We start from the raw sequence: 57,671 nt of genomic DNA on the forward strand, positions 1-57,671 counted from the left end.
CCCACGACATCACCGCCGAAAGGCGCGCCAACCACCACGCGCGCACCACCACACCCGCACCCCTGGCCACCGTCGACGACGACCCCAGCCCACCACCTTTCTAAGCGGTTCAGACCGCCATGGCATGGCGGCGAGTCACGCGGGCTCTGATCGGTGCCGCGGCGACCGTGGTGAAGGGCGTCGCCATCGGGAAGTCCGGGTCTAGGGATTGAATCGTGCTGTGCTGCACGATCGTTGCGAGGGCCAGTGCCAGCTCCAGCATGGCGAAGTGGTCTCCGACGCAGGTCCGCGGACCGGCACCGAAGGGCAGGTACTGCCACCTGTCGATCTGCTTGGCCGACTCGGGTGCGAACCGGTCGGGATCGAACTCCGTCGCCCGCTCCCACAACGCCGGATCACGTTGCAGCGCATAGACCCCCACCGCGACGAACGATCCTGCCGCTACGCGGTAGCCGTCCACCTCGATGTCCTGCATGGCCACCCTGCCGTTCATGGCCCCAGGCGGACACAGCCTCAACGCCTCGTGCAGAACCTGAACGGTGTACGGCAAGCGGGAGAGGTCATCGGGTGTCAGGCGCCGGTCACCGGTGGCGTCGACCTCGGCCCGCAGTCGGTCTTGCTGAGCGGGGTTCCTGCCAAGCTGCCACAGCGCGTAGGCCATGGTCGTCGCGGTGGTGTCATGGCCAGCGCCCATGAAGACGATGAGCTCGTCGCGAATGTCGTCGTCGCTCAGCGCCTTACCGGTCGACGGGTCCCTCGCGTCGATCAACGCGCGCACCAGCGGGGCGTCGACGTCGGCGTGCTGACTGCACGCGACCAGCACGTCGGAGGCCAGGTCCCGCAGCTGCGCGCTCGCCGCCTTGGCCCGCCTCCGGGCGGGAGTGGGTATCCAGGACGGCATCCGGACCGGGCGAGTGCCGCGATCCGCGACGTAGGCCAACATCACCTGCAGAGGCTTGGCGATGCGATCGGCCTGTTCGTCCAGGTCCAGCCCCAGTACCGAGCGCCCCAACGCCCGGAGGGTGAGCTTGCGACACTGGACGTCGAGGTCGATCTCGGCATCCGATCCCCAGCTGGCGGCGATGGTTTCGGCCGCCTCCGCCATCGGACCACCGAAGTCGCGCACGTGCTTCTTGGTGAACAGCGGCTGAAGTAGTCGTCGCCGTGGCAACCACTCCTCGTGCGTCACGTCGAACAGGTTGGCGCCGATCATGCTGCGCATCTCGTGGTGCATGGCGTTGCGCTCGACGATGGCGTCCGACGTGCCGAGGACGTCGTGCGCTCCCCGCGGCGACGTCGTCAGCACGATCTCGGGCATCATCCACGACGGGGCCAGCTTGATCCTGGTCACCGGTCCGCCTGCATCCCGGAACGTCTCGGGACCGGTGTGAAAGTTTCGCAACTCGCGCAACTGCACGCGCAGGGGCAGCGGAGTGCGCGGCGCGAGCGGCAGCTCTCCGATCACGCTGTGCGACATGGTGTTCGTCATGCGATCAGCATCAACCGCCGCGGTCACCGGACCTAGAGTAGGCGGCTACCTCAAATTCGACTCCGCGTCGCGCCGGATCAAGCGCGCGAGCTGCTCACGGTTCTCGACACCCAGCTTCGGAAAGATCCGATAGAGGTGGCCGTCGATGGTCCTGACCGACACTCCGAGGAGGTCGGCGATTTCTCGGCTCGTCAGCCCCCTGCCGACCAGGATGGCGACCTCGCGCTCACGGCCGGTGATCGGCAGCGGCTGTTCCAGCGCCACGACGGCAGGTGACCGCAGCCCGCACGCTGCGGCCAACCGGCGGGCCAGCGCCGCCGAATCCACCTGCCGATCGACGTTCCCGACGCGGGCGTACTCCTGCGCGGCGTGCGCCGCGGCGTCGGCCGCCAACGCCGTTGCACCCAACGCGGCGAACGACTCGGTCACCGCGTCCAAGCCAGGACCGTCGTGGTCGACGATGGCGCGCCCGTGCCGCGCCATCGCCGATGCCATCGGGCCGTCGAGGTGGTGTGCGAGCCGACACATTCGTGCCACGTGGGCATGCTCACCGAACTGTAGCGCGGCGTGCAATGCGGCCATCTCCGTGCCGAACATGCCTGCGTCGTGGGCGAGGTCCGCGGCACGACAGGCGTGCCACCTGGCGACCGTCGTCTCACCGAGTGCGGCGTGCACCCATGCGCGCGCGATCCCGAGTTCGGGCCGGAACACCTCGAACTGTGGACCGGCGGCCCGTTCGGCCCTCGCGAGTGCCACCTGGGCCGCGTCGACGGCACCGCGGGCCGCCTCGGCCTGGGTCAGCCACGCCGCAACGAGCATCGTCAGGCCGGTTTGCAGGGAGTCCCACGCCCGTCCCAACGACGTTCGGAGTACCTCGGCCGCAACGGACAATCGTCCTCGAGCGAGGTCGACACGGCCCTCGAGTACGCAGACCATCACCTCGGCCTGGGGCACTCCGGACGTCATGGCCGAATAGCGCCGGCCCACTCGTTCTGCGGCGTCCAGGTCACCGGCCCCCACGTGGGCCAACACCTCCGCGACCCCGATCACGTAGCGCTGCGGACCCGACTCGCAGCGATCGGCCGCGGCCAGCGCACGCGCAGCGACCGACCCGACCTCGTCGAAGCGCCCCGACATCGCCAAGGCCCCCGCGGTGACCATTCCCACCCACACCACCGCTTGCGGCAGCATCGGCCTCTCCAATGCCGACGTGCCGAGCGCGACCGCCGACCGCATGTCCGCGCCGTAGAACGCGAACGACACCTCCATCGCGACCACCACGTTCAACAACCGCAGATCCGACACCCGGCGTCTGACCGTGGCCAGCATTTCGCGCGCGTCGTCGACCCGTCCGCAGCCGAAGTACAGGTTGGCGGCACGCAACCCACCCCACCGTGCGGTCAGCAACGGGTCGGATCCATCCGGGTCGTACTGCGCAAGAACGGCTTCGGCCTCGTCACCGCGCCCCCGCCAACTGAGGGCCTCGGCCAGGATCGTGGCCGAGTCGAGGCCACCCCCGTGGTCGAATGCGAAGCGCGCGAGCTCCTCGCCGAGTGCCAGATCGGACATCGTCACCGCGCTGGCCGCGGCCTGGTTCACGACGTCGAGGTCATGCGGCCCGCTGCCCCTGATCATGAACTGCGCGAGCTGAATTCGATGATGCGGGTCGTCGCTCTCGCGGCGGGTCCGATTGCGATCCAGGAAGTCGGAGAGGTGCCGCGCCAAGGTCGCGTTGACGTCGCGAGTCCTGGTCGACCCGAGTCGCGCCCGCGCTACCTCGCCGACGATCGGGTGACCGGGCCTGGCGATGACATTCGGTCCGTCGTCGACGACTTGGATCGCGCCCCGGCGCTCGACGCGGTCGATCAGTTCGGATGCGAACAGTTCGCGCAGAATGCTCAGGTCCAATACATCTGCGACGGAGACGGTTTCGACGACGGCGATCTCGTCGCCACCCATCGTCGCGAGCCTCGAGCCGATGAGCTCCCTGACGTCGGGACTGACGCTCAACGGTCCCGTCAGTCGCCAGCCGCCACCGGCGCGCTCCAGCGCCCCGTCGGACTGGGCCGCGGCGACGACGCCGCGCAGCATCAACGGCGAACCACCCGCGAAGTCGTGCAAGCGGTCGACCGTTCTGTCGTCGACGTCGCCGCCGAGCACCGCGCCGATCAGGTCGGCGGTCTGTTCACGGGTGAAACGGCCGAGCTCGACGCGGAGAAGCGGCCCGTCCTTCCACGAGGCCGTCACGGCGTCGGGCAGGTCGTCATCCGGCCGGACGGTCACGATCAGCCGCGCCGTACCGGCATCGGCGACCTGCTGCACCAGAAGCGCCGAGAGTGGGTCCAGTTGGTGTGCGTCGTCGACGACGAGGACCAGGTCGCGATACTCGGCCAGCGCCCGGTGGGCCGCGGCGAGCATTGCCGCGGGCTCCTTCGCCACGTCGGCAGGCAGCAGTCGACAGAACGCACCGAGTGGAGTTCCCCGGCCCGTCTGGGTGCCAAGGACGAAGCGCGTCGTGGCCTTCCCCAAGGGGTCGACCGTCCGAACCAGCTGTCGCGCAACGGTCGTCTTGCCGACGCCGGAGTCGCCGACGAGTACCACGCCGCGGTGCTCGGAGTCGGCGGCGAGCGCGGCGGCGCACCGGCGAATCACGTCGTCCCTCGCCACGATCGGCCACCCCGCCACGTCGGCCGCCTTCCCGGCGCGGGCATCGTTCACCCGCTCACCAGCCGCTGCGATTCTACGCGCGCGCCAATATTAAATGGCCGACCCTGCCATAATTTCTGGACATCGACGTTCGCGACGATTTTTGTCCGCCGGGACAGTCGACTCCAATGAAGTAGCCGACCACCCGAGAGGAACCCACCATGGCAATCGAAGTAGAACCGGCCGTATCCCCCTACCTGATCGTCGACGACGCCGCCGCGGCCATCGACTTCTACGTCGCCGCATTCGGCGCCGAGGAGCTCGGCCGGGTACCAGGGCCGGACGGCAGGCTGGTCAACGCGGCCCTGCGGATCAACGGCTCGGTGGTGATGCTCAACGACGACTTTCCCGAGATGACCGACGGCAAGTCCATGACCCCCAAGGCACTTGGCGGGACGCCGGTGTCGGTCCATCTCACGGTGACCGACGTCGACGACAAGTTCCAACGCGCAGTCGACGCCGGCGCCACCGTCGTCGCCCCGCTCGAAGATCAGTTCTGGGGAGACCGCTTCGGCGTGATCCGGGACCCGTTCGGACACATGTGGTCGCTCGGCCAGCCCATCCGCGAGCTCAGCCCCGAGGAGATCACTGCGGCGATGGCGGCCATGGAGCAGGAAGCGCCCTAGCCGAACAGGTAGGCCGCCAGGAGCGCGGTGGGCAGTGCGTTGGCCTTCGTGATCTGGCTGATGGCCGAGATGCTGGCAGGCTTCGGCGTGCGCTCCAGTTCGGGGGTGGTCGGGTCGGAGCCGTACAGCCCGAACTGGAGGTCATAGCCCTCGGCCCACTCGAGGTTGTCGACGAACGACCAGTACGTGTAGCCGAGGACGTTCGTGCCGTGGGCAACCATGTCCTGCACCACCGCGACGTGGTTGACGATGTACGGCGGGCGCTTCGAGTCGCCGGCGTCGGCAATCCCGTTCTCGGTGACCCACAACGGTTTTCCGTAGGCCGCGGCGAGTTCGAGCACCTCGCGGAAGCCGCCCGGATCGGTGGGCTGCTGGAAGTCACTGCACGTCGCGGATGGCGTGCAGCGCACGGGCAGTCCACGCAGGAACGGGAAGCCGGGAATGGGCGCGACGCCGAAGCCCTGCATGGGTTGCGAGCCGTAGTACTGCACGCCAATCCAGTCGGCCTTGCCCGTGAACTCGGGGTGCACCTCGTCGGCGGTCTTGACGCCGTCGAAGTTCGCGTCGACCCAACCGTCGACTACCGCGTTCGGGAACCAGCCGTTGTAGAAGGCGTTCCAGGCGTCGGCGGCCTGCACGTCGAGGGCACTCACCGGATTGGCGGGACGCGCCGGGATCATGTTGTTGGTGAATCCGACGAACGCCGCGGGCTTGCCGGTCGTCGCAGAGAACTTGTCCCACAGATGAATTGCGTCATACGCGGCCACGTGTCCCCTGGCCTCGTTGACCAGGAACGTCGACGCGAGATCGGGCCGGATCACTCCGGGCGGCCACGCGGGGACGAGTCCCGGGATGGCGAGGAACTGGGTGAGGATGGGCGAGAACGGTTCGTTGAGGGTCGCCCAGTCGTCAACCTGGTCGCCGTACTTCCAGGCGACGTACGCCGCGAACTTCTCGAACTCGGCCGGGGTGGACGGCGTCAGCCAACCCGCCGCCGGTGCGGGCAGACCGAGCTGGATCAACGGCCGCGCGGTGATCGGGTCGTTGACCCACGCTGGCAGCGTGAAGTGGTTGACCGTGACGAGCGGCTCGAGCCCGTGCGCGCGCAGCGACGTGAAGACCGCGCGGTAGTGCGCCACCTCGTCCTGGTCGGCCAACTGGTCGAGGGCCTGCAGGTCGGCCAGGCTGACGGTGCCGCTCTCGTCGGAGACATTCACCGCCGCAGTGGAATTGGGGAATATTCGACTCCACTCGATGCCCATCCGAAAGGTGTTCATGCCGAGTTGGTCGCGTGCAAGGGCGGCGTCGGTGTCATAGGAAACGTAGGTGCCAGGGCCGTTCTCTGGCACTCCGTGGGTCAGGCCGAGGAATAGGTTGACCGGGTCGTGCACCCACTTGTACCAGTCGGAGTTGGGATCGACCGGCGAACCGGGCCCTCCTTCGGCTTGGAACCCGGCGTGCGCGACGCCCCAGCGGAAGCCCGGGGGCAACGACAGGTCGACGTCGTCGACCGGGGTGACCGTGACGGTGACGGTCTTGGCGACCCGGTGCCCGGCGCTCGGTTTGACGAAGCTGCCGAGGATGGGGACGAACTGGAGAAGTCCCAGCGGTCCGTGGAGGTGGAACCCGGCGGCCTCGTCGCTGACGACGACGGTGAATTGATCGCTTCCGCCAACGGCCGCCATCGCATTCATCGGCCGGTAGGTGAAGTCGCCGTTCGCGTCAACGGTGACGGTCCCTCCGTTGCGTGGCCGACCGACGACGGTGTACGTGGTCGCGTCACCGTCGGCGTCCGCGGCTCCCACGTTGCCTCTGACCACGACGTCGCCGTCGGTGTTCAGGCTCTGCGTCTGCGGCCGGGCGGTGACCCTCGGCGACTCGTTGAACAGCTCGCGGCGCACCCAGGCCAGCAGCGCCCACGGCGTCGGATCCGACGGCAGCGCAGGTGCGCCGGCGGCGAACGGACTCAGGACGGCGTTGACCACGCTCGACACCAGGCCGGTCACGTAGGTGACCACCGTGACGGGATCGAACGCGGTGGGCCACGGACGCAGGGACGGCACGGTGGGCTGGGGTGACCGTTGCACCGCAGCTGCGGACGGGGCTGCGGACCGCTGGGTCGGAACGGTCGAATCCGATTGCACGTCAGCGGTTTCGGCGCTCACTCGCACCTCGTTGGCGGCGACCTTGCTGACGGGCACCGACACGGATTTGGTGGTCGCAACGGCCGCCTTCTTGGCCTTGGGCGTGGTCACGGTTTCGTCGGTGGGTTCCACCTCGGCCGCGTCCTCGGAGTCCTCGTCTGCGGTGACGGTCACCGTGGACGCGCTCACCGTGGACGTCGGACCCGGGCTGGTCGACGATCCCGCCGCCGCCGGGCCCTTGGTCTCCGTGTCGGGGGCCGCCGGCGCCTCAGCTGCGGGTGCGGACGCGGGTGCAGGGTCCGACGACTCCGAGCCGTCGTCGGCCCACGCCGTCCCCGTCCCGGTGAACAACGCAGCGCCGACCCCGAGCGCCACCGCCAACTCACCAACGCGACCGACGAATGCCGAAGCTGTCATCCATTTTGCATACGCGCGCCCCGATGCGCCCGCGACCCTTTTGGGAAAATGGTCGGGTAGGGCTACAGGCGCAATCCGGCCAGCAGCCGCTGGCCCAGCGACGGAGTCGGCGCCGTTGCCGCCGCCGCGATCATGTCGGGGATGGCGGTGAACTTGTCGCGCGGGCGGTCTGGCCCACCGCGCGCGATCTCCGCGGCGTCGATCGCCTTCCACCCCGCCGCGTCGACGACGGCCGGTTGCCGGGTGCGGACCAACCTGTCCAGCGCCGAACGCCGCTCACTGGGATCGGGCAGAAGACCCGCGTTGTAGTCGGCGACGAGGTTGTGGACGGTCTCCGCCGCACAGGACTTGTTGGTGCCGATGAACCCCGTCGGACCACGCTTGATCCAGCCGGCCACGTAGACACCGGGCGTCCCGGCGACACGTCCACCCTCGTTGGGCACGATCGCTGCGGCTTCGTCGAAGGGCAGGTCGCGAATTGGCTTGCCGCGGTAGCCGATCGAAGTCAGCACCATGCCTGTGGCGAGCTCTCGCACCTCGTCGGTTCCGGTGACGGTGAACTCGACGCCCTCGACGTGGTCGTCGCCGAGCACCCGCAGCGGGGTCATCCGATAGGCCAACCGAATACGGGGCCGGCCGATCGGAGCCGACGCGTCGCCAAGTTTGGCCAGCACCTCGAGCTTGTTGCGGGTCAAGGGGTCCGACTCGGTGCTCAGATCCTGCTGTACGAGGGCGTGGTCGTCGGCGGACAGCACCACCTCGTGGGTGTTGGTCAATCCGATCAGCTCCGGCAGCGTGAACGCCGACGCCGATGGTCCGCGACGCGCGGCTACGACGACCTCCTGTACCCGCGACGTACGCAGCGTGGCGAGAGCGTGATCGGAGACGTCGGTGCGCGCCAGCACGTCGGGATCGGTGGTGAGAATGCGTGCCACGTCGAGTGCCACGTTGCCGTTGCCGACCACCACGACGCGTTCGGCGCTGAGATCGACTGGCAGATCGCTGAATTCGGGATGGCCGTTGAACCAGGCCACGATTTCGGTGGCGGTACCGGTCCCCGTCAGGCCCATGCCGTCGACGTCGAGGCGACGGTCGGTAGGCGCGCCAACGGCGTACAGCACGGCGTGGTGATGCGCGGCGAGTTCGGCGAGCGTCACATGCCGTCCGACCTCGACGTTGAGGTAGAACGTGAAGCCTCGTAGCCCGGCGATGCGGTCGAACAACGCGGTGACCCGCTTGGTGGTCTGGTGATCGGGCGCCACGCCCGCGCGTACCAAACCGTATGGCGTCGGCAGCTTCTCGAACACGTTGACGTGCACGCCCTGCTGGGTCAGCAGTTCATCAGCGGCGTACATGGCGGCCGGGCCGGAACCGACGACGGCGACGGTGAGCGGTCCGCCCGTCCGCCGGTGCACGGCGGGGGCATCGGCCACCGGCGCCAGCTTCGACGTCGGCGGTAGCTTGCCCTCGCGCTTGGGATAGAACGCGGCGTTGAGTTCGACGAACACCTGCTGGCTCTCGTCGAGCTTGGAGTCGGGCGAGATCGCGCCGACGGGGCACGCCGAGACGCACGCGCCGCAATCCACACATGCCACCGGATCGATGTAGAGCATCTCCGCCGTCGCGAACCCCGGCTCGTCGGGCGACGGATGGATGCAGTTGACCGGGCAGGCGTACACACAGGACCCGTCGCTGCAGCACGACTGGGTGATCACATGAGGCATGTCGGTCTACGCGGCCGACACCAGGTGCTGGCGTTGCGGCTCGCTGCGGTAGCGGCTGGCACCGCCGTTGATCCGGCAGATCCGCCACATCAGCTTGGCAAACGGGTTCATCAAGCCGGTTTCCTCGCACAGCATCCGCACGTCGCCGAACATGTCGCGCAACATCTTTCGCGACTCAGGCGACTTGAAGAAGATGTCCTTGCGGACCGATCGCGGGATGTCGAACTCGTCCCAGAACGCGCGCGGCGGCACGATGATCGCCGAGCACAGGACGCGCATGGTCACCGGCACGTACAGCGAGAGGAAGAAGCGCTTGGTGCGCGACAGGTGGGGCACCCGCTTGCGCAGGTACTCGTGCGCGAACGAGATGTGCCGCGCCTCCTCGGCCACGTGAATGGCCATCACGCGCTCCATGATTGGGTGCAGGGCCTTGCCCTCGCGCAACACGTTCTTCTGCGTGTGGTCGATCGGCTCCTCGCCGGCGAGGATGCCGAACCAGAACGGGATCGGCAGCGGTCCGGCCACCAGCGGGATGAGGGGCTGCACCCACTTGAGCATCTTCGGCATGCCGGGGACGTCCGCGCCGATGCGGTTCACCATCTCCTGGAACATCAGGGTGTGGTTGCACTCCTCGACCGCCTCGTGCAGGCAGTACCGGTATTCCGGTGAGTTGTTGGGCGTCCAGAACGAGTACTCCATCAGTCCGCGGATGAGGATCGACTCGAAGTGCAGCCCCACCTTGGCCACGTTGGCCTGGCGCCACATGCCGATCTCGATCTGGCGGTCCGTGGGCTGCGCCCGGTACCAGGCATGCTTGCCGATCGGATCGGTCGCAGGCAGGATCCACCGCTCGTCACCCGGGGTGACGGCGAACTCCGGCGTATCCCAGTCGATGTCGGTGTACGGGTTGAAGTTGCGGCGCACGGACCCCTCCGAAAGGGTAGTCAGCGTGTCGACGTAAGCGGTGTCGTCGAGGACGTCCATGTTCTTGCGCCAGCGGCGGATGATGCGTGTGCGAGCAGTTTTGACAGCCATTCGAAGCCTCCCGTGAGGTTTACATTTGTCATCCTCTTGTCCAAGACGGTACCGGAGGTCCCATCAATTGAACAGGGCGTTTCGCTGTGTGTGCGCTGATCGGGTAATCCACGTCACATGTGATGTAACCCACATACGAGCGGCCGGCCCGCACCTGCGGACCGGCCGTCGTACCTGCTGCGATCAGCCGACGGGCACCGTCACGGTGACCGGCGTGACGCCACCATGGCCGTCGTCGACGGTGATGACGAACGTGTCCGACTGGTCCGCCGCGGACGCCCCGGCCGCACTGGCGGCGGCCCGCGCCGCCGCCGTCGGGGTGTAGGTGAACACTCCGGTCACCGGGTCGATGACGACCGCACCCTTGGTGGTGGTGGCGGGTGCGGCGTAGGTCAACGCGTCACCATTGGCATCGTTGCCGGTCATGCTTCCGTTGACGACGCCTCCGGGGTTGACGTTGTTGAGCACCTTGACGTTGTCGATGCTGAGCTTGGCGCCAGCCGCACGCCCCCTCGTGGCGTCCCACGTTCCGGACACGAAGACGAACTTGTAGTTGCCCGCCGTGTTGACCACGTAGTTCACCACCGTGATGGGCTGAATGGTCGAGGCGTTGGCCCCGGTGGCATTCAACATGAGCTCGGTGTGGCCGGTGTCCACGTCGACGATGTAGCCCACCACGTCGAATGCATCCGAACCGCCGCTGGCCTCCCAGTCGAATTGCACTGTGGCACCAGCACTTATCGCCAGCGGGTTGTCCGACACCACCACCGGTCCGTGCACCACGCCGCCGCTACCGGTCGGGGTGTTGGTCACGTTGCCCAGATCGGACACCATCGTTGCCCGGCCGTTGACTACCGACGTGTTGTAAGTGCCGGTGCCACCGGTGGCTTCGGTGCCGCCATCCGGTGCGCGCGTCGGGTCGGTGGGCGTGGGCCAACCCGCGACCGTGCTACCGCCGCCGAGGATCACTCGCCCGTCGATGACGGTCCAGCCCGTCAGGCTCTGGGTGAAGTCACCGTTGGCGAAGGTGTTGACGTTCGCCGTCGCGGTGGGTGCCACGTTGTCAGGGCCGATGACGACGCTCACCGGCACGACCACCGAACCGCCGTGTCCGTCGTCGACGGTGACCGAGAACGAATCGGTCGTGGCCGATGCCGGGGCACCGGTGGCGGCCGCGTCGTGCCGGGCCGTCGCCGTCGGGGTGTAGACGAAGTTTCCGGTCGCCGCATTGAACGACACCGTGCCGCCCTTGGCCGTCGTGATCGGGGCTGTGAACACGGGGGTGTCCCCGTCGGCGTCGGTCACCACGATGCTTCCCGCCACTGCACCGTTGCTGCCCGTCGGAGCGGTGACGTTCGCCACGGCGGTCGGACCCGAGTTCGCCGGGTCGACGGTGACGGTGACCGCCACCGTCGTCGTACCGCCGTGCCCGTCGGCCACCGACATGGTGAAGGTGTCGGTCTTGTCGGCAGCGGTGGCACCCGCCGCGGACGCCGCGTGCCGCGTCGCCGCCGTCGGCGTATACGTGAACGTGCCGGTCGAGGAGTCGACGACGACCGTCCCACCCTTGGTGGTCGTCACCGGTCCGGTGATCACCACCGTGTCCCCGTCCGGATCGACCGCCGAGACGCTGCCCGCGACACTGCCGTTCGCCCCACTCGGTGCGCCCACCGAAGCGGTAGCGCTCGGTCCGGCGTTGGCCGGGGCGACCGCAACGGTGACCGCCACCGTCGTCGTGCTGCCGTGGCCGTCGTCGATCCTGATGTTGAACGTATCGAGCCGGTCGGACGCCGTGGCGGTGTCAGCGGCTGCATCGTGGCGCGCCGTGGCCGTCGGCGTGTAGGTGAACGTGCCGGTGGCCGGATCGAACGACACGGTTCCGCCCTTGACGGTGGTCACCGGCCCGGTGAGCACCAGGGTGTCGCCGTCGGGGTCGACCGCGGTGACCGCACCCGACACGGAACCGTTGGCGCCCAACGGATTCCCAACGGTCGAGGTGACCGTCGGTGCGGCGTTCTGCGCAGTGACGGCGACGCTCACCGGCACCACGATGGTGCCACCATGGCCGTCGTCGACGGTAACCGCGAAGGTGTCGGTCTGATCGGCGGCCGTCGCGCCGTCCGCGGCGGCGGCATGCCGGGTGGCTGCCGTCGGAGTGTAGGTGAACGTCCCGGTGATCGGGTCGACGACGACGCTGCCGCCCTTGGTGGTCGTCACCGGCCCGGTGATCACCGCGTGGTCACCGTCGGCGTCGGTAACCACGACCGCCCCGGTAACGGTGCCCCCGAGTGCGGGCGATCCGACGTTGACGCTCGCGGTCGGCGCGGCGTTGGCCGGGTCGACGGCCACCGTGACGGGGACGTTGACGGTGCCACCGTGTCCGTCGCCGATCACGAGGGTGAAGCTGTCGGTCTTGTCGGCGGTGGTCGCGCCAGCGGCTGCGGCGTCGTGCCGGGCCTGCGCCGTCGGGGTGTAGGTGTAGGCGCCGGTGGCGGGATCGATCACCACCGTGCCGCCCTTGGGCGTCGTGACCGGTGAGGTGAAGACCGGTGCGTCGCCGTCCGGATCGACGATCGACACGGTGCCGGTGACCGTGCCGTGCGGACCGCTGGGCGCTCCGACGGTTGCCGAACCCGAGGTCGGGGCGCCGTTGGTGGGTGTGACCCCGACGACCACCAGGACCGCCGCGGTGCCGCCATGCCCGTCGCTGACCGTGACCGTGAACGAGTCGACCAGATCGGAACCGGTCGCACCGGTGGACGCGGCGTCGTGCCGGGTCTGCGCCGACGGGGTGTAGGTGAAGGCACCGGTGAGCGGGTCGACCGTGACGGTGCCACCCTTGACCGACGTGACCGGGGCACTGAATACCGTCGTGTCGCCATCGGCGTCATGGCCGCTGATGACTCCGGTGGCCACCCCGCTGCCCTGGTTCAACCCGGTGACGATTGCACCGGCGACGGGGGCCGCGTTGGCGGCGATCACCGTGACCGTGACGGGCACCGTGTTGGTGCCACCGTGACCGTCGCTGACGGTGATGTCGAAGGTGTCGGTACGGTCGGCGACCGACGCTCCGTCTGCGGAGGCGGCATGCCGAATCGCTGCGGTTGGGGTGTAGGTGTAAGCGCCCGTGGTCGGGTCGACGGTGACGGTGCCACCCTTGGTCGAGGTGGCCGGCCCGCTGTAGACCGCGGTGTCGCCGTCGGCGTCATGACCACCGACGATGGAGCCGCCGATGACACCCGTGCCCGGGTTGACGTTGGTCACCGTCGCCGAACCCCCGGTCGGGGCCGAGTTGGCCGGCGCGACGGTGACGACCACCAGCGCGGAGACGGTACCGCCGTGACCGTCGCTCACCGTGACGGTGAACGAGTCGGTGCGGTCGGCGGCCGTCGCACCCGTCGCGGCCGCGTCGTGGCGTGCCTGCGTCGAAGGCGTGTACGTGAATGCGCCCGTAATCGGGTCGACCACCACGGTGCCGCCCTTGGCTGTCGTGCCCGAGCCGCCGTAGACCGCGGTGTCACCGTCGCCATCGTGCACGGCGACCGTGCCGGTGGTGACGCCGGTGCTGGAGTTCTGTCCGGTCACGCTGGCACCGGCCGTCGGCGCGGTGTTGTGCGGAACGACGGTGACGCTTACGGGCACGACGGTAGTGCCGCCGTGACCGTCGCTGACGGTGATGTCGAACGAATCGGACTGGTCGGCGGCGGTGGCGCCGTTGGCCGCCGCGTCATGCCGCGCCTGCGCCGACGGGGTGTAGGTGTACGCACCGGTCACCGGATCGATGGTGACCGTGCCGCCCTTCACCGTGGTGGTCGGCGCGCTGTACCGAGGCGTGTCACCGTCGGCGTCACTGCCGCCGGCGAGGGTGCCGCCGACGACGCCGGTGCCGGTGTCGACGCTGGTCATGGTCGGAACACCACCCTGAGGCGCGGAGTTGGCACTGCTGATGGCGACGCTGACCGGGACGGTGATGGTGCCGCCGTGACCGTCGGAGACGGTGATGTCGAACGAATCGGTCCGATCCGACGCGGGGGCACCGTCGGCGGCCGCGTCATGCCGCGCCTGCGCCGACGGGGTGTAGACGTAGGCGCCGGTGGTCCGGTCGATGGTGACCGTGCCGCCCTTGATGGTGGTGCCGGAGGTGCCGAAGACCATCGAGTCACCATCGGAGTCGACGACGTTGACCGAACTGCTGACCGAACCGGTCCCCGTGTTCGTGACGGCGGCGCCGGGAGCCCCGACCGTCGGGGCCGCGTTGGCCGGCGTGATGGTCACGAGAACCGGGACGCTCAGCGTGCCGCCGTAGGCATCGGAGACTGTGATGGAGAAGGAGTCCGACTTGACCGCCGCGGTGGCGCCGTCGGCAGCCGCGTCGTGCCGGGCCTGCGCCGTCGGCGTGTACGTGAAGGCGCCGGTGGTCGAGTCGACGGTGACGGTACCGCGCGTCGGGGCGCCCGAGGTGCCGCCGGTCGAGTAGGTCAAGGTGCCGTTGCCCGGTGTGGTGGCCGAGATGTTGCCGCCGACCGCACCCGTCAGCGGGTCAGGTCCGCTGGTGCTGTACCCGCTGCCGTTTGCGCGGGGACCGACCGCGTTGACCCGGAACGACACCGATGCGGTGCGCGGGCCCAGAATGCCAAGCAGGCCAAGGAGTCCGGCGACGTGAGCGGGTGTGCCGGTGGTGTCGCCGATGGAGACGGTGAAGCCGTCGAGACCACCGGCGGCCGCCGTAAGAGCATTCGGCTTGTAGGTGAAGTTGCCGTTCGCGTCGACGGTCACCGTGCCGTGGCCGGGGGCGGCCTTGATCGTGTAGATCAGGCTGGCGTCGTCGTAGTCGACGGCGTTGAGCGAACCGGTGATGGTGCCGTCGGCAGCCTGCCCGATGATGGTTGGCTTGACGTTGGCCCGCTGGTTGTTGAGGACGTACTGGACGTCGCGGACGAATTGCCAGGTGGATGCGAATGGTTCGGGCACGCCTAGCGGCGCAACGGCGAACCCGTCGGCGAACTGACCCAGCCCGACCCAGTGCAGCACGTCGGCGACGATGGTGCTGAGGTTGACGTCCGGCGACTGCCGGCCCGCCGTCGGCAGGGTCGCCCCGGTCGGCGAGACGGTGACCATCACCTGGCGCGGCCCGATCACACCGAGGCCGCCGAGCAGACCGTGGTAGTGGCAGGGGTCGCCGGCGACGTGGTCTCCGACGGTGACTGTGAAGGTGTCCGCCGTGGCGACGGTGCCGACGTTCGGGGTGTAGACGAAGTTGCCATTGCCGTCGACCACGACGGTGCCGTGCGCGGGGCCGGCTGTCACCGCGTAGGACAGGGTGGCGTCGTCGTAGTCGACCGCGTTGAGACTGCCGGTAATGGTGCCGTTGGCTCCTGCCGCCGCGACAGTGGGTGCGGCAGTGGGACGCTGATTGTTGAACGTGTACTGCACCTGCCTCACGAACAGCCACAGCGACTCGATGGGCGCCGGAATCGGATCGGTCGGCAGCACGACGTTGCCTGCCAGCGAGCCGAGCCCGAACCAGTGCAACAGGTCGACGACGATGCTCTGCGCCGACACCTGGGCCGCCTGCCGCTGAGCGGTGGCGACGGCGGTGGGGGCGGACGCTGCGACCAGAGCGGTGGGTGCGGTCGCGGACTGAGCCTGGGATGTGACCCTGGCGACCTGCGTCGACGAGGTGGCGACGGCTGCCGTCACTACTGCCGCGGGTTCGTGCGTGACCGTGCTCGGCCCACCCGCAGCCTGGGGCGCCGAAGAAACTGACGGGGTGTGCACGACGGCGGGGTCACTGCCGTGGTTGACCGGTGTGGTGACGGTCGGGGTCGGCTCCGTCGTCGATGCGGGTTCGGTGGATGGCGTGGCGGGTTCGGAGGAGTCCCCGGCGGACGAACCGCCCGCCGGATCGGCTGGAGTCAGATCCGTGTCCGCGCCGGTGACCGCGGTGTCGCTGCTCGAACCGTGGGTGCTCTGGGCGCTGACGGTGGTAGTGGGGGAACTTCCGCCACCCGTCGTGTCCGTCTTGGTCGAGCCGGCGTCAGTCTTGTCGGAGCCCGTCTCGGCGGCGGTCGCTGCGCCGGATGCCTGGCTATTCGACGGTGATGTGTCGGACTTGGTGGTGTCGGACTTGGTGGTGTCGGACTTGGTGGTGTCGGCAGTCGACCCACCGGTCGAAGCGCTACCCGATTCGGCCCCGTCCGCGTGCGCAGACGTCGCGTCTGCGTACGCGATGCAGGGGCCGGTCGCCAAACTCGCTGCTCCGAGGGTGAAGGCGACTGCTCCAACGCGCAACCAGCGCGCGTAGGACTCCATGTCCAGACCGGTGCCGCTGTGGCGCCGGTGCATGGGTGAGTGCTGTTGGTAGGCGTGACGTCCGGACATCGTGAAGTTCCCCCGTTGAAGTTTTGTGGAATGGATGTGGGCACGCCGAAGGTCCGCAATGCAGCCATCACCGACTCGGCTGGGCACCGACATCCTCTGGGCCCAATGTTCACTGGCAAATTCTCAAAGAGGGACGAACTGGAACTTAGCGAACCCCAGGAATTTGCTATGCGACCTGCCGGGCGGAAACGTAGCACGACTAAACCAGAGGCGGCAAGAGTTTGAATAAGTTCACTGTGCGCGCCCCTGCGAACGCTTTGCAACCCGGGGGCACTGGCCCGCGGGGGCACTTATCGCATCTGAACTGCACTTATGCGCACGGATCCGCTTTTCCTGCACCGCTTGAGCGATTCTTACATTGGATGTCAATTGTTTGCTAGAAATGCACCTCGCCGAACGTGCCGAACGGACGTGTACAGACTGCATCACGGTCTTAACTCGCCGAAGCCAGCAAGTCACCGCACAGCTAAATCATTCAAAAAGTATTTTGACAGCCGGCGTCGCGAGGTACCTGCCACTCGCCGTGCCACGCCGCCAATCCCGGGGAACAGGCGGCGTGAAGTGCAACATTTCGGCGACGACGAAGCCCGCTGTTGACGTCGTCGTAAAAATTGGGATTTGCCAGAATCGCGCAGCGTTGCACGAGCACCCGGTTGGCGGGCCGGCCACCGCACCTCCAACTCCAGGTCGTGGCACGAGACCGCCGAACTACGAGCGGCCGCCAAACCCGCGCCGCTCAAGGTTGACGCCAACGTCAACGAATTTTGCCGACCGGTCGCCGGTGCCAATACCACCTACCGCTCCCTCAGCGGCCACCCCGCGACAACTACGCTTGCCTGCATGGCCGACCTCGTGATTCCCGCCGACCTCAAGCCCAAGGACGGACGCTTCGGCTCCGGCCCGTCGAAGGTGCGCCCCGAGCAGCTGCAGGCACTGCTCGACGCCAGCCACCTGTTCGGGACGTCGCACCGGCAGGCGCCCGTCAAGAATCTGGTCGGCCGCGTACGCGACGGCGTCCGTCAGCTGTTCTCGGTCCCGGACGGATACGAGGTCATCCTCGGCAACGGCGGGTCGACGGCGTTCTGGGACGCCGCCGCATTCGGACTGGTCGACAAGCGCTCGCTGCACCTGACGTTCGGCGAGTTCAGCGCCAAGTTCGCCTCGGCCGTCAAGGCCAACCCCTTCGTCGGCGATCCCATCATCGTCAAGGCCGACCCCGGCAGCGCGCCCGAGCCGCAGTCGGACCCGTCCGTCGACGTGGTCGCGTGGGCGCACAACGAGACCTCGACCGGCGTTGCGGTGCCGATTCGGCGACCCGCAGGTGACGCGCTGGTCGTCGTCGACGCGACGTCGGCCGCGGGCGGTCTTCCGGTCGACGTCAGCGACACCGATGCGTACTACTTCGCCCCCCAGAAGAACTTCGCCTCCGACGGCGGCCTGTGGCTGGCGATCATGAGCCCCGCCGCGCTGGCCCGCGTCGAGCAGATCGCGGCGTCGGGCCGCTGGGTGCCCGACTTCCTGTCGCTGCCAATCGCCGTGGACAACAGCCTCAAGAACCAGACGTACAACACCCCCGCGATCGGGACGCTGGTACTGATGGCCGACCAGCTCGACTGGCTGAACGGAAACGGCGGCCTCGACTGGGCCGTCGCCCGCACCGCCGACTCCTCTGGCCGGCTGTACGCCTGGGCCGAGTCGACCGCCTACACGACTCCGTTCGTCGCGGATCCGGCCCTGCGGTCGCAGGTCGTCGGCACGGTCGACTTCACCGACGAGGTCGACGCCGCCGCCGTCGCCAAGGTGCTTCGCGCCAACGGCATCGTCGACACCGAGCCCTACCGCAAACTGGGCCGCAACCAGCTCAGAGTCGCGATGTTCCCGGCCGTCGAGCCCGACGACGTGAGCGCGCTGACGGCGTGCGTCGACTGGGTCGTCGAGCGCCTCTGACCGGTCGAGCGTGTCAGCACGGTTACGGGGCGATAACGAAGTAGGGTGACCGCTGAGCTGCCCTAGGAGGTCGCACATGCGAGAACTGAAGGTCGTCGGACTCGACTTCAACAACGGTCGGTCTGGCACCCGCATCATCTGCGAGACGGCCGAGGGTACCGAGAAGTTCGTCCTCCGTCCGGACGACCGCCTCCGCGCCGCGTTGAGCGGTGACGCCATGCCAACCCAAGCCGATGCCGAGGTGCCGAACGTGTTGACCCCCAAGGAGATTCAGTCCAGGATCCGCGCGGGCGCATCGGTTGAACAGGTGGCAGGCGCCGCAGGCGAAGACGCCGCCAGGGTCGAACGATTCGCCCACCCGGTGCTGCTCGAACGTTCCCGCGCCGCCGAGCTCGCGACCGCGGCCCACCCGGTGCTGTCCGACGGCCCGGCGGTGCTGACGCTGTTGGAGACCATCACCACGGCGCTGGTGGCGCGCGGACTCGACCCCGACGCCACGTCGTGGGACGCCTGGCGCAACGAGGACGGTCGCTGGACCGTTCAGCTGACGTGGAAGGCGGGCCGTTCGGAGAACACCGCCCACTTCCGCTTCACCCCCGGCGCGCACGGCGGCACCGCAACGGCGTTCGACGACGCCGCGGCCGAGCTCATCGATCCCCACTTCGACCGCCCCGCACTGCGCTCGGTGGCACCCGTTCCCACGCTCGACCTGTCACTTCCCGAGCCAACGCCGGCAACGCCCGAGCCGGTGACCGCTCCGACGCCAGAGCCCGCCAAGACACCGGCCAAGGTACGCACGCGCAAGCGTCGCGCGGAGGTCCCCGGCTGGGAAGACGTCCTGCTTGGTGTGCGGTCGGCGAACCAGCCCTGAGTTAGGCCGCCGCGGCCTGGATCGCCATGCCGATAAGGGCCAGCCACCCGATGGCCACCCCGATTCCGCTGCCGAGCACGAACCATCGCCACACCGGTCGAGCTCGCCACCCCCACACCGTCGGGGCAAGCCCGCCGACGGCCACCAGGTTGAGCCCCACCGCGAGCAGCGGGTTCACCCGGGTCAGCCCGAGGCTCAGGACGACGATCGCGCCCGCCGTCACGGCCGCGACGAATGCCGCAACGGTGAGGCCGGTCCCCCACGGGGTCGCCGTGTCCTCACTCATGGAGCGAGCCTAGCCCGCTCGTAGAAGGCCATCGCCGCAGCGGTGGCCACGTTCAGCGAGTCGGTCCCCCGCGCCATCGGGATTCGCACCCTGACGTCGCTGGCCCGCATCGTCCGCTCGTTCAGCCCAGGCCCCTCGGCGCCAACCAGGATCGCCACCTTCTCGCCCTCCAGCGTCTCCATGGCCGCGGCCAACGTCAGAGCCGCCGGATTGGGCGTCATCGCCAGCACGCGGAAACCGTTGTCCCGCAACACTTCGAGCTCGTTGGGCCACTCGGAGGACCACGCATAGGGCACCAGCAGCGCATGTCCCATCGACACCCGCACCGCCCGGCGGTACAGCGGGTCGGCACATCCCCGACCGAACACGATCGCGTCAACGCCGAGCCCGGCCGCGTTGCGGAACACCGAGCCGAGGTTCTCGTGGTCGTTGACGCCCTCGAGCACCGCGATCGTCCTGGCCCCCTCCAAGATCTGCGGTATCGACAGCTCCACGGGCCGGGGCGCAGCCGCCAACACCCCGCGGTTGAGGTGGAACCCGACGACCGCCGCCATCACCTCGGCATTCGCCAGGTAGAACGGCGCGTCGGTGGTCCGGAGATCGTCGGCCAGCTCGCCAAGCCTGCGCTCGGTGCCCAGAAACGCCCTCGGCACGAAGCGCGACGCCAACATGCGCTGCACCACCAGCACGCCCTCGGCGATGACGAGACCCTTGCCGCTGGGCAGGTCGGGCCTGCGGTCGATGCTGTTGAGATCGCGGAAGTCGTCGAGCCGGGGATCGGCGGGGGCGTCGACGACGACGACGTTGTCTGGGTGGTTCAAGCGCCGCCGTCGTCCACGATCGCGGACATCAGGTCAGCCGCCGCCAGCAAGGTCTTCCGTTCGTCGGGGTGAAGCTGCGCCAACCGCTGCTGGAGCCATTCCTGGCTGGCGCGCCGTTCGACGTCGAGCAGTTCGCGTCCGGACCCCGACACCGACACCAACACCTGACGGCCGTCGTCGGGGTGCGCGCAGCGGTCGACGAAGCCCAACTCGGCCAGCGACGCGATGACCCGCGTCATGGACGGCGGGCGTACCCGCTCACGGATGGCCAGCGCACCGGGCGTGATCGGGCCCTCCTTGTCCAGCGTGGCCAGGGCCGACAGCTGTGACAACGACACCGGGGAATCCGGGCGGCGGAAGCGCAGCTGGCGCGCCAACCGCACCACGGCCAACGAAAGGTCGCTGGCCAGCCGCGCGTCGGGGTCGTTCACGACGCAAACAGTACCGACACCGCTCACGGGAATCGATTAGGTTGTCCGCAATGGACGCAACGCCGCCCGACCCGCAGCCGGTTGCCCCGGCACTGCCCGAGATCCTCCTGCGGCCGTGGCCCGTCATCTACGTGATCGCCGCCGGCTGGCTCGTCGCCGCACTGCTCGCCTTCACCGTGCCCGGCCTGCACGACTGGCGCCCGGTGACCGTGGCCGGTCTCGGGGTGGGGGTGCTCGGTACGTCGATCTTCCTGTGGCAACGTAGCGCCGTCCGCCGCGGCTCCCGTGGCGCGCAGCAAGGACTCGACTGAACTCGACGGAGGAACCTCATGGCACAACCCCTACTGCAGGCACGGATCGACATCGACGCATCGCCTGAGACGGTCTGGGCGCTGGTGTCGGACCTGAGCCTGATGCCCAAGTGGAGCCCTCAGTGCAAACTGATGAAGGCCTTTGGGCCGCTGCGTCCCGGCACCAGGACCGTCAACGTCAACCGCCGCAACTACCTGTTCTGGCCGACGACCAGCCGCATCACCGAGGTCGTCCCAGAACGCAAGCTGGCGTTCCGCGTCAACGAGAACAACACCGTCTGGAGCTACGAACTGGAGCCGACCGCCACCGGCACCCGGCTGACCGAGAGCAGGCACGCCGAGAACGGCGTGAAGCCGGTGTCCAACCTGTTGGTCAACGCCGTGATGGGTGGAGTGCCGAATTTCGAGCTGGAACTGGTCGACGGGATGAACGCATCCCTGAGCCGCATCAAGGCGGCCGCGGAGAGTTAGCCCTCGACCGGCTCGGGCTCGGCGGGCTGGGTGAGATCGATGACGCCGTCGTCGAAGGGCTCGAACATGGGCGAGCCGATCGTGGCCGGCTGCGGCGTGTCGGAATGCGCCCCGCACCCGTACTCGCCGGCGACGACGTGGCCGTCAGCCGACATCTCGTTGGCGCAGACACCGAACAGCGTGCCGAGCGAACCCGCCAGCGACAGGTAGTAGGCACAGTCGCGGCACACCTTGCGGGTGGCGCGAGCCATCGCCGACCCGGGCCCGTAGTCGCCGTCGTTCCAGCGTTCGGCCGCTTCGATGCGGCCCCACTGGCTGAGCACCTGGCGCTTGCCGAAGCCCACCTCGGCCGCCAGCTCGTCGAGTTCCTCGTCGCCCGAGGACATGTAGCCCGGCACCAGGCGCGGGTCGTCGGTCGGGGTGGCCAGCAGATCGCCAGGGCTCAGATCGCCCGGCTGGATGCGTTCCTGCCACGGCACCCACTGCGGCGCCAGCAGCGCCGTCGGGCCGGGGACCAGGACGACTTCGCTGATCGTGGCGTGATCGGCACCCGGATACGCGGCGACGACCACCGCCCACTGCCAGCCCTGGTATCCGGGCATCGCGGCGAGGAATCGGTGCGTCGCGGCGTATGGATCCTCGAAGGCGGCACCGAGGTACTCGCCGACCAAACCCTCTGCCGCGTCGCCGCCCTCGAATTCGACGATCGCCGAGCGCGCAGCGTCGACCGCACCCATGAGCACGGCGGCGAGTTCTGCCGACGGCTCCGGATGTTCGGTCTCGAGGTTCTGGGCGGGTTCGATCATGCTGTCCATCACCCCTAATACTGCCTGACGACCCTGGAGCAAAGCCACACCGGCTGCCCTGCGGGCGGCGGTACCTCCCATGGGGAACAATCAGGGACGTGGATGACTCGCGAGACCCCCGCTACCATCCGCCGCGTCCACCCGGCGGTCATCGCGGTGAGCATCCCGGCATGGCGAACTACCCGAGCAGCCCGTCGAGCCCCCGCCAGCCGAGCGCAAACCGGTGGCTGCCCCCCATTGAGGACCGTCAGCGGCCTCGCGACCACGACGCCTCCGAACCCGGAATCGGGGCGGCCGCAGGCAGACCGCGAGGCGCCGCAGGGCGTGGCCGCGAAATGGGCTCGAAGATGTACGGGCTGTTCCAGAAGGCGGCCACCGCCGACGGCGCGGACAAGTCGGGGTTGACGGCGCTGACCTATCCGGTGATGGCCAACTTCGCCGCCGACTCCGCCATGGCCGTCGCGCTGGCCAACACGTTGTTCTTCGCGGCCGCCTCCGGGGAGAGCAAGAGCAAGGTCGCGCTGTACCTCGTCATCACCATCGCCCCGTTCGCGGTCATCGCACCGTTGATCGGCCCCGCGATCGACCGGCTGCAGCACGGCCGCCGCGTGGCGCTCGCCACCTCGTTCGCCATCCGCACCGCGCTGGCCGTTGTGCTCATCGCCAACTACGACCCCGCCACGGGCAGCTTCCCGCCGTGGGTGCTCTACCCCTGTGCGCTGGGGATGATGGTGCTCTCCAAGTCGTTCAGCGTGTTGCGCAGCGCCGTCACACCCCGCGTCCTGCCCCCCAGCATCGACCTCGTCAGGGTGAACTCCCGCCTGACCATGTTCGGCTTGCTTGGCGGCACCATCCTCGGCGGCGCGGCTGCAGTGGGCGTCGAGTATCTGTTCGGCCTGTTCCGACTGCCCGGGGCGCTGTACGTCATCGTCGCCATCACGGTGGTGGGGGCGGTGCTGTCGATGCGCATCCCGAAGTGGGTCGAGGTCACCGAGGGCGAGGTACCGACCACGCTGAGCTACCACGGGCCCACCGAGCAGTTCGGTCGACCGACCCAGCCCGCCGTCACCGAGAAGACTCGACAACCGTTGGGCCGCAACATCATCACCTCACTGTGGGGCAACTGCACCATCAAGGTGATGGTCGGATTCCTGTTCCTCTACCCAGCCTTCGTCGCCAAGTCTCACGATGCCAGCGGCTGGGAACAGCTGCGCATCCTCGGCCTCATCGGCGCCGCCGCGGGCATCGGCAACTTCGTCGGCAACTTCACCGCGGCCCGCCTCCAACTCGGCAACCCGTCGCGGTTGGTGGTCCGGGCGGCCACCGCGGTCACCGGGATGGCGCTGGCGACCGCCGTGCTCGGAAACCTGTACGTCGCAGCGTTGGCCACCCTGATCACCTCAGGCGCCAGCGCCGTCGCGAAGGCGTCGCTGGACGCCTCGCTGCAGGACGACCTGCCCGAGCAGTCGCGCGCGTCGGCCTTCGGGCGTTCGGAATCACTGTTACAACTCGCGTGGGTCGCGGGAGGAGCCATGGGCGTGCTGATCTACACCGACCTGTGGGTCGGGTTCACCGCGATCACCGCGCTGCTCATCCTCGGACTCGCCCAGACCCTGGTGAGCAACAGCGGTGACTCGCTGATCCCCGGGCTCGGCGGCAACCGGCCGGTGTTCGCCGAGCAGGAGAGTCGCGGCACGGCGTCGGCGGTGCGCGAATGAAGCGCGTCGCCGTCGTCCTCGCGTGCGTGACGCTGGTGGCGTCGCTGCTCACCGGCGTCCTGGTGTGGCAGCTCAGTCGCGCCCCGCATCCGAAGCACCCCGAGATCAGTGCCTACACCCGCGAACAACTGGTGCGGGTGGGCCCCTACCGATACTGCGACGTCTTCGTCATCACCAACTGCGACACCCCGAAGACGGTCGGCACGCTGGTGGTGAACTGGCGAGATCCCATTCAGCTGTCGGTGCCGCCCGCCATTGCCCGGGCGCCGTGGGTGCTGATCCGCGCATACGAGGGCGACGGCGAGCCGGCCGTCTCGGAGTTCCGGCCCAACGCCACGCTTGCGGTCACCATCCCGACCGTCGACCCTCGGCGCGGTCGGTTGACCGGTATCGCGGTTCAGCTGCCAACGCTGGTGCGCGACGCGCAGAACAACGAGTTCCCGTGGCCGCACGCCGAGTGGTCGATCGCCACGGTCTGGCCCTAGCCCGCCGAGTGTTCTGCGGGCACCCGCTCGCCGTCGCGAGTCGGCTCCGGCGGCGTACCGTCACCAAACAGCTTGCCGCCCAGCGCTTCCCGGCCGTGCGGGGTCAACCAGTTCGCCAGGTCCGGCCCCTTCGGAACCACCCTGGTCGGGTTGATGTCGGCGTGCACGACGTAATAGTGCGTCTTGATCTGCGCGAAGTCGACGGTGTCACCGAACCCAGGGGTCTGGAAGAGGTCGCGGGCGTAGGCCCACAACACGGGTAGCTCGGCGAGCTTCTGCCGATTGCACTTGAAGTGCCCGTGGTAGACGGGATCGAACCTGGCGAGGGTGGTGAACAGCCGGACGTCGGCCTCGGTGATGGTGTCGCCCACCAGGAAGCGTTGTCCGGCAAGCCGTTCCGACAGCCAGTCGAGCGCGGTGAACAGACGGTCGTAGGCGCTCTCGTAGGCGTCCTGCGATCCGGCGAACCCACACCGGTACACGCCGTTGTTCACCTCGGTGTAGACGCGTCGTGACACCTCGTCGATCTCCGCCCGCAGCGGTTCCGGGTACAACTGCGGGGCGCCGGGGCGGTGGTACTCGGTCCACTCCGTCGACAGGTCGAGGGTCAGCTGCGGGAAGTCGTTGGTGACGACGGCACCCGTCGGCACGTCCACGATGGCAGGCACCGTGATGCCCTTCGAATAGTCCGGGAACCTGGCGAAGTAGGCATCCTGCAGCCGCGGGATCCGCAGCACCGGGTCCACACCGCCGGGGTCCAGATCGAAGGTCCAGCTGCGCTCGTCATGCGTTGGTCCGCAAAAGCCAATGGACAGAACGTCTTCCAGGCCGAGCAGTCGCCGGACGATGATCGCGCGGTTGGCCCACGGACACGCCCTGGCCACCACCAGTCGGTAGCGGCCGGGTTCCACCGGGTACCCGTCGCGGCCGTCGGCCGTGATGCGGGTCTCGATGTACTTGGTGTCGCGGTTGAAGTCGCCTTCGGGGTTGACGTAGCTCACGGGCACCAGTGTTCCCCACCGAGAGTGAAGACATGCGCGACATCCGGGCCAGAACTCGAGGACGAGTTCACTCTCGCCGCTGCCGATGGAACCGACGGGCACCTCCAATGCGTCGAAACGGTGATGCGACCATTTCTGGGGACCGAAGCGTTGGCGGCCGGCACGGTGAACCGATATCAATTGGCGACGCGGTACACCTCCATGCACCGCAACGTATACATGCCGGCCGGCGGGGAACCGACGGCGAGCGATCGCGCCGTCGCCGCCTGGCTGTGGTCGGGGCGCCAGGCAACGGCCGCGGGCCTCTCAGCCGCGGCCCTGCATGGCTCGAAGTGGATCGACTCTCGACTGCCCGCCGAACTCATCCACACCAGTCGTCATCACACGCAGGGGATCGTGCTGCACGGCGACCGCCTGGCTGATGACGAATCCTGCAGCGCCGGGGGCATCATGGCGACCACACCCGCGCGGACGGCCTTCGACCTTGGCAGGAAACCCGGGCTAACCGAGGCCATCGTCCGGCTCGACGCACTGGTGCAGGCGACGGGCCTCGCGATCCCCGACGTCGCCGTTCTTGCCGACCGCCATGCCGGCGCGCGCGGAATTCGGCAACTGCGACAGGCGATCACCCTCGCCGACGACGGCGCAGAGTCCCCGCAAGAAACCCGCACCCGCCTCGTCCTCACGTCGGCCGGCCTCCGCCCTACGCACACCCAGATCGAGGTCTACGACCCATCCGGCTACTTCGTCGCACGAATCGACATGGGCTGGCGCGAGCACCTGGTCGGCGTCGAATACGACGGCGTTCACCACTGGACCGACCCCCTACAGAGGAGACGCGACATCGATCGCATCGCCGAACTCGAAGCGCTGGGCTGGCGCATCGTCCGCGTGAGTTCCGACATGCTGCACCGTCGCCCGCACGTCGTCGTCGACCGAACCCTCACCGCCCTACGAGCAGCGGGTTACCAGCCGCCGAACGTGAAGTCGTTTGCGTACTTTCGATGAATCGTCGAGCGCGAGTTCACACTCGGCGAACAGGGGTCAGGCGTCGAGCTCCTGGGCAACGGCCTTGACCACCTCGGAGATGCGACGCGCGGTCTTGCGGTCGGGGTACTTGCCCTTGCGCAGCTCCGGCTGAACGGATCCCTCGAGAAGGGTGATCATGTCCTCGACCATCCCGTGCAGCTCGTCGGGGGTGTGCTTGTGTTCGGGTGTCGACGCCTCGCGACGCGCGCGAGCCACGCTGGGGGGCGGTTCGATCACCTTGAGACTCAACGCCTGCGGGCCGCGGCGTCCGGCCGCGATGCCGAACTCGACCTTCTGGCCCGCCTTGAGCTCTTGGACTCCGGCCGGAAGCGCGGAGGACCCCACGTAGACGTCCTCACCTTCCTCCTGGGACACGAAGCCGAAGCCCTTCTCGGCGCTGTACCACTTCACCTTGCCGGTCGGCACTGGTCTCACCCGCTCGTTTCGCAATGAACGCGTCCCACTCGTGCGGGACGCGAATGACATGATCCTACAAGGACGCCACCTGCAGCCGTCACTGCTCGACCACCTGTCGGTAGGCTGGAAGCCACCGCTGGAGGAAACATGCGCTTGATACTGAACGTCATCTGGTTGATCTTCGGCGGCCTCTGGCTGGCACTTGGATACTTCTTGGCCGGAATTCTCTGCTTCATCCTCATCGTCACCATCCCGTTCGGTTTCGCGGCGTTCCGCATCGGGGTCTACGCCCTGTGGCCGTTCGGCCAGACCGTCGTCGACAAGCCAGGAGCGGGCGCCGGCGCCATGATCGGCAACGTGATCTGGGTGGTGCTGTGCGGCATATGGCTGGCGATAGGGCACGTCGTCACCGCGGTCGCCATGGCGATCACGATCATCGGCATCCCCCTCGCAATAGCCAATCTGAAGCTCATCCCGGTGTCGCTGTTTCCCCTCGGCAAGGAGATCGTGCCGACGACGAAGGGCGTGTTCGCGTGACGGGGACGGCCCTGGGCATGCCGTCGGTGCGGCGTGCGGCACCGGTCGGCGCTCCGTCGGACGGCCCGCTGCTCGACACGTTCGGCAGGGCGGCGACCGATCTGCGGGTGTCGCTCACCGACCGTTGCAATCTGCGCTGCACCTATTGCATGCCTGCCGAGGGTCTCGAGTGGCTGCCCGGCGACGATCTGCTGAGCGCCGACGAGCTCTCCCGGCTCCTGACCATCGCCGTCACGCGCCTCGGCATCACCAACGTCCGGTTCACGGGCGGGGAGCCCCTGTTGTCGCGGAACCTCGAGGGGGCCATCGCGGCGGCGACGTCGCTACGGCCGCGCCCGCAGACGGCCGTCACGACCAACGGCATCGGATTGGTCCGCCGCGCGGCCGCGCTCAAGGCCGCCGGCCTGGACCGGGTGAACGTGTCGCTGGACACCGTGAACCCCGAGCACTTCGCCCGCATCACCCGGCGCGACCGCCTCCGTGACGTCCTCGCGGGCCTCGCCGCGGCGGCGGAAGCCGGGTTGTCCCCGGTGAAGGTGAACGCCGTGCTCGATCCCGTGACCGGGCTCGACGACGCCGTCGCACTCCTGCGGTTCTGCCTGGACCACGGCTATCAACTGCGCATCATCGAGCAGATGCCGCTGGACGCCGGGCATCAGTGGCAGCGCGACAAGACGATCGACGCGGACCTCATCCTGAGTACGCTGCGCCGCGAATTCGACCTGGTGCCCGATCCCGCCCCGCGCGGTTCTGCGCCTGCCCAGCTGTGGCGGGTCGACGGCGGTGTGGGCACGGTCGGCGTGATCGCGTCGGTCTCGGACGCGTTCTGCGGTGCGTGCGACCGGACGCGGCTCACCGCCGACGGCCAGGTGCGCAGCTGCCTCTTCTCCCGGGAGGAAACCGACCTGCGGTTGCTGATGCGCCGAGGCGCCGACGACGACGCCGTCGAAGCCGCTTGGCGGGCCGCGATGTGGGCCAAGCCGGCAGGCCACGGGATCAACGAACCCGGCTTCCTCCAGCCGGACCGCCCGATGAGCGCCATCGGCGGCTGACGATGGACGTGAAGGTGCGGTACTTCGCCGCAGCACGGGCAGCCGCTGGGGTGGACGCAGAGACCGTGTCCTTGGCGCCGGGGGGGACGGTCGCCGACCTCGTCGCCGATCTCCGCACACGCAGCGCCACGCTGTCGAAAGTGCTCGACCGGTGTTCGTTCCTGTGCGACGAAATTGCGGTGCGCGACGTCGACAAGCCGCTCCAAACAAACCAGACGGTCGATGTCTTACCGCCCTTCGCGGGCGGATAAGAGTGATATGCGTCACATAACGGAATGATCACAAATTGTCACACGCGCTGTTCACCGCACGGATTCCCTGCGTAAACGTCACGCCGTGCTGCCGTTTTAACGTTCTCACAAGATTTGCTGGGCAGGGAAACGCCGCCACCCGGCGAAGGTGCTGAAAGACGAACTACCCACTACCGTCCTATTCCAAGCCATTCGACCCCCATCGTGGCCCGCCATGCCCAGTTACGCCGAGCTCCATCCGTTGGACATGGTCAAGACCTACCTCAGGGATGGAGGCGGGGGACCCAACCGGTCCACCGAAGAACAAGGACTCGGAATCTCGTGCGGTGCGCGCGATTCCTTGGGGTGAAGCCGAAAGCCGCAAGGCCAAGGCCGGGCAACCTCTCAAGCCCGAACCCGACAGCTGACCTCGTAGGCGTGGACGAGAGGACTTTCTACACCCATGAGTGGACGGCATCGCAAAACCCCCAGTTCGGCAGTAAACGTCGCAAAGATCGCCTTCACCGGCGCCGTGCTCGGCACGGGCGGCCTCGCCCTCGCCGGACACGCAAGTGCCGCGACCGACGGCGAGTGGGACCGAGTCGCCGGTTGTGAATCCGGCGGAAACTGGGCCATCAACACCGGCAACGGCTACCAGGGCGGGCTGCAGTTCTCCCCCGGTACCTGGTCCGGCCACGGAGGCGGCGAGTACGCCCCGGCCGCCCACCTGGCCAGCAAGGACGAGCAGATCGCCGTCGCGGAGCGCGTCCTGGCCACTCAGGGCCGCGGAGCGTGGCCCGTGTGCGGACGCGGACTCTCCAGCGCCACCCCGCGCAACGTCGTCGCCGACGCCGCCCCTCTGGACAACCCCGATCTCGGCGGAGACGTTCCCCCGCCCCCGGCAGATGCCGCCCCGCTCGACGCGCCACTCCCCCCGCCGCCGCCAGTCGACGAACTGCCCCCGCCGCCCCCGGTCGACGCCGCAGCCCCACTCGACGCACCGCTGCCTCCCCCGCCCCCCGCCGAGGAGCTGCCGCCGCCACCTGCGCCGGACCAGGCCGTGACGGTCGCCTTCGACGCGCCGGCACCGCCCCCGCCGGCCGATGCCGCACCGCTGGACGTCCCGCCGCCACCGCCTCCGGTCGACGCCGCACCGCTGGACGTCCCACCGCCTCCGGCCGACGCCGCACCGCTGGACGCACCCATGCCGGTCGACGCCCCCGCGCCGTTGCCTCCCGGCCTCGGCCCGCTGAAACTCGATCAAGCAGTCCCCGCGGTCAGCGTCTCCAATTGGGACGTCGCCCCCGAGGGCGCCGCACCCGCCGGTGAGCCGCAGGCCTGGGCACTGCACGGTGCCCCGCTGCCGCAGGATCCGATGCTGGTCCCCGCGCCGCTGCCCGCTCCGGATGCCGCCGCACCGGCTGCCCCCGACGCGTCGGCACCGGTCGTCGACCCGGCCGCCCCGGCGCCGCTCGCCGCGCCGGCCGCGGACCCGGCGGTACTCCCGCCCAACGGCATTCCGCACCTCGCCAGCCCGGACGCACCGCCGCCAGGGGCGACGATGGATCCCAACGCCGCAGGCCCCGCCGACAGCCCCAACACGAGCTACCTGAAGGACCTCTGGCAAGCGGTCCAGAACCACGACATCAGTGGCAAGGAAGCGCTCATCGTCGGCCTGTCACAGCGCGGCATGAACACGCCGATTCCTGCACAGGCGCCCGGCCCCAACGTGCCGACCGGCCCGGTGCCAGCTCCAGTCGATCCGGCGGCCCTACCTGCTCCCGCTCCCGCCGACCCGGCTCTCCTGATCCCCGCACCGGCTCCGGCTCCGGTCAACTAAGACCGAGGGCTAGGCCGAACCGACCCACTCGTCGGATCCGTCGACGAACAGTTGGTGCTTCCACACGGGCAGGCGAGCCTTGACCGTGTCGACCAACAGCGCGCACGTCTCGAACGCCGCCTTGCGGTGATCGGCGGCGACGGCCGCGACCAGGGCCGCGTCACCGATGTCGAGCGTGCCGACGCGATGGCTCACGGCGATCGCCCGCACGCCCTGGCAGTCCCTGGCGACCTCGGCGGCCACCTCGGCCAGTATCTGGTTCGCCGTCGGGTGCGCGGAGTATTCGAGTCGGGTCACCGACCGGCCACCGTCATGGTCGCGGACGGCTCCGACGAAGCCGACGACGGCCCCTGCCGCCCGGTGCACGACGAGTGCTTCGTGCTCGGCGAGGTCGATCGCCTGGTCGCTCAGTTCGGCCCGCAGCACGATCGCGCTCATCTGGTGTGGTCTCCTCCGTCGAGTTGATCGAGGGCGTGCTCGAGCACGTCGGCCAGCACCCCGAGTCCGTCCTTCACGCCGCCGGGTGATCCCGGCAGGTTGACGATCAATGTGCCGTCGCGCACACCGCAGACCCCGCGGGACAGCACCGAGGTCGGTACGTGCGGTAGGCCGGACCGTCGGATCGCGTCGGCCAGGCCGGGGATTTCGAAGTCGACGATCGCGGCCGTCGCGTCGGCGGTTCCGTCGGTCGGCGAGATGCCGGTGCCGCCTGACGTCAGGATCAGGTCCACCTTTTCGCCGAGGGCGGTCCACAGCGCGCGGGTCACCGCCAGTCCGTCGGCGACCACGTGAGGTGGGGTGACGTCGTATCCGCGAGCCGTCAGCCACGCCACGATGACCGGGCCGGTGCGGTCGTCGTAGACGCCCTTGGCTGCGCGCGTGGACGCGATGATCACGCGTGCCGACCGCGTCATGCCCTCTCCCAGGTGCCCGTCTTGCCGCCGTCCTTGCGCACCACCGCGATGGCGTCGATCGTCGCGGCCGGGTCAACGGCCTTGAGCATGTCGTAGAGCGTGAGGGCTGCGACGCTCACCGCGGTCAGCGCCTCCATCTCCACGCCGGTGCGGTCGGTGGTGCGAACGGTCGCCGTGATCGTGACTTCTGTTGCGCCGATGGCGAATTCGACATCGACGCCGGTGAGCGCCAACTGGTGGCAAAGAGGAATCAGGTCGCTGGTGCGCTTGGCGGCGAGGATCCCGGCGATCCGGGCGGTCGCCAAGGCGTCGCCCTTGGGAAGCCCACCGGTCGCGATCAGCTCGACGACGTCGGCGCGGGTTCGCAGGACTCCCGTCGCGACGGCAGTGCGCCTGGTCGCATCCTTGGCGGTCACGTCGACCATGTGCGCCGCCCCCGATTCGTCGAGGTGCGACAGTCGACCGTGGCGGGCCGTCACGTCTACTTGTTGATGACGGTGACCGGGTGCGTGTACGGCAGGTCTTCGACCGGCAACGGGAACGTCAGTTCGCCGAAGGGCGACAGCGCGCCGGTACGGTCGGCGGCGAGCTCGCTGACTGCGTGGTCACCGTCTGCACTCACGGGCCAGCCGTTGTCGACGTAGTGGTTCTTCTGCGGTTTCTTGTCGGCCACGCCTCACATTGTGGCAGGCGCTGAGCGCGCTGGCGAGACCGGCGTACGCGACGACCTGGCCTACGCTGGTAACCAATGTCCGAATCAGCTCGTGTCGTGCCGTTGGGCGCCTGGCTGGACGAGCTGACCGACGGTGAGCTCGTCCGCCTGTTCGAGTTGCGTCCTGATCTCGCCCAACCCCCGCCCGGCTCCATCTCCGCGCTGGCCGCCAGGGCGCAGGCCAGGCAATCGGTGAAGGCCGCGACCGACGGCCTCGACTTCTTGGCGCTGGCAACGCTGGACGCGCTGCTGGTTCTGCACGCCGACAGTGCCGGCGTGCCCATGGCCGCGCTGACGGAGCTGATCGGCGACCGCGCGAGTCCAGACGACGTGGCGACGGCCCTCGACACCCTTAGAGCGCGCGGGCTGGCGTGGGGCGACGCGGCGATCCGGGTGACGCCGGAGTGCGCGGCTGGCCTTCCGTGGCATCCGGGCCAAGTCACCCTCGAGGCCGACGGACCGGACGCGGCGCGCATCGCCGAACTGGTCGACGAGGTCGACGGACCGCAGCGCGATCTGCTGGAGCGGCTCGTCGACGGGTCACCGATCGGGCGCACGCGCGACGCGGCGAAGGGCACCCCCGCCGACCGGCCGGTTCAGCGGCTGTTGGCCATGGGGCTGTTGCGCCAGGTCGACGAGGACACCGTGATCCTGCCGCGCCTCGTCGGACAGGTGATGCGCGCCGAAGCGCCGGGGCCCACCGGGCTGACGCCACCGAATCCGGCCACGTCGTCGACGTCGGTGGCCGACGTCGACGCGGCCGCGGCCGGGTCCGCGATGGATCTGCTCCGCGAAGTCGACGTCGTGCTCGACGCGCTGTCCGGTGCGCCGATCCCCGAACTCCGCAGCGGCGGCCTCGGGGTCCGCGAACTGAAGCGTCTCGGCAAGACCACCGGGATAGCCGACGACCGGCTCGGCCTCATCCTCGAGGTGGCCTCGGCGGCGGGTTTGATCGCGGCGGGCATACCCGAGCCGGATCCGCTCGACGGTGCCGGGCCGTACTGGGCGCCGACGCTGGCGGCCGACCGCTTCGTCGAATCCCCCAATGCCGTGCGGTGGAACCTGATCGCCTCGGCCTGGCTGGACCTTCCGGCTCGGCCGGGCCTCGTCGGCGAACGCGGTCCCGACGGCAAACCCTATGCGGTGCTGTCGGATTCGCTGTACTCGACGGCGGCGCCGCTGGACCGCCGGCTGCTGCTGGCCACGCTCGCCGACCTGCCTCCCGGCACGGGCGTCGACGCGGCGGGAGCCTCGGCCGCGATGACGTGGCGACGCCCGCGCTGGGCCGCCCGCCTACAGCTCAAACCGATCGCGGACCTCGTCGCCGAAGCCCATGCCGTCGGTGCGATCGGCAGGGGTGCGATCGCCACCCCGAGCCGTCATCTGCTGGCGTCGGAGCCCGAGGACGTCGTCGTCGCGGCGATGACGAAGGTGCTGCCGGCGCCGATCGACCACTTCCTGCTGCAGGCCGACCTGACCGTAGTGGTCCCCGGACCACTGGATCGTGGCTTGGCGGAACAACTTTCGATCGTGGCGAACGTCGAGTCGGCTGGCGCCGCGATGGTGTACCGGATCAGCGAGCAGACCGTCCGTCGCGCCCTCGACACCGGTCTCAGCGCCAGCGAACTGCACGGGATGTTCGCCCGTCACTCGAAAACTCCTGTACCGCAGGGCTTGACGTACCTGATCGACGACGTGGCGCGCCGCCACGGCCAGCTCAGGGTCGGCATGGCGGCATCGTTCGTCCGCTGTGAGGACCCCGCACTGCTGACTCAAGCCATCTCCGCTCCGGCGCTCGAGAAGCTGGACATCCGGGCCTTGGCGCCGACCGTCGCGGTGTCGATGTCGCCGATCAACGATCTGCTCGCCGCCCTGCGGGCCGCGGGCTTCGCGCCCGCCGCGGAGGATTCGTCGGGGACCATCGTCGACGTCAAGTCACGCGGCGCGCGGGTGCCGACTCCCGGCCGCCGCCGTGGCTACCGGCCACCGCAGGGACCGACGGCTCAGACGTTGGGCGCGATCGTCGCGGTGCTGCGGAAGATGACCGGCTCCCCCGCCGACGGCTCCCGCCTCGATCCCGCCGAGGCCATGGCGCAGCTGCACGGCGCAGCGCACCGGAAGGAGTCGGTGGTCATCGGCTACGTCGACCCCGCGGGGGTCGCCACCCAGCGCGTCGTCGCCCCGATCAACGTCAGGGGCGGCCAACTCACCGCCTACGATCCGGCCGCAGGCCGGGTGCGCGACTTCGCGATCCACCGCGTGACGTCGGTCATGTCGGCGGAACCGGGATAATGGGTGGGATGAAGTCAGCAGGAGTGTCGGGATGACCGAGGGCCCATTGATCGTGCAGTCCGACAAGACGGTGCTGCTCGAGGTCGACCACGAGCTTGCGGGCGCGGCTCGGGCGGCCATCGCGCCGTTCGCCGAGCTGGAGCGCGCGCCAGAACACATCCACACCTACCGCATCACGCCGCTGGCGCTGTGGAACGCGCGCGCGGCCGGTCACGACGCCGAGCAGGTCGTCGACGCGCTGGTGTCCTTCTCGCGGTATTCGGTGCCGCAGCCGCTGCTGGTCGACATCGTCGACACGATGGCGCGCTATGGCCGCCTGCAGCTGGTGAAGAGCCCGGTGCACGGGCTGGTGCTGGTCAGCCTGGATCGCGCGGTGCTCGAAGAGGTGCTGCGCAACAAGAAGATCGCCCCCATGCTGGGTGCGCGCATCGATGACGACACCGTCATCGTGCACGCCAGCGACCGCGGGAACATCAAGCAGATACTTCTCAAGATCGGCTGGCCCGCGGAGGATTTGGCTGGCTACGTCGACGGCGAGGCCCACCCCATCGAGCTGGCGCAGGACGGCTGGGTGCTGCGCGACTACCAGCAGATGGCCACCGACTCGTTCTGGGCGGGCGGCTCGGGCGTCGTCGTGCTGCCGTGCGGCGCGGGCAAGACCATCGTCGGCGCCGCAGCGATGGCGAAGGCCGGGGCGACGACGTTGATCCTGGTCACCAACACCGTCGCCGGCAGGCAGTGGAAGCGCGAGCTGATCGCCCGCACCTCGTTGACCGAGGAGGAGATCGGCGAGTACTCCGGCGAGCGCAAGGAGGTGCGCCCCGTCACGATCGCGACCTACCAGGTGATCACGCGGCGTACGAAGGGTGAGTACAAGCACCTCGAGCTGTTCGACAGCCGCGACTGGGGTCTGATCATCTACGACGAGGTGCACCTGCTGCCCGCCCCGGTCTTCCGGATGACGGCCGATCTGCAGTCGCGCCGCCGACTCGGGTTGACCGCAACCCTGATCCGCGAGGACGGCCGCGAGGGTGACGTCTTCAGCCTGATCGGCCCGAAGCGCTACGACGCGCCGTGGAAGGACATCGAGGCCCAAGGCTGGATCGCCCCGGCCGAGTGCATCGAGGTCCGCGTCACGATGACCGAAAACGAGCGGATGATCTACGCGACGGCCGAGCCGGAGGAGCGCTACAAGCTCTGCTCGACGGCGCACACCAAGGTCGCGGTGGTGAAGTCGATCCTGGCCCGCCATCCCGGCGAACCGACGCTGGTGATCGGTGCATACCTCGACCAACTGGAGGAGCTGGGCCGCGAGCTCAACGCACCGGTGATCCAGGGGTCGACGAAGAACTCCGAGCGCGAAGTCCTCTTCGACGCCTTCCGCACGGGTGAGATTCAGACATTGGTGGTGTCCAAGGTCGCCAACTTCTCCATCGACCTCCCCGAAGCCAGTGTCGCGGTGCAGGTTTCGGGCACCTTCGGGTCGCGGCAGGAGGAGGCGCAGCGGTTGGGCCGGCTGCTGCGGCCCAAGGCCGACGGCGGCGGCGCGGTCTTCTACTCCGTGGTGTCGCGCGACAGCCTCGACGCCGAGTACGCCGCGCACCGGCAGCGGTTCCTCGCCGAACAGGGCTACGGGTACGTCATCAAGGACGCGGACGATCTGCTCGGTCCGGCGATATGACGGTGCGTCGGGTGGTACCGAATCTGACCGTCGCCGACGTCGCTGCCGCCCGCAACGCCTACGTCGAGACACTGGGCCTCGCCGAGGTGATGAACCACGGCTGGATCCTCACGCTGGCCGATGACACCGGTCACCAGATCAGTGTCATGACAAAGGATCTCACCGCGCCCGTCAACCCCGACCTCTCCGTGGAGGTCGACGACGTCGACGCTGCCCACGCCGCGGCGGTGTCCGCCGGCCTGACCGTCGTGCACCCGTTGACCGACGAGGAGTGGGGCGTGCGGCGGTTCTTCTTCGAGGATCCGTCGGGCAACGTCGTCAACGTACTGAGCCACCGCTAGCTCAGCGCCGGGATGACCTCTCGCTCGAAGAGCTCGATGCCCGAACGGTCGTAGGCCGCCTCTGGGAAGTAGAGGATCGCGTACTCACAGCCGAGGTCACGCAGTCGAGACAGCCGTTCGATCACCTGCTCTGGGGTGCCGGTGGCCGCGTCGGGTGAGGTGGCGTTGGCGAGCATGGCGTCGACCGCCTCCGGGTTCGCCTTGGTGATCTGGCGTGCCCTGATCCGTTCGACTCGGTCGGCCACGTCGGCCTCCGAAGTGCCGACGACGGCGTTGAAGTTCGCCGACCGGACGATCGAACCGTAGTCGGTCCCGACGGTTGCGCAGTGCTCTTCGAGCACCTTCGACTTGTGCGTGAATCCGTCGGGCTTGGAGGTGAAGTTGGTGTACTGCGCATACTTCGCGGCGATCTTCAACGTCACCTTCTCACCGCCACCGGCAATCCACAGTGGAATCCCGTCCTGCTGCAACGGCTTTGGTGCGACGATCGCGTCGTCCACCTGATAGTGCTTGCCGTCCAAGGTCACTCGGCCGTCACGCCATGCGTCACGCATGATTTGCACGCCCTCGTCGAGGCGAGCCAATCGCACACCGGCAGAGGGGAATCCGTAGCCGTAGGCGCGCCACTCGTGTTCGTACCAGCCACCGCCGATGCCCATCTGTACCCGGCCGCCGGAGATGACGTCCACCGTGGCGGCCACCTTGGCGAGGTACACCGGGTTGCGGTAGCTCATCGCGGTGCACATTTGCCCGAGCTTGATGCGCGTGGTGGTCGCCGCGTACGCCGACATCAAGGACCACGCCTCGTGGGTCGCCTCGTCGGTCGGCACCGGGACGGTGTGGAAGTGGTCGTACACCCAGAGTGAATCCCACGCCCCGCCGTCGGCATGGACGGCGAGGTCACGCATGACCTCCCAGTGCCGTTCCGTGGGAATGTCCACCAGATCGAGTCGCCAACCCTGCGGGATGAAGAGTCCGAAGCGCATGAATCCGACTCTAGGCGGTCTCACCGGTCGACGGTGAGCCGTAGTGTCGTCGGTGGTGCGGCAGGGGTGGGCACGATGTGGGAACGAAGGGAATTGCGATGGATCGCTACGAGCGTCTGGCGAGCGCGTTCGTCGGCTTGGCGGACACCCTGGTCGCCGACTACGACGTCATCGAGCTGGCACAGCAGCTCATCGACAGCACCATGTCGCTGCTGCCGATCAGCGCGGCGGGCATCTTGCTCGGTGACGCCGCTGGTGTGCTGCACGTGTTCGCCTCGAGCAGCGAGCAGAGCCGGTTGTTGGAGCTGCTTCAGGTCGAGGCCGACGTCGGCCCCTGTCTCGACGCCTACCGAACCGGAGAGGCCGTCCACGTGGCGAATCTCGCCGCCAGCTCGGCGACCTGGCCGGAGTTTGCCCAGCGCGCGGCGGAGTACGACTACAAGGCGGTCGTGGCCCTGCCCTTGCGGCTACGCGACGAACGGGTCGGCGCGCTGAACCTGTTCCTCGGGGAGACGGGTCCGATGCAGCAGGCCGACGTCGCCATCGGCCAGGCCTTGGCCGACGTCGCCACGGTCGGCATCCTCCATCAACGGGTCCTTAGCCGATCAGAACTCGTCAATCAGCAACTGCAGACGGCGCTGAACACCCGCTTGATCATCGAGCAGGCCAAGGGCGTGCTCGCCGAACGCGGCTCCGTCGACATGGATCGCGCGTTCAATCTGCTTCGCGCACACGCCCGCAGGACCAATCGCCGTCTCGCCGACCTCTGCCACGAGGTGGTCGACGGTGCTACGACGCGTGACATCCTCGGCCGTTCCGACTAGCCACGATCGAGACGTTTGAGGCCCTTGTCCCGCGGCTAGCCTCACTCATGGCGCTTACCAAGGACGAACGCGAGCAGTTCCTCGCCGAGCCGCACGTGGCCGCATTGTCCGTCTACGCGGGCGACACGCGTGGGCCGCTGACGGTGCCGATCTGGTACCAGTACACCCCGGGCGGCGAGCCGTGGATCTTGACTGGCCCCGGCTCGCACAAGGCCCGCCTCATCGAAGCGAACGGCTTCTTCTCGCTCATGGTGGAGCGCACGGAGCCGACGACGCGGTACGTCGCAGTCGACGGAACCGTCAGCCGCATCGAGCCGGCTACCGACGCGCAGCTGGATGAGATGACCCGGCGCTATCTCAGCGGCGCGGCGGCGGAGGCGTATCTCGAATTCGCCCGCAACGAGCTCGGTGAGAACGTGGCGATCTGGATGAAGCCCGAGCACTGGCTGTCGGCCGACCTGGGCGCCTTCTAGACCCGCACCGAGAATGCACTCAGGGCTGTGAAACCTAAGGTCTCACAGCCCTGAGTGCAATCTGAACGACTAGCTGGTCAGCGACGCCGGCGGCTCGAACCGCTCGCCGTAACGCTCCGCCAGCTCCTTGGCGCGGGCCACGAAGGCGGCCTTGCCGACGCCGTGCGGACCCTCGTAGCCGACGATGAACTGCGCCGAGCCACCGGTCCACGGCGGGAAGCCGATGCCCATGATGGATCCGATGTTGGCGTCCGCGGTGGTCATCAGGACGTTTTCGTCGATGCACTTCTGCGTCTCGAGCGCCTCGGCGAAGAGCATCCGGTCGATCATGTCCTGCAGCGGAAGCTCGGTGGTGCCGGAATTGAAGGCGTCCTTCAGGCCCGACCACAGCCCGACGCGCTTGCCGTCGGCGTACTCGTAGAAGCCTGCACCCTTGAGCCGCGACGGACGTCCGATCTCGATCATCTTCTCCACGACGGCCTCGGCCGGGTGCGCCTCGTACGTGCCGCCGGCTTCCTCGACGCCCTTGCGCGACGCAACCGCGATCTTGTGCATCAGCTCGAGGTTGAGTTCGTCGGACAGCTGCAGCGGCGGTGCCGGGTAGCCGGCCTGCGAACCGGCCTGCTCGATGCTGGCCGGAACCACGCCCTCGCCCAGCATCGCCAACGCCTCGTTGACGAAGGTCCCGATGACGCGGCTGGTGAAGAAGCCACGGCTGTCGTTGACGACGATCGGGGTCTTGCCGATGGCCAGCGTGTAGTCGAACACCCGGGCCAGCGCCTCGTCAGAGGTCTTCTCGCCCTTGATGATCTCCACCAGCGGCATCTTGTCGACCGGTGAGAAGAAGTGGATCCCGATGAAGTCCTCTTGGCGCTTCACTCCGGCCGCGAGACCGGTGATGGGCAGCGTCGAGGTGTTCGACCCCAGCAGCGCGTTGGGCTCGACGATGTCCTCGATCTCCTGGAACACCTTGTGCTTCAACTCAACCGACTCGAAGACGGCCTCGATGACGAAGTCGACGCCGGCGAAGTCGGCGGCGTCGGCCGTCGGGGTGATCCTGGCCAGCAGCGCGTCGCTGCGCTCCTGCGTGGTCTTGCCGCGCTCGAGCGCCTTGGCCTCGATCTTCTCCGAGTAACCCTTACCGCGCTGTGCCGCTTCGAGTTCGACGTCCTTGAGCACGACCTCGAAGCCTGCCTTCGCCGAGACGTAGGCGATGCCCGCACCCATCATGCCGGCGCCGAGCACGCCGATCTTGCGGATCTCCTGCTTGGCGATCCCGTCGGGGCGTGATCCGCCGCCGTTGATGGACTGCAGATCCAGGAAGAACGCCTGGATCATGTTCTTGGAGACCTGGCCGGTGACGAGGTGTGTGAAGTAGCGGCTCTCGATGCGGGTGGCGCTGTCGAAGTCGACCTGCGCACCTTCCACGGCCGCGTCCAGGATGGCGCGCGGGGCCGGCATCGGGGCACCCTTGAGCTGCTTCTTGAGCAGCGCCGGGAACGACGGAAGAATGGCGGCCAGCGCGGGATGCGACGGCGTGCCGCCGGGCATCTTGTAGCCCTTGACGTCCCAGGGCTGGGTGTGCGCCTCGGGGTTGGCCTTGATCCACGACTTGGCGGCAGGCACCAATTCGTCGACGCTGGAGACCAATTCGTCGACCAGTCCGATTTCCTTGGCCTTGCCGGGCTTGAAACGCGTGCCCTGGCTCAGGACCTCCATGAAGGCTTTTTGGATGCCGAACATGCGGACGGTGCGGGCGACGCCGCCACCGCCCGGCAGCAAGCCGAGGGTGACCTCGGGCAGACCGATCACCACGCCCTTGACGTCGGCGACGATGCGGTGGTGGGTGGCCAGCGCGATCTCGAGGCCACCGCCAAGTGCGGCGCCGTTGATGGCGGCGACCACCGGCTTGCCGAGAGTTTCCAGCTTGCGCAGGTCGGCCTTGATGAACTCGACCTCTTCGAACGCCTGGGCGGCGTCGTCCGGACCGATGTTCATCATGCCCTTGAGGTCACCGCCGGCGAAGAAGGTCTTCTTCGCGCTGGCGATCACCACGCCGGTGATCGAATCCTTCTCTGCCACAAGCCGATCCACGGCATTGTGCATGGATTCCTTGTAGTGCTCGTTCATCACGTTGGCCGAACCGGTGGGGTCGTCCAACGTCAGGGTGACGATGCCGTCGGCATCCTTGTCCCACTGAATCGTGTTCTCAGCCATTGCCTTACACCCTCTCGATGATGGTCGCGACACCCATGCCGCCGCCGATGCACAGCGTGATGAGCGCGCGCTTGAGGCCGCGGCGCTCCAGCTCGTCGACCATGGTTCCGGTGATCATGGCGCCGGTGGCGCCCAGCGGGTGGCCCATCGCGATGGCGCCACCGTTGACGTTGAGCTTCTCGTCGGGGATGTTGAGGTCCTTTTGGAACTTCAACACCACCGAGGCGAACGCCTCGTTCAGCTCGAAGAGGTCGATGTCCTCGGTCGACAGGCCGGCGCGGTCGAGCACCTTGCGAGTGGCAGGCGTCGGACCGGTGAGCATGATGACGGGATCGGCGCCGCTGGTGGCGGTGGCCACGATGCGGGCGCGCGGGGTCAGACCCTGCGACTGGCCAGCCTTCTCACTGCCGACGAGCACCAGACCGGCGCCGTCGACGATGCCGGAGCTGTTGCCACCGGTGTGGATGTGGTTGATCTTCTCGACGTAGTGGTACTTCTGCAGCGCCACGTCGTCGAAGCCACCCATGGCGCCGAGTCCTTCGAAGGCGGACTTCAACTTGCCGAGGCTCTCCAGCGTGGTACCCGGTCGCATGTGCTCGTCGTGGTCGAGGATGACCAGTCCGTTCTGGTCCTTGACCGGGACGACGGATTTGGCGAAGTAACCACCCGACCATGCCGCGGCGGCCTTCTCCTGCGACCGCACCGCGTAGGCGTCGACGTCTTCGCGGGAGAAACCCTCGATGGTGGCGATCAGATCGGCACCGATTCCCTGCGGCACGAAGCCGACGCGGTAGTTGGTCTCGGGGTCGCTGGCCCAGGCTCCGCCGTCGGAGCCCATGGGGACGCGGCTCATGGACTCGACGCCGCCGGCGATCACCAGGTCATCCCAGCCGGAGCGCACCTTCTGCGCGGCGATGTTGACGGCCTCGAGGCCTGAGGCGCAGAAGCGGTTGAGCTGGAATCCGCCGGTGGTGTCGGGCAGCTTGGCCACCAGCGCCGCGGTGCGGGCGATGTCGCCGCCCTGGTCGCCGACGGGCGAGACGACACCCAGGATCAGGTCGCTGATCAGGCTTTCGTCGAGATCGGGGTGGCGGGTGCGCAGCTCGTCGATCAGGCCGACGACGAGGTTGACCGGCTTGACTTCGTTGAGAGCGCCGTTGCGTTGTTTGCCACGCGGCGTGCGGATCGCCTCGTAGATGAAGGCTTCTTCGGACATGGTGAATTCCTCTTCTTTGGCTCGGGGAGGCCCAAGTGGTCCAAGAATGCCGAGGATAACAGTCTCTCCCAACCGGCTGGTTGGGAGGTTCCCGGCGAACCGGCCCTCCGCCCAACGCCGAACGTGACGCCACGGCGAGACATCCGAAGATTCTTCGCAGTGGCGTCACGTTGGACGCGAGAGGTCAGGCGGTCTTCACCGCCGCCTCCGCCAGCGTCGGGTAGTCAACGTACCCACCCGGTCCGGGCGCATAGAACGTCGCGACGTCGGGTTCGTTCAGCTCGGCGCCCAAGACCAACCGGTCGATCAGGTCGGGGTTGGCGAGGAAGGCCCGCCCAACCGCGGCGGCGCTGATGACGCCCCACTCGGCGAGTTCCTCGAGCTGGCAGAACCGGGTGTCGACCTCACGGCCGGTGTTGAGCACCAACGGACCCGACCACAGCCCGCGCAGCGCTCCGAAGGCGGGCACGTCGGGATCGATGAGGACGTGCAGGTAGGCGATGTCCAATGGCGCGAGCCGCGTGATCAGCGCCTCGTACGCGGCGACCTCGTCCACCTCGCGCATGTCACCGGCACCGTTGCCCGGCGAGATGCGCAACCCGACCCGGTCGGCGCCGATCTCCGCGGCGACGGCCTCGACGATTTCGGCGGCCAGCCGGGCGCGGTTCTCGGCCGAGCCGCCGTAACGGTCGGTGCGCCGGTTGGTGACGTCGGAGAGGAACTCGTGCAGGAGGTAGCCGTTGGCTCCGTGGATCTCGACGCCGTCCATCCCGGCGTCGACGGCGCGGCGGGCGGCCACCCTGAAGTCCTCGACGATCGGCGCGATCTCGTCGGTCTCCAGGGCGCGTGGCACCGGAAGGGCCTGCTTGCCCGTCGGCGTGTGGGTGGTCACGTCGGCGGCGATGGCCGACGGCGCGACGGGGTGCACGCCGCTGATGTCCGGGTGCCCCATCCGCCCGACGTGCCACAGCTGGATGAACATCTGGCCGCCGGCTTCGTGGACCTCGTCCGCGATCTCCGCCCACTTCGACTCGTGCCGCTCGGTGTAGATGCCAGGCGTGTTCAGGTAGGCGCCGTTGGCGGCCGCCGACACCGCGGTGGCCTCGGAGATGATGAGCCCTGCCGCCGCGCGCTGGGAGTAGTACTGCGCGGCCAGGTCCGACGGGGTTCCGTCGGCCTGCGCCCGGGACCGGGTGAGCGGTGCCATGAACAGCCGGTTGCGCAGGTCGGTGTAGCCGATCCGAACGGGTTGCAGCAGTGCGGCGTCGGCCGGGAGCGCGTAGGTCATGCCGCCGTCAGCGTCGCGCGGGTGAAATTCATTCCCCACGGCCGTGGACCTAGGCTCGGATACATGACGGTCGCCAGACTCCAGCCCTACGCCGTGACGATCTTCGCCGAGATGTCAGCGCTCGCAGCCCGCCTCGGCGCGGTGAACCTGGGCCAGGGGTTCCCCGACGAGGACGGCCCCGCCGCGATGCTCAAGACCGCCGAGAACGCGATCGCCGAGGGCGTCAACCAATACCCACCAGGGCCGGGCATTCCCGCCCTGCGGCAGGCGATCGCGGCACAGCGGCAACGTCACTACGGCGTCACCTACGACCCCGACACCGAGGTGCTCGTCACCGTCGGCGCCACCGAGGCCATCGCGGCCGCGGTCATCGGCCTGGTGGAGCCCGGCTCCGAGGTGCTGCTGATCGAGCCGTTCTACGACTCGTACTCCCCCGTCATCGCCATGGCCGGCTGTCACCGGGTCGCCGTCCCGCTGGTCACCGACGGCCGCGGCTTCGCGATCGACGTGGACGCACTGCGTGCCGCCGTCACGCCGCGCACGCGGGCGTTGATCGTGAACTCGCCGCACAACCCGACCGGCATGGTCGCGACCGACGCGGAGCTCTCGGCGATCGCCACGCTCGCAGTGGAGCACGATCTGTTGGTCATCACCGACGAGGTCTACGAGCAGTTGGTCTTCGACGGACACCGGCATCTGCCCTTGGCCGGCTATCCGGGCATGGCCGAACGCACGATCACCATCTCCAGTGCGGCGAAGATGTTCAACGTCACCGGCTGGAAGATCGGTTGGGCCTGCGGGCCCGCAGATCTCATCGCGGGAGTGCGCGCCGCCAAGCAGTACCTCACCTACGTCGGCGGTGCGCCCTTCCAGCCCGCCGTGGCCCAGGCCCTTGACCACGAGGACGATTGGAGTCGATCCTTACGAGAATCGTTCCAGGCCAAGCGCACTCGGCTGTCGGGTGCCCTGTCGGACATCGGCTTCGACGTCCTGGACAGCTTCGGCACCTACTTCCTCTGCGCCGACCCGCGCCCACTCGGCTACACCGACAGCACCACGTTCTGCGCCGAACTGCCCGAACGGGCCGGCGTCGCAGCGATCCCGATGTCGGCGTTCTGCAACCCCCACTCCGACCACATCGGCCAGTGGAACCATCTGGTGCGCTTCGCCTTCTGCAAGCGCGACGACACCATGGAGGAAGCCATCAGGCGGCTTCAGGTCCTCAAGGCCTGATCACACCTCGATGGGCGGATGCAGCCGCTCCATCGTGTACTGCCGGTTGCGCCTGGCCGCAAGCGCGCTCGCTGTCAACGATGCGGCGAGCACGCCGACGAGCACCACGATCGCGACCCACAGCCGGGATTCGACGCCGCCCACTGTCAGCTCACGCAACCCGTTGACCGCGTACGTCATCGGATCGAACGGGTGGATGATCTGGAACGGCTTGGCGGTGGTCTCCACCGGGTAGATGCCGCCCGAGGACACCAGCTGGAACATCAGGAACGCCAGTGTGACGACCCTGCCGACCGCCACCCCGAACACCGCGTTGAACGCCTGGATCATCGCCAGGAAGGTCGCGGCGACGAGGAACAGGAAGGCGACGGTGGCGGGTGCGTACTTCGCGTGCAGACCCACCCCGACGTGCACGACGACATACATGATCGCGACCTGACACGCCACCACGGCCAGGGCCGGCCAGTAGGAAGCCAGCACCACGCGCAGGGAGCCAAGGCCCGCGACGATCGGCCGAGCCTGCAACGGCGTCAACAACATCCAGACGATCAGCGTGCCGATGAACAGCGCCAGCGGCAGGAAGAACGGCGCGAATCCGGTACCGAAGGTGGGCGCGGAGTTGGCGACGTGCTGCTGCACGCCCACCGGGCTCGCCACCGTGCGGGCGACGGCGTCGCGTTGCTGGGGACTCCACGTCGGAACCTGTGCGGCACCCTTGTCGAGCCCGTCGGCGAGCTGCCGGGAACCGTCGCTCAGCTTGCTGGTGCCCGTCGCCAATTGATCGGCACCGGTGGCCAATTGGTCTCCGCCGTCGGCCAATTTCACCAACCCGGCGTCGAGCTTCGCCGCGCCGCTGTCGAGTTGGGCGGCTCCGTCGCGGAGCCGGATCACGTCGGACTTCAGCTGGCCGTTCAACGCCTGGGTGAGCAGCTGCCTCGCCTGGCTGTGCGGATCACCGAACTCGTTCTGCAGCCGCTGGGCTCCGTCGCGCAACCGGATCAGGCCGTCGTCCGTCGTCGGGTCGATACCCTGGGCGTTCAGCAGCTTCTGCGCTCCGCCCAGCACCTCGCCGAGGCCGCGCGCCGACGGGTCCGGGTTGGCCTGCAGCCCGTTGACCACCTGGTCGACGATCCCGGCCGCCAACTGGTGGTCCACGTTCAGCGCGGCGATGCGATCACTCGCCGTGGCGACGCCGCCGCTGATTTGGGCGGCCAGCGCGGAGACGTCGTCGGGGTTCAGCCCGAGCCGCTGCACCCTGTCCAGGGTGTCGATCAACGGTGTGGTGGCCTGGCCGATGCCCGCCGACAGCTGGTGCGCGCCCGCCGCGAGTGCCGCCGACCCGGTGCGTGCGGTCGTCAGACCGCCCGCGAGTGTGTGTGCCCCCGTTGCCAATTGGTGCGCTCCGTCGTCGGCGCTGGTCAGCCCGGTGGCCAGCTGGTCGGCGCCGTTGGCGGCCTTCTTGATGCCGTCCCCCGCGTCGGTCAGACCGATCAGCACCTTGCCGACCACCTGCTCGCCGATCCGGGCGCTCACCTGGTTGAGGATCTCGCGCGACGCGTTCTGCCCGATCACCGAGGCGAGGTAGTTGTTCGCGTCGTTGAAGTCGAACTGCAGCTCGGCCTGGCGCGGGTTGGGGGTGGCCGCCGAGGCGATCGCCTCACTGAAGTCCTCGGGCAGGGTGATCGAGAAGTAGGACGTGCCTGCGGCGACCGCCTTGGCCGCGCTCTCCGCCGACATCACGTGCAGATCAAGCTGACCGGACTTCAGCAGTGCGTCGCTCACCTGGTCGCCCGCGCGTAGTTCCTGGCCCTGAACCACGGCCCCGCGGTCGGTGTTCACCAGTGCGACGGGAACCTTGTCGACCGCGTTGAACGGGTTCCAGAACGCCCACAGGTACATCGCGCCGTACAGCAGCGGCAGCAGGATGATCGTCACCAACGCCACCCGCGGCATGACACCGCGCGAGTAACGCTTTAGGTCGGTGCCCAGAGACAGTCCGGCAAGCATCGTCACACTCCATCCTTCTGGGCCAGCGGTAGTTGGATGCGAACGCCCAACCCGTCGGGCACGGGATTGGCGGAGGCCGTGACGACGGTCTGCCGTTCGCCCAGCTCGGCGAGACGACGCACCAACTCCATCCGACTCTCGTCTTCGGCGACCTGGTCGATACCGCCCACCACCAACAGCGGCGGCGCGGTCGTGTTGGCCAGTGCGACGCGCAGCAGCAGCGCGTCCAACTCGCTGAGTTCGTCGACGTAGGAGTGTGATTCGGGCAGCGGCAACGCACCGAAAACCGGCGCGCACACGCGAGCCAGGTCTGCGTCGTCGGCCCGTCGCACCCGCCGGTACCACGGCGCGTCCCAGCGCAACTTCTCGGTGACCAGGTCCGCTACGGTGACCGACTCGTAGACCGCGTCGAGCTCCTCGATCCCGGCCAGCACGCTGTCGCGGAAGATGTTCTGCACGTTGGTTTCCCCCATCACCTCCAGCGACCCGCCCATCGGCTTCATTCGACCGGCAAGGGTCATCAGCAGGGCGGTTCGCCCCGCACCAGGGGGTGCCAACAGCACGGTGAGCCCACCCCGAGGGATCTTGCACGTGACCGGGCCGTAGACCGGGCCCCATGGACCGGCCACCGAGATGGCCTTCGCCACGATTGCTGGCGGCTGTTCGTCGACGGTGTCGGGCTGAACCACCGTGTCATCCAAACACGCCTAGCTCAGATCGACGCAGCGAGTTCCCAAAGGCGTTCGGGATCAGCCGAGTTCGTGCGAAGCGGGCTGAGCACCAGATCGGTGGCGCCCGCGTCGAGGTAGCGGTGCAGTTGCGTGCGCACCGCCGTCGGGGACCCGACGGCCGCGACGTCTGCCGCACGGGAGACTCCTTCCCGCTCGATCACCCTGGCATACGACGGGATCGACTCGTAGAACGCGAGTTCGGCAGCCGCCAGCTCGTAGGCAGCGTCGGCGTCGTCGGCCACCACCACCGGAACGGCGGCGATGATCTTGGGCGCAGGACGGCCCGCCGCCGTCGCCGCCTCGGAGATGGTGGGCACGATGAACTCGGACAGGGTTCGCGGGCCCGCCAGGTAGGGCAGCGTGCCGTCGGCCAACTCGCCGGTGACCCGAAGTGCCCTGGGGCCCATGGCCGCTACGTACAGCGGCACCGGCGCACCGCCGGGAGTTGCGACCGGCCACTCGGGTGCGGCGGTCAACTCCTCGCCGTGAAAGTCCACGGTGCCGGTGGTGAAGATCGACTGCAACACCTGCAGGTGTTCGCGGAGCCGGCCCGCCGGGTTGGACCACGTCGTACCGAACGCCTGCTGCTCGACTGCCTTGGCACCGAGCCCGAGACCGAGGCTGAAGTTGCCGTGCGACGCTGCCTGCGCGGTCTGCGCCAGCATCGCGACGATCAGCGGGTGACGCGGGTTGACGGGGACCACGAAGGTGCCGACCCCGAGTCCGGGCACCGCGGCGCCGACGTGGCCGGCGAGGGAGATCGCGTCGTAGTCGAAGCGCTGCGGAAGCCAGATGCGGCGCACGCCGATCTCGAAGGCGCGACGGGCTTGGTCGACGACGTCGTCGACGGCATTGGTGGCGGTAGGTCGGGGGTTGAGCACGACTCCTGTGGGCATACCCGGCACAACCTGCGGTCGGACCGCGCACATTCCCCTTTACTCAGCTCACCAGCCGAGGTCGGCGAGCACCGTGGTGGTCTGCGGGGGTGTCCCCACCGGGCCGGACGGGGTGCGGGAGAACCGCGGCGCGGGGGCGGCCTGCTCGACGCCGTCGGCCGTGACGATCGTAGACCGCGCCACCAGATGCTGGTCGACCGACGCCTCCGACCAGGTCAGGACGGGTGTCACGCAGGCGTCGGTGCCGGCGAACACGGCGGTCCACTCGTCTCGAGTCCGGGAGGCGAACCGCTCGGCGAACAACGCGCGCATCCGGTCGTAGGCGGCGCGGTCGGATTGGGCGGGCACCTCGTCGGGCTCGAACTCCAGGCCCGCCAACAGTTGGGCGAAGAACTGCGGCTCGATCGATCCGACCGCCATGTGCTTGCCGTCGGATGTCTCGTAGACCCGGTAGAACGGGGCACCGCCGTCGAGCAGGAACGACTCCCGCTCGTCCTTCAGCGAGCCGGCCGCCTTCATCGTCCACATCATCTGGGCGAGCACGCTGACCCCGTCGACCATCGCGGCGTCGACCACCTGCCCCTTGCCCGACCGCTCCCGCTCGTAGAGCGCGGTGACGATGCCGACGAGTGCGAACATCGACCCGCCGCCAAAGTCGGCGACCAGGTTGAGCGGCGCCACCGGGGGCCGGTCGCGATACCCGATGGCGTTCAGCGCACCGGTCTGCGACAGGTAGTTGATGTCGTGGCCCGCCGTCGTCGCCAGCGGTCCGTCCTGACCCCATCCCGTGATGCGCGCGAAGATCAACCGCGGGTTGACGGCCGCACAGTCGTCGGGACCGATGCCGAGCCGTTCGCACGTGCCGGGCCGAAAGCAGTCCACCAACACGTCGGCCTTCGCGACGAGGTCGAGAAGGCGGCTCCGCTCGTTCTTCACGTCGAGGTCGACGATGCGCTTGCCGCGGTGCAAGAGGTCGGCGCCCTCGACCGGCATCGCCAGTCCCCCGCTCGGACGTCGGACCCTGACCACGTCGGCGCCCATGTCGGCCAACATCATCCCCGTGTGCGGGCCAGGCCCGATGCCCCCGAGTTCGATCACCCGCACCCCGGCCAGCGGTCCGGAAGTCACCCCTTCTTGACCTTCAGTACCTGCTTGCGCAGGCCGTCAGTCGCTGTTTCCATGCCGCCCTTCAGCGTGCGCTTGAGCAGGAACCCCGGCATCGGGATGGACAGATCGATCGCCATGTCGAACTTGACCCGGGTCTTCTCACCATCGGGCGTCAGCGTGTATCCGGCGTCCTGCGCCTTGAGCTGGCTCGACGACACCAAGGTCCACGTCACGCTGCTGTCGGTCCAGGTGTACTCGATGACCTGCTTGTCGGTCAGGCCAGCGGCCTTCACCGTCATCTCGACCTGCTTGGGCCGCCCGTCCGGGTAGCTCTCGAGGATCACGGCCTTCTGGTACTGCGGCGACCACGTTGGCGTCGACTCGACGTCGGCGATGACGTCCAAGATCTCACCGGGGGTTGCTTCGATGACCACTTCGCGCGAATCACTGGTTGTCATGCCCGCGACCTTAACCAGCACTGTCCTGCGCCGTTCACGTATGGGTGGAAACATCGTCGCCGTGGCCACGACGACACCAGACACCCCCCAGACCATTGCCTACCCGGCGACCGGCGCCCGCCCGAACCGTCGGGACGAGGACGCCCTGCTCCCCCACGTCATCGTGCTGTTCGGCGCCACCGGAGACCTGGCCAAGCGCAAACTGCTGCCCGGCATGGCGTATTTGGTGCAGTCCTCGCTGGCCCCGAAGATCCGGGTGGTCGGGACGTCGCTGGAGGATCTGACCGACGACCAGTTCCGCGCGCTGACCAAGGAAGCCGTCGACGCGTTCGGCACCCACCCGCTCACCCCCGAGCAATGGGACCACTTCGCCAGCCGCATCACCTACGTTCCTCAGGGCGCAGGGCCCGAGGCGCTGGCCGCCGCCGTCGCCGCGGCGGAAGCGGAACTCGGACCGGAAACCCGTCGGCTGCACTATCTTTCGGTCCCACCCAAGGCGGCCCGCGCGGTCATCACGATGCTGAAGGAAGCCGACCTGGTAGACCGGTCGCGGGTGGTGATGGAGAAGCCGTTCGGTACCGACCTGGCCAGCGCCATCGAACTCAACGACTTCGTGCACGAGACGTTCCGCGAACGGCAGATCTTTCGCATCGACCACTTCCTCGGCAAGGAAGCGGCCCAGAACATTCTGGCGTTCCGCTTCGCCAACGGTCTGTTCGAGCCGATCTGGAACCGCAACTTCATCGACCACATCCAGATCGACATTCCCGAGACTCTCGGCCTCGATCAGCGGGCCAACTTCTACGAGAGTACTGGCGCCTACAAGGACATGGTGGTGACGCACCTGCTGCAGGTGATGGCCTTCGTCGTGATGGAGCCACCAACCGCCTTGGAGCCCCGCGCCATCAGCGAAGAAAAGAACAAGGTGTTCCGGTCGATGCTGCCGATCCGAACCAACGAGGTGGTTCGCGGCCAATACACCGGATATCGCGCCGAAGCCGGGGTGGCAAGGGATTCCGACACCGAGACGTTCATCGCGCTCAAGGTCGGGATCGACAACTGGCGGTGGGCCGGGGTTCCGATCTACCTGCGCACGGGAAAGAAGATGGCCGAAGGCATGCGGATCATCTCGATTGCCTTCAAGGAGGCGCCGCGCACCATGTTCCCGGCCGGGTCCGGAGTGGGTTCTCAGGGGCCCGACCACCTGACGTTCGACCTCGCCGACGCGTCGAAGGTGTCACTGTCGTTCTACGGCAAGCGGCCGGGTCCCGGCATGAAACTCGACAAGATGTCGATGCAATTCTCCACCCAGGAGACCGAACAGCTCGGCGACGTCCTCGAGGCATACGAGCGACTGATCTTGGACGCGATGCGCGGTGACCACACGTTGTTCACCACCGCCGAAGGCATCGAATCGCTTTGGGAGCGTTCAGAACAACTGCTCCAGGATCCGCCGCCCGTCAAGTCGTATCCGCCGGGCACCTGGGGGCCGAACGCCATTCACCAGCTCATCGCACCGAACGCGTGGCGGCTGCCTTTCGAACGTGCGTGGCGCGAGAAGAAGTAGGCTCGGGTCATGACGGATGCGGTGAATCCCACGATCCCTCCCAGCGGTACGGGGTGCGTCGAGTGCACGGAAGTCAACGGGTGGTGGGTGCACCTGCGCCGTTGCACCGCATGCGGACACATCGGGTGCTGCGACGACTCGCTGGCACGGCACGCGTCGGCGCACTGGCGCGAGGAGGGGCATCCGATCATCCGATCCTTCGAGCCGGGTGAGGACTGGTTCTGGAACTACGACACCAACGAGTACTACGACGGGCCGGAACTCGCTCCGCCGGAATGCCATCCGCTGGACCAGACCGCACCCGGGCCCAGTGAGCGCGTCCCGAAGGACTGGATGACGCAGCTGCAACGCCGAGGTGACTGACCTCCGGTGGTAAAGGCCGAAGGCGACAGCACCCTCACCGTCCTCGTCGCGTTCGGCGCGAACCTCGTGGTCGCCCTGGCGAAGTCCTTCGCCGCGGTGGTGTCCGGTTCGGCGTCGATGACGGCGGAAGCCGCACACTCGTGGGCAGACACCGGCAACGAGATCTTCCTCCTGATCGCCAATCGACGCAGTGTCCACGAGCGCGACGACCGGCGACCGCTCGGGTACGGGCGCGAGGCCTACGTATGGTCCCTTCTCGCCGCGGTCGGCCTGTTCGTCGTCGGGGCAGCGGTGTCGATCTGGCGGGGAGTCACCGAACTCCTGCACGGCGACGACGCCGCCGAGGACTACCGGTTGGCCTATCTAGTGCTGGCGGTCGCGTTCGTGCTGGAGGGCACGTCGTTGTTGCAGTCGCTGCGCCAATTACGAAGGGATGCACGCACATACGAGAGCGACGTGCTACAGTACGCCTTCGAGACGTCGGATCCCACGGTGCGGGCCGTCTTCGCCGAGGACAGTGCCGCCCTGGTCGGCATCGTCATCGCATTCCTTGGCATCCTGCTGCACCAAGTCACCGGCGACGTCGTGTGGGACGCGATCGGCTCGATCCTGGTCGGCGGCGTGCTTGGCGTGGTGGCGGTGATCCTGATCAATCGCAACCGGGTGTTCCTCACCGGCGAGCCAGGGCCGCCGCGACTGCAGCAGGCGCTGCGCGACAAGCTGGCCAGCTTCCCCGAGGTGGCCTCGGTCCGGTTCCTGCGCCCCGAATTCATCGGCCCCAAGCAGATTTTCGTCATCGCAAGCGTCGACCTGGTCGGCGACGCCGTCGAATCGTCGATCGCGCGCACGTTGCGGGAGCTCGAGCATCGGCTCGAGGACGACGTGCCCTACGTGGTGGAAGCAGTGCTGACCGTTTCCGAGCCCGACGACGCGGGTATCCGGACCGAGTGAACACAGAGCCAAAGACCAGCGATTCGGACAACGGCCCCAAGGGCGCCGAAGACGTCCAAAGCGACCCCGCGAAGGGCGCCGAGGATCGGTCGGACTGGTCCGACGAGGGTGGTGCCACCCCCACCGGACCCGCTGACGACTAACGCGCGTCGGCCAGAGCCTGCGCGGCGGCGTTGTATCCGGGGATGAAGGTGATACCCGGCCCGCCGTGACACCCCGCGCTTCCGAGATACAGCCCCTCGATCGGGACGGGGGCGTCGGCGAATCCCCGAGGCCCGGGGCGGTTCGGCCCCATCTGTTCGGGATGAATCAGACCGTGGCAGTAGTCGCCTCCCGGCGCGCCGAACATGGTGCCCATGTGGCGTGGCGTAAATGTGGTGTGCCGGATGATCTTGGACTCGAAGTCGGGTGCGACGCGATTGATCTTCTCAATGACCCGACGCCCCATCTCGACCTTGAGGTCACCGTAGGACGCGTGCTCATAGGTGATCGGGAACCACATCGAGAACGCCGACATGGCGTGCTTGCCTTCGGGGGCCAGGCCGTCGTCGTGTACCGACGGGAATTGCATGGCGACGGCTGGGTCCTTGGGAACGACGCCGCGGCTGCTTTCCTCCCATTGTCCCTGGAGCTCCTCGGGGGTGCTGAAAAGTCCGATGGCCGACTGCATCTCGGGGTCGTTGAGAGCTTCGTATGGCGCGGCAAAGGTCGGCATGCCGTCGAGCGCGAAGTGCATTTGTAGATAGCTTCCGCGGTGGTCGACGCGGGCAAAGCGATCCCTGACGTCGGACGGCACGTGGTTCGCGTCGATCATCTTGGTGACCGTGTGGTCGGGCGCGACGCCTGACACGACGATGGACGCGTCGACCGTCGAGCCGTCATCGAGTCGGACGCCGACCACGTGGGCGTCGGCGACCAAGATTTCCTCGACCTTGCTGCGCAGTCGGAGTTCGCCCCCGTGGCGTTGCAGGGTGTCGACGAGATGTGCTGTCAGGGTGCCGATTCCGCCGCGAAACTTCTTCATCAGCGTGGCGTTCTCGTCGGGCATGGCCAACCCGAACGCCAGCGCCGCGGCACTGCCGGGGACGGCAGGCCCGCGGTAGGTGGTGTTGACGGCCAAGAATGACAGCATTCCGCGCAGGGCGCCGTGCTTCTCCGCGTCGGGAAGATAGCGATCCAGCACGTCGACGACCGACCCGAAAAGCATGTCCGAGATCGCGGAACGCTCGAATTCGTTTCTGGCACAGGCGAACATCTCGTCGATCGTCTTAGGTGGAACGCCTGCTTCGAACCGCCCGAGTGCACGCGTCGGGGCCTGGCTCCACGCCATCAGGCCCGCCATTCCGTTGACCGCCTCGGCGCCGTGCACGTCGTTGAGGTGGGTCAGCAGCTTCATCGGATCGCTGTAGTAGACGACGGGCTCGTCTCCGATGCCCCGCAGCGACACCGACATGACGTCGAGGTCGACGGTCGGCAGCTCGCCGAGGCCGAGTTCCTCACTGACCTTCGCCGACGTCGGGAACTGCAACGAGCCGGCGATCTCGAATCGGTAGCCGTCGAAAAGCTCTACGGTGGAAGCCATTCCACCGGCGTAGAGCTTCGAATCCAGACAGAGCGTTCGCACGCCCGCCTTCTGCAGGACCGCCGCCGCGGCGAGTCCGTTGTGACCCGCACCGATGACCACCGCGTCGAACCGTGCCATCGTCCGAGGCTGGCACGACGGGAAAGTTTTGTCAATTATGACGAAACTTCGTCAGTGCTGGTCGCCGATGCCCGCCGCCACCGCCTCAAGCGCCGTGCGGCACAACCGCGCCAGTTCCGGCAACGACCGGTCGTCACTCAGCATCCAGACCTCCATCGCCCCGAACACCGCGGCGGCGATGCACCGAGCGGTCACCGTGACGCGCAACCGGTCGTCGGTACCCTGCGCCGGCGGATCGTCGCGCGTCAGGTACTCCTCGACCGCATCGGCGAAGTCGGCCTCGACCTGGCGGATGTGTCGCACGATGCGCACCGGATCGAGCTCACGGGTCCGCAGCTCAGCGATCTTCGGCACCGCCGCGGTGTCGTATGGCGCCGCCATCACCGCCGAATGCACGGCGTCGACCAGTGATTCGTCTGGTCCGCGACTCGCCAGCGCCGTCCGGAACCACTCGAGTCCGGCGTCGTAATCGGCGAACAGCAGGTCGTGCTTGGACGTGAAGTGTCGGTAGAAGGTGCGCAGCGAGACTCCGGCGTCCGCGGCGATCTGCTCGGCGGAGGTGTCCTCCACTCCCTGCGCCAGAAACCTGACCAGCGCGGCTTTGCGGAGCGCGTCGCGAGTGCGTTCGCTGCGGGCGGTCTGCGCAGGTCGGACCATGTGAGTAAGTTACCCCGGCCGCCAACCGACGACCGCAAGTCGTGGGCGTCAATTTTTGCTGCGTGGACCACGAACGGCACCGGACACGCATATCCTCAGCTGGTGAGAGACCGGATACCGGAGGCGGACATCGGCGACGGTCGCACCCCCGACCGCGAGACCGCCCGACGATTGATCGCAGGAACCGTCTCGGTCAATCCCGCGGTCCGCGAACTGATGAGCCAAGTCACCAGGGACTACGGCGGGGTGGCTCGGCTACTCAAGATCGTCCTCACCGACGCCGATCGAATGACCGCGCTGCACAACACCGGATTGTTGGACGACGCCCCGCGGCTCGCCCTAGACCAGTTCGCGGAGCTCACCGCCGAGGCCTTGGGCGTCCCCTACGCCGCACTGTGGATCGTCGCCGACGACCGGCAGATCTGCCTCGGAAGCAACCACCCCAACGCCCATGTCGAAAAGTTCCATCTACTGGACAGGTCGATCGGCAAGTACGCGGTGGCCAGCGATCAACCGCTGATAGTCGAGGACATCACCAAGCATCCATTGTTGGCCGATCATCCATACGCGCTGACCGGAGAGGTTCGTGCTTACGCGGCATTCCCGTTGCACGACGTTGGCGGCAACGCGGTGGGTACCTTGAGCGCGTGGGACGTCCGCCCGCGACCGTGGACCAGTGGCCAGGTTCAGATCCTGGAGGATCTGTCGGCAGCCGCACACGCGAAGATCCTCGGCGCGTGAGGCCCTAGCGCAATGGTCGACGCAAAAACCCGGGGGGGACCAATGATCACGCTGCAAGGCCGCAACACGTCACGGACCACCGCGGCACGGCAGGGCCGGAGACGTCGGCGGACGCTCGACGAATTGGCGAGGGCCAATCCGCTGAGCACGATCATCACGGTGTCCATCGACGTGTTTGCCGGCTCCGCGGGAGTGGCGTTGGGCGCGTGGTGGGCACTCTCGACTGAACCGACCAGTCCCCCGGTGTGGATATGCACCCTCTACACCCCGTTGATCGTCGGCACCCTGGCGTTCCGAAAGGCATACGCCCGCAGGTTGAATCGTCGATTCCTCGACGAGATTGGACCCGTGCTCGCGGCCACGGCACTCGCGGCCGTCTTCTTGCTCAGCTTGATGGAATTCGTCAACGCTCCCGGGCACATCGGCGGCATGGTCGCCAAGATCTGGGTGTCCGTCTTGGCGCTGATGCTGCTGTGCCGGCTGATCAGGGCGACGTACCAACGGAGCCTGCGACGACGCAACCTGCTTCTGTCTCCGGTCATCGTCGTGGGCAACGGACGCGTCGCGAATCAGATCGTCGAACGGCTGCGCTCCAGCCCTCAGCATGGACTTTCGGTCATCGGGTTGCTGGACGCCGAACCCCCATGGGCCGGCACGGATTCCGATGGCGACATGGAACCGATCCCCTACCTCGGCACGCCCGACGACGTCGACCGAGTGATCCGTGAGACCGGCGCCGAGGGCATCGTCGTCGCCTTCTCCCTGACCCAAGACCAATTGCTCACTCCCGTGGTGCGCATCGCCCACCGGCACGGACTGCGCGTGTGGGTGGTGCCAAGGATGTTCGACTCGGTTGGCGAGAACATCCGGGTCGAGCACGTCGGTGGGCTACCGCTGCTCGCCGTACCGCACACCGATCCTCAGGGCTGGCAATTCACGTTGGGCAAGCACGTCGGTGATCGAGTCCTCGCCGGCTTTGGGCTACTGCTGATCTCACCGATCTTCCTGACGTTGATGCTGCTGGTCCGGATCAGTTCGCCCGGGCCGGTCTTCTTCCGCCAACCCCGGGTCGGACGCGACGGTCACGTGTTCGATTGTCTGAAGTTCCGGTCGATGCGTGCGGCCCCGCCCTCGGGCACCGGCTTCGAACTCGTCGCCGGCCACGCACCCGGCGGCGTCGAAGGCGTGGACCGCCGCACCAAGATCGGCAAGATCATGCGCCGGACGTCGTTGGACGAACTGCCCCAATTGCTCAACGTCATCAAGGGCGACATGAGCCTGGTGGGCCCGCGACCCGAGCGGCCCGAGTTCGTCGCGCTGTTCGACGCGCAGATTCGCCGCTACGGCGAGCGCCATCGAGTCAAGGCCGGCGTGACCGGCTGGGCACAGGTCCACGGGCTGCGCGGCCAGACCTCGATCGCCGACCGCGCCGAGTGGGACAACTACTACATCGAGAACTGGTCGTGGGCGCTCGACATGAAGATCCTGTTGCTCACCGTGCTGGCCGTAATGCATCGGGCGGAGTGAGCGAGCGGCGGG

The 57,671-nt window shown here is 68.1% G+C and carries 51 protein-coding genes and 1 riboswitch; of the genes, 24 read left to right on the plus strand and 27 right to left on the minus strand.

Annotated elements, in window-relative coordinates; translation table 11 throughout:
• Nucleotides 1-109 precede the first annotated feature (109 nt).
• Nucleotides 110-1,489, minus strand: coding sequence for a cytochrome P450 (locus B1790_RS15840; protein ID WP_079924411.1), 1,380 nt, complete (start codon nt 1,487-1,489; stop codon nt 110-112).
• A 45-nt stretch (nt 1,490-1,534) separates the two neighbouring features.
• Nucleotides 1,535-4,207 (minus strand): LuxR family transcriptional regulator, encoded by a 2,673-nt coding sequence (locus B1790_RS15845; RefSeq protein WP_233165150.1) that lies wholly within the window; start codon nt 4,205-4,207, stop codon nt 1,535-1,537.
• Nucleotides 4,208-4,356: 149 nt separating this feature from the next.
• On the opposite strand from B1790_RS15845, the gene B1790_RS15850 reads away from it, so the two are divergent.
• Nucleotides 4,357-4,821, plus strand: coding sequence for a VOC family protein (locus tag B1790_RS15850; RefSeq protein ID WP_079924239.1), 465 nt, complete (start codon nt 4,357-4,359; stop codon nt 4,819-4,821).
• Here the strand turns inward: B1790_RS15850 and B1790_RS15855 are convergent.
• The 4 genes from B1790_RS15855 to B1790_RS15870 all read right to left on the minus strand — a co-directional run bounded on the left by B1790_RS15855 (nt 4,818) and on the right by B1790_RS15870 (nt 16,522).
• On the minus strand, nt 4,818-7,382 hold the full coding sequence (locus tag B1790_RS15855) for a family 1 glycosylhydrolase (protein ID WP_079924241.1): 2,565 nt from the start codon (nt 7,380-7,382) through the stop codon (nt 4,818-4,820). The genes B1790_RS15850 and B1790_RS15855 overlap by 4 nt on opposite strands.
• Before the next feature lie 62 nt (nt 7,383-7,444).
• The gene (locus B1790_RS15860) at nt 7,445-9,106 is read right to left on the minus strand and encodes an FAD-dependent oxidoreductase (RefSeq protein WP_079924243.1); all 1,662 of its coding nucleotides are present in this window, start codon (nt 9,104-9,106) and stop codon (nt 7,445-7,447) included.
• A 6-nt stretch (nt 9,107-9,112) separates the two neighbouring features.
• Nucleotides 9,113-10,141 (minus strand): diiron oxygenase, encoded by a 1,029-nt coding sequence (locus B1790_RS15865; protein WP_079924244.1) that lies wholly within the window; start codon nt 10,139-10,141, stop codon nt 9,113-9,115.
• Between the two features lie 183 nt (nt 10,142-10,324).
• A complete protein-coding gene (locus B1790_RS15870) occupies nt 10,325-16,522 on the minus strand; it encodes an Ig-like domain-containing protein (protein WP_142271332.1) in 6,198 nt (2,065 codons plus the stop codon).
• An 840-nt stretch (nt 16,523-17,362) separates the two neighbouring features.
• Here B1790_RS15870 and serC point away from each other — a divergent pair.
• Both serC and sepH read left to right on the plus strand, forming a co-directional pair.
• A complete protein-coding gene (gene serC / locus B1790_RS15880) occupies nt 17,363-18,469 on the plus strand; it encodes a phosphoserine transaminase (protein ID WP_079924413.1) in 1,107 nt (368 codons plus the stop codon).
• Nucleotides 18,470-18,545: 76 nt separating this feature from the next.
• Complete coding sequence (gene sepH / locus B1790_RS15885; RefSeq protein ID WP_079924250.1) at nt 18,546-19,340, plus strand: septation protein SepH; 795 nt, start codon at nt 18,546-18,548, stop codon at nt 19,338-19,340.
• 1 nt (nt 19,341) lies between these two features.
• On the opposite strand, the gene B1790_RS15890 is transcribed toward sepH, so the two are convergent.
• The 3 genes from B1790_RS15890 to B1790_RS15900 are packed head-to-tail and all read right to left on the minus strand — an operon-like array spanning nt 19,342 to nt 20,878.
• Nucleotides 19,342-19,626, minus strand: a complete 285-nt coding sequence (locus tag B1790_RS15890) for a DUF2537 domain-containing protein (RefSeq protein WP_079924252.1) — start codon at nt 19,624-19,626, stop codon at nt 19,342-19,344.
• Nucleotides 19,623-20,447 carry an RNA methyltransferase gene (locus B1790_RS15895; RefSeq protein WP_079924253.1) on the minus strand — a complete coding sequence of 275 codons (825 nt, stop codon included), beginning with the start codon at nt 20,445-20,447 and terminating at the stop codon, nt 19,623-19,625. The genes B1790_RS15890 and B1790_RS15895 overlap by 4 nt, the downstream gene beginning before the upstream one ends.
• On the minus strand, nt 20,444-20,878 hold the full coding sequence (locus B1790_RS15900; protein WP_079924254.1) for a MarR family winged helix-turn-helix transcriptional regulator: 435 nt from the start codon (nt 20,876-20,878) through the stop codon (nt 20,444-20,446). The genes B1790_RS15895 and B1790_RS15900 overlap by 4 nt, the downstream gene beginning before the upstream one ends.
• A gap of 50 nt (nt 20,879-20,928) precedes the next feature.
• Here B1790_RS15900 and B1790_RS15905 point away from each other — a divergent pair, with 50 nt between their 5' ends.
• Nucleotides 20,929-21,189: a DUF2530 domain-containing protein gene (locus B1790_RS15905; RefSeq protein ID WP_079924255.1), complete on the plus strand. Its 261-nt coding sequence runs from the start codon at nt 20,929-20,931 to the stop codon at nt 21,187-21,189.
• An 18-nt stretch (nt 21,190-21,207) separates the two neighbouring features.
• Nucleotides 21,208-21,660: an SRPBCC family protein gene (locus B1790_RS15910; RefSeq protein WP_079924256.1), complete on the plus strand. Its 453-nt coding sequence runs from the start codon at nt 21,208-21,210 to the stop codon at nt 21,658-21,660.
• Here B1790_RS15910 and B1790_RS15915 read toward each other — a convergent pair.
• Nucleotides 21,657-22,475, minus strand: coding sequence for a DUF3027 domain-containing protein (locus tag B1790_RS15915; protein ID WP_079924257.1), 819 nt, complete (start codon nt 22,473-22,475; stop codon nt 21,657-21,659). The two genes, B1790_RS15910 and B1790_RS15915, sit on opposite strands and share 4 nt — an antisense overlap.
• 161 nt (nt 22,476-22,636) lie before the next feature.
• Here B1790_RS15915 and B1790_RS15920 point away from each other — a divergent pair, with 161 nt between their 5' ends.
• Together B1790_RS15920 and B1790_RS15925 are read left to right on the plus strand one after the other, a co-directional pair.
• Nucleotides 22,637-24,184, plus strand: a complete 1,548-nt coding sequence (locus B1790_RS15920; RefSeq protein ID WP_079924258.1) for an MFS transporter — start codon at nt 22,637-22,639, stop codon at nt 24,182-24,184.
• A complete protein-coding gene (locus tag B1790_RS15925; protein ID WP_079924259.1) occupies nt 24,181-24,669 on the plus strand; it encodes a DUF2771 domain-containing protein in 489 nt (162 codons plus the stop codon). The genes B1790_RS15920 and B1790_RS15925 overlap by 4 nt, the downstream gene beginning before the upstream one ends.
• Here B1790_RS15925 and B1790_RS15930 read toward each other — a convergent pair.
• Nucleotides 24,666-25,670 (minus strand): glutathione S-transferase family protein, encoded by a 1,005-nt coding sequence (locus B1790_RS15930; protein ID WP_079924414.1) that lies wholly within the window; start codon nt 25,668-25,670, stop codon nt 24,666-24,668. The genes B1790_RS15925 and B1790_RS15930 overlap by 4 nt on opposite strands.
• 123 nt (nt 25,671-25,793) lie before the next feature.
• Between B1790_RS15930 and B1790_RS15935 the strand changes: the two genes are divergently transcribed.
• On the plus strand, nt 25,794-26,678 hold the full coding sequence (locus tag B1790_RS15935) for an endonuclease domain-containing protein (protein ID WP_142271333.1): 885 nt from the start codon (nt 25,794-25,796) through the stop codon (nt 26,676-26,678).
• Between the two features lie 36 nt (nt 26,679-26,714).
• On the opposite strand, the gene B1790_RS15940 is transcribed toward B1790_RS15935, so the two are convergent.
• The gene (locus B1790_RS15940) at nt 26,715-27,125 is read right to left on the minus strand and encodes a cold-shock protein (protein ID WP_056560091.1); all 411 of its coding nucleotides are present in this window, start codon (nt 27,123-27,125) and stop codon (nt 26,715-26,717) included.
• A gap of 138 nt (nt 27,126-27,263) precedes the next feature.
• On the opposite strand from B1790_RS15940, the gene B1790_RS15945 reads away from it, so the two are divergent.
• The 4 genes from B1790_RS15945 to B1790_RS15960 all read left to right on the plus strand — a co-directional run bounded on the left by B1790_RS15945 (nt 27,264) and on the right by B1790_RS15960 (nt 30,775).
• Complete coding sequence (locus B1790_RS15945) at nt 27,264-27,653, plus strand: YccF domain-containing protein (RefSeq protein ID WP_056560093.1); 390 nt, start codon at nt 27,264-27,266, stop codon at nt 27,651-27,653.
• Nucleotides 27,650-28,705, plus strand: coding sequence for a GTP 3',8-cyclase MoaA (gene moaA / locus B1790_RS15950; protein ID WP_079924260.1), 1,056 nt, complete (start codon nt 27,650-27,652; stop codon nt 28,703-28,705). The genes B1790_RS15945 and moaA overlap by 4 nt, the downstream gene beginning before the upstream one ends.
• A 2-nt stretch (nt 28,706-28,707) precedes the next feature.
• Nucleotides 28,708-28,956, plus strand: coding sequence for a MoaD/ThiS family protein (locus B1790_RS15955; protein WP_142271334.1), 249 nt, complete (start codon nt 28,708-28,710; stop codon nt 28,954-28,956).
• Between the two features lie 245 nt (nt 28,957-29,201).
• Nucleotides 29,202-29,389: riboswitch (cyclic di-AMP (ydaO/yuaA leader) on the plus strand.
• A gap of 9 nt (nt 29,390-29,398) precedes the next feature.
• Complete coding sequence (locus B1790_RS15960; protein WP_079924261.1) at nt 29,399-30,775, plus strand: transglycosylase family protein; 1,377 nt, start codon at nt 29,399-29,401, stop codon at nt 30,773-30,775.
• A 9-nt stretch (nt 30,776-30,784) separates the two neighbouring features.
• Here the strand turns inward: B1790_RS15960 and B1790_RS15965 are convergent, their stop codons facing one another.
• From B1790_RS15965 to B1790_RS15980, 4 genes are read right to left on the minus strand one after another with little or no spacing between them, the layout of a single operon-like run.
• Nucleotides 30,785-31,213, minus strand: coding sequence for a molybdenum cofactor biosynthesis protein MoaE (locus tag B1790_RS15965; protein ID WP_079924262.1), 429 nt, complete (start codon nt 31,211-31,213; stop codon nt 30,785-30,787).
• On the minus strand, nt 31,210-31,689 hold the full coding sequence (locus B1790_RS15970) for a molybdenum cofactor biosynthesis protein B (protein WP_079924263.1): 480 nt from the start codon (nt 31,687-31,689) through the stop codon (nt 31,210-31,212). Before B1790_RS15970 ends, B1790_RS15965 begins: the two co-directional genes overlap by 4 nt.
• Complete coding sequence (gene moaC / locus B1790_RS15975; RefSeq protein ID WP_079924416.1) at nt 31,686-32,114, minus strand: cyclic pyranopterin monophosphate synthase MoaC; 429 nt, start codon at nt 32,112-32,114, stop codon at nt 31,686-31,688. Before moaC ends, B1790_RS15970 begins: the two co-directional genes overlap by 4 nt.
• A gap of 56 nt (nt 32,115-32,170) precedes the next feature.
• Nucleotides 32,171-32,362 (minus strand): hypothetical protein, encoded by a 192-nt coding sequence (locus B1790_RS15980; RefSeq protein ID WP_079924264.1) that lies wholly within the window; start codon nt 32,360-32,362, stop codon nt 32,171-32,173.
• A 75-nt stretch (nt 32,363-32,437) separates the two neighbouring features.
• Here B1790_RS15980 and B1790_RS15985 point away from each other — a divergent pair, with 75 nt between their 5' ends.
• The 3 genes from B1790_RS15985 to B1790_RS15995 are packed head-to-tail and all read left to right on the plus strand — an operon-like array spanning nt 32,438 to nt 36,715.
• Entirely contained in the window at nt 32,438-34,693 is a 2,256-nt protein-coding gene (locus B1790_RS15985) for a helicase-associated domain-containing protein (protein WP_079924265.1), read from the plus strand.
• A gap of 31 nt (nt 34,694-34,724) precedes the next feature.
• On the plus strand, nt 34,725-36,374 hold the full coding sequence (locus B1790_RS15990; protein ID WP_079924266.1) for a DNA repair helicase XPB: 1,650 nt from the start codon (nt 34,725-34,727) through the stop codon (nt 36,372-36,374).
• Nucleotides 36,371-36,715 (plus strand): VOC family protein, encoded by a 345-nt coding sequence (locus B1790_RS15995; protein ID WP_079924267.1) that lies wholly within the window; start codon nt 36,371-36,373, stop codon nt 36,713-36,715. The genes B1790_RS15990 and B1790_RS15995 overlap by 4 nt, the downstream gene beginning before the upstream one ends.
• On the opposite strand, the gene B1790_RS16000 is transcribed toward B1790_RS15995, so the two are convergent.
• Nucleotides 36,712-37,701 carry an LLM class F420-dependent oxidoreductase gene (locus B1790_RS16000; RefSeq protein ID WP_079924268.1) on the minus strand — a complete coding sequence of 330 codons (990 nt, stop codon included), beginning with the start codon at nt 37,699-37,701 and terminating at the stop codon, nt 36,712-36,714. The two genes, B1790_RS15995 and B1790_RS16000, sit on opposite strands and share 4 nt — an antisense overlap.
• A 98-nt stretch (nt 37,702-37,799) precedes the next feature.
• On the opposite strand from B1790_RS16000, the gene B1790_RS16005 reads away from it, so the two are divergent.
• Nucleotides 37,800-38,525: a GAF and ANTAR domain-containing protein gene (locus B1790_RS16005; protein WP_079924417.1), complete on the plus strand. Its 726-nt coding sequence runs from the start codon at nt 37,800-37,802 to the stop codon at nt 38,523-38,525.
• 47 nt (nt 38,526-38,572) lie between these two features.
• The gene (locus tag B1790_RS16010; RefSeq protein WP_079924269.1) at nt 38,573-38,998 is read left to right on the plus strand and encodes a pyridoxamine 5'-phosphate oxidase family protein; all 426 of its coding nucleotides are present in this window, start codon (nt 38,573-38,575) and stop codon (nt 38,996-38,998) included.
• A gap of 69 nt (nt 38,999-39,067) precedes the next feature.
• Here the strand turns inward: B1790_RS16010 and B1790_RS16015 are convergent, their stop codons facing one another.
• From B1790_RS16015 to B1790_RS16025, 3 genes are all read right to left on the minus strand, one after another.
• A complete protein-coding gene (locus tag B1790_RS16015; RefSeq protein ID WP_079924270.1) occupies nt 39,068-41,215 on the minus strand; it encodes a 3-hydroxyacyl-CoA dehydrogenase NAD-binding domain-containing protein in 2,148 nt (715 codons plus the stop codon).
• Nucleotides 41,216-41,219: 4 nt separating this feature from the next.
• The gene (locus B1790_RS16020) at nt 41,220-42,431 is read right to left on the minus strand and encodes an acetyl-CoA C-acetyltransferase (protein WP_079924271.1); all 1,212 of its coding nucleotides are present in this window, start codon (nt 42,429-42,431) and stop codon (nt 41,220-41,222) included.
• 184 nt (nt 42,432-42,615) lie between these two features.
• A complete protein-coding gene (locus B1790_RS16025) occupies nt 42,616-43,719 on the minus strand; it encodes an alkene reductase (protein WP_079924272.1) in 1,104 nt (367 codons plus the stop codon).
• A 63-nt stretch (nt 43,720-43,782) separates the two neighbouring features.
• Here B1790_RS16025 and B1790_RS16030 point away from each other — a divergent pair, with 63 nt between their 5' ends.
• Complete coding sequence (locus tag B1790_RS16030) at nt 43,783-44,952, plus strand: pyridoxal phosphate-dependent aminotransferase (RefSeq protein ID WP_079924273.1); 1,170 nt, start codon at nt 43,783-43,785, stop codon at nt 44,950-44,952.
• Here B1790_RS16030 and B1790_RS16035 read toward each other — a convergent pair whose 3' ends face one another.
• Genes B1790_RS16035 through B1790_RS16055 form a run of 5 tightly spaced genes read right to left on the minus strand, consistent with a single transcriptional unit; the run spans nt 44,953 to nt 50,151 of the window.
• Nucleotides 44,953-46,959, minus strand: coding sequence for a YhgE/Pip domain-containing protein (locus tag B1790_RS16035; RefSeq protein ID WP_079924418.1), 2,007 nt, complete (start codon nt 46,957-46,959; stop codon nt 44,953-44,955). It abuts the gene before it with no gap.
• 2 nt (nt 46,960-46,961) lie between these two features.
• Complete coding sequence (locus tag B1790_RS16040) at nt 46,962-47,648, minus strand: ATP-binding cassette domain-containing protein (RefSeq protein WP_079924274.1); 687 nt, start codon at nt 47,646-47,648, stop codon at nt 46,962-46,964.
• Nucleotides 47,649-47,671: 23 nt separating this feature from the next.
• Nucleotides 47,672-48,586 (minus strand): TIGR03564 family F420-dependent LLM class oxidoreductase, encoded by a 915-nt coding sequence (locus B1790_RS16045; protein WP_079924275.1) that lies wholly within the window; start codon nt 48,584-48,586, stop codon nt 47,672-47,674.
• A gap of 48 nt (nt 48,587-48,634) precedes the next feature.
• Nucleotides 48,635-49,714, minus strand: a complete 1,080-nt coding sequence (locus tag B1790_RS16050; RefSeq protein ID WP_079924276.1) for a CaiB/BaiF CoA-transferase family protein — start codon at nt 49,712-49,714, stop codon at nt 48,635-48,637.
• Complete coding sequence (locus B1790_RS16055) at nt 49,711-50,151, minus strand: SRPBCC family protein (RefSeq protein ID WP_079924419.1); 441 nt, start codon at nt 50,149-50,151, stop codon at nt 49,711-49,713. The genes B1790_RS16050 and B1790_RS16055 overlap by 4 nt, the downstream gene beginning before the upstream one ends.
• Before the next feature lie 40 nt (nt 50,152-50,191).
• On the opposite strand from B1790_RS16055, the gene zwf reads away from it, so the two are divergent.
• From zwf to B1790_RS35015, 4 genes are read left to right on the plus strand one after another with little or no spacing between them, the layout of a single operon-like run.
• Nucleotides 50,192-51,718 carry a glucose-6-phosphate dehydrogenase gene (zwf, locus tag B1790_RS16060; protein WP_079924277.1) on the plus strand — a complete coding sequence of 509 codons (1,527 nt, stop codon included), beginning with the start codon at nt 50,192-50,194 and terminating at the stop codon, nt 51,716-51,718.
• A gap of 9 nt (nt 51,719-51,727) precedes the next feature.
• Complete coding sequence (locus tag B1790_RS16065) at nt 51,728-52,081, plus strand: UBP-type zinc finger domain-containing protein (RefSeq protein ID WP_079924278.1); 354 nt, start codon at nt 51,728-51,730, stop codon at nt 52,079-52,081.
• A 6-nt stretch (nt 52,082-52,087) separates the two neighbouring features.
• Entirely contained in the window at nt 52,088-53,032 is a 945-nt protein-coding gene (locus B1790_RS16070) for a cation diffusion facilitator family transporter (protein WP_079924279.1), read from the plus strand.
• Nucleotides 53,029-53,175: a hypothetical protein gene (locus tag B1790_RS35015; protein ID WP_185934876.1), complete on the plus strand. Its 147-nt coding sequence runs from the start codon at nt 53,029-53,031 to the stop codon at nt 53,173-53,175. Before B1790_RS16070 ends, B1790_RS35015 begins: the two co-directional genes overlap by 4 nt.
• On the opposite strand, the gene B1790_RS16075 is transcribed toward B1790_RS35015, so the two are convergent.
• Complete coding sequence (locus B1790_RS16075) at nt 53,172-54,734, minus strand: NAD(P)/FAD-dependent oxidoreductase (protein WP_079924280.1); 1,563 nt, start codon at nt 54,732-54,734, stop codon at nt 53,172-53,174. The genes B1790_RS35015 and B1790_RS16075 overlap by 4 nt on opposite strands.
• Before the next feature lie 51 nt (nt 54,735-54,785).
• Entirely contained in the window at nt 54,786-55,391 is a 606-nt protein-coding gene (locus B1790_RS16080) for a TetR/AcrR family transcriptional regulator (protein ID WP_079924281.1), read from the minus strand.
• A 102-nt stretch (nt 55,392-55,493) separates the two neighbouring features.
• On the opposite strand from B1790_RS16080, the gene B1790_RS16085 reads away from it, so the two are divergent.
• A complete protein-coding gene (locus B1790_RS16085; protein ID WP_079924282.1) occupies nt 55,494-56,132 on the plus strand; it encodes a GAF domain-containing protein in 639 nt (212 codons plus the stop codon).
• 42 nt (nt 56,133-56,174) lie between these two features.
• Nucleotides 56,175-57,659 (plus strand): sugar transferase, encoded by a 1,485-nt coding sequence (locus B1790_RS16090; RefSeq protein ID WP_079924283.1) that lies wholly within the window; start codon nt 56,175-56,177, stop codon nt 57,657-57,659.
• The last annotated feature ends 12 nt before the right edge of the window (nt 57,660-57,671 follow it).

Source organism: Mycobacterium sp. AT1 (genome assembly GCF_002043095.1).
Classification (GTDB): Bacteria; Actinomycetota; Actinomycetes; order Mycobacteriales; family Mycobacteriaceae; genus Mycobacterium.

Coding starts and splice junctions, on each gene's coding strand:
- B1790_RS16075 (WP_079924280.1), bottom strand. CDS start 54,734: ATGGCACGGTTCGACGCGGTGGTCATCGGTGCGGGTCACAACGGACTC.
- sepH (WP_079924250.1), top strand. CDS start 18,546: ATGCGAGAACTGAAGGTCGTCGGACTCGACTTCAACAACGGTCGGTCT.
- B1790_RS16015 (WP_079924270.1), bottom strand. CDS start 41,215: ATGGCTGAGAACACGATTCAGTGGGACAAGGATGCCGACGGCATCGTC.
- B1790_RS15890 (WP_079924252.1), bottom strand. CDS start 19,626: ATGAGTGAGGACACGGCGACCCCGTGGGGGACCGGCCTCACCGTTGCG.
- B1790_RS16020 (WP_079924271.1), bottom strand. CDS start 42,431: ATGTCCGAAGAAGCCTTCATCTACGAGGCGATCCGCACGCCGCGTGGC.
- B1790_RS15990 (WP_079924266.1), top strand. CDS start 34,725: ATGACCGAGGGCCCATTGATCGTGCAGTCCGACAAGACGGTGCTGCTC.
- B1790_RS15840 (WP_079924411.1), bottom strand. CDS start 1,489: ATGACGAACACCATGTCGCACAGCGTGATCGGAGAGCTGCCGCTCGCG.
- B1790_RS15970 (WP_079924263.1), bottom strand. CDS start 31,689: ATGACGCGGTCGGCACGCGTGATCATCGCGTCCACGCGCGCAGCCAAG.
- B1790_RS16000 (WP_079924268.1), bottom strand. CDS start 37,701: ATGCGCTTCGGACTCTTCATCCCGCAGGGTTGGCGACTCGATCTGGTG.
- B1790_RS15965 (WP_079924262.1), bottom strand. CDS start 31,213: ATGAGCGCGATCGTGCTGCGGGCCGAACTGAGCGACCAGGCGATCGAC.
- B1790_RS15960 (WP_079924261.1), top strand. CDS start 29,399: ATGAGTGGACGGCATCGCAAAACCCCCAGTTCGGCAGTAAACGTCGCA.
- B1790_RS16010 (WP_079924269.1), top strand. CDS start 38,573: ATGGCGCTTACCAAGGACGAACGCGAGCAGTTCCTCGCCGAGCCGCAC.
- zwf (WP_079924277.1), top strand. CDS start 50,192: ATGGGTGGAAACATCGTCGCCGTGGCCACGACGACACCAGACACCCCC.
- B1790_RS15945 (WP_056560093.1), top strand. CDS start 27,264: ATGCGCTTGATACTGAACGTCATCTGGTTGATCTTCGGCGGCCTCTGG.
- B1790_RS16005 (WP_079924417.1), top strand. CDS start 37,800: ATGGATCGCTACGAGCGTCTGGCGAGCGCGTTCGTCGGCTTGGCGGAC.
- B1790_RS15915 (WP_079924257.1), bottom strand. CDS start 22,475: ATGGACAGCATGATCGAACCCGCCCAGAACCTCGAGACCGAACATCCG.
- B1790_RS16055 (WP_079924419.1), bottom strand. CDS start 50,151: ATGACAACCAGTGATTCGCGCGAAGTGGTCATCGAAGCAACCCCCGGT.
- B1790_RS16035 (WP_079924418.1), bottom strand. CDS start 46,959: ATGCTTGCCGGACTGTCTCTGGGCACCGACCTAAAGCGTTACTCGCGC.
- B1790_RS16045 (WP_079924275.1), bottom strand. CDS start 48,586: ATGCCCACAGGAGTCGTGCTCAACCCCCGACCTACCGCCACCAATGCC.
- B1790_RS15910 (WP_079924256.1), top strand. CDS start 21,208: ATGGCACAACCCCTACTGCAGGCACGGATCGACATCGACGCATCGCCT.
- B1790_RS15855 (WP_079924241.1), bottom strand. CDS start 7,382: ATGACAGCTTCGGCATTCGTCGGTCGCGTTGGTGAGTTGGCGGTGGCG.
- B1790_RS16080 (WP_079924281.1), bottom strand. CDS start 55,391: ATGGTCCGACCTGCGCAGACCGCCCGCAGCGAACGCACTCGCGACGCG.
- B1790_RS16090 (WP_079924283.1), top strand. CDS start 56,175: ATGATCACGCTGCAAGGCCGCAACACGTCACGGACCACCGCGGCACGG.
- B1790_RS15995 (WP_079924267.1), top strand. CDS start 36,371: ATGACGGTGCGTCGGGTGGTACCGAATCTGACCGTCGCCGACGTCGCT.
- B1790_RS15870 (WP_142271332.1), bottom strand. CDS start 16,522: ATGTCCGGACGTCACGCCTACCAACAGCACTCACCCATGCACCGGCGC.
- B1790_RS15905 (WP_079924255.1), top strand. CDS start 20,929: ATGGACGCAACGCCGCCCGACCCGCAGCCGGTTGCCCCGGCACTGCCC.
- B1790_RS15920 (WP_079924258.1), top strand. CDS start 22,637: ATGGCGAACTACCCGAGCAGCCCGTCGAGCCCCCGCCAGCCGAGCGCA.
- B1790_RS15860 (WP_079924243.1), bottom strand. CDS start 9,106: ATGCCTCATGTGATCACCCAGTCGTGCTGCAGCGACGGGTCCTGTGTG.
- B1790_RS16065 (WP_079924278.1), top strand. CDS start 51,728: ATGACGGATGCGGTGAATCCCACGATCCCTCCCAGCGGTACGGGGTGC.
- B1790_RS15935 (WP_142271333.1), top strand. CDS start 25,794: ATGCGACCATTTCTGGGGACCGAAGCGTTGGCGGCCGGCACGGTGAAC.
- B1790_RS15955 (WP_142271334.1), top strand. CDS start 28,708: ATGGACGTGAAGGTGCGGTACTTCGCCGCAGCACGGGCAGCCGCTGGG.
- B1790_RS15985 (WP_079924265.1), top strand. CDS start 32,438: ATGTCCGAATCAGCTCGTGTCGTGCCGTTGGGCGCCTGGCTGGACGAG.
- moaC (WP_079924416.1), bottom strand. CDS start 32,114: ATGGTCGACGTGACCGCCAAGGATGCGACCAGGCGCACTGCCGTCGCG.
- B1790_RS15865 (WP_079924244.1), bottom strand. CDS start 10,141: ATGGCTGTCAAAACTGCTCGCACACGCATCATCCGCCGCTGGCGCAAG.
- B1790_RS15925 (WP_079924259.1), top strand. CDS start 24,181: ATGAAGCGCGTCGCCGTCGTCCTCGCGTGCGTGACGCTGGTGGCGTCG.
- B1790_RS16030 (WP_079924273.1), top strand. CDS start 43,783: ATGACGGTCGCCAGACTCCAGCCCTACGCCGTGACGATCTTCGCCGAG.
- B1790_RS16025 (WP_079924272.1), bottom strand. CDS start 43,719: ATGACCTACGCGCTCCCGGCCGACGCCGCACTGCTGCAACCCGTTCGG.
- serC (WP_079924413.1), top strand. CDS start 17,363: ATGGCCGACCTCGTGATTCCCGCCGACCTCAAGCCCAAGGACGGACGC.
- B1790_RS15850 (WP_079924239.1), top strand. CDS start 4,357: ATGGCAATCGAAGTAGAACCGGCCGTATCCCCCTACCTGATCGTCGAC.